At 68.3% G+C, this 54,803-nt stretch carries 56 protein-coding genes (2 of these 56 cut by a window edge); 29 read left to right on the top strand and 27 right to left on the bottom strand.

The window, feature by feature from the left end; genetic code table 11:
• The 5 genes from MLE64_RS01855 to MLE64_RS01835 all read left to right on the top strand — a co-directional run.
• Positions 1–666, top strand: partial view of a sensor histidine kinase gene (locus tag MLE64_RS01855; protein ID WP_243315180.1) — the final stretch only. 2,019 nt of this gene lie to the left of the window's left edge; 666 of the gene's 2,685 nt are visible here — the last part of the coding sequence; its start codon lies beyond the left edge, outside the window; its stop codon occupies positions 664–666.
• Positions 663–1,358, top strand: coding sequence for a response regulator (locus tag MLE64_RS01850; RefSeq protein ID WP_243315178.1), 696 nt, complete (start codon positions 663–665; stop codon positions 1,356–1,358). The genes MLE64_RS01855 and MLE64_RS01850 overlap by 4 nt, the downstream gene beginning before the upstream one ends.
• Positions 1,359–1,422: 64 nt before the next feature.
• Complete coding sequence (locus MLE64_RS01845; RefSeq protein ID WP_243315175.1) at positions 1,423–2,409, top strand: UbiA-like polyprenyltransferase; 987 nt, start codon at positions 1,423–1,425, stop codon at positions 2,407–2,409.
• A 60-nt stretch (positions 2,410–2,469) separates the two neighbouring features.
• Positions 2,470–3,447, top strand: coding sequence for a M23 family metallopeptidase (locus MLE64_RS01840; protein WP_243315173.1), 978 nt, complete (start codon positions 2,470–2,472; stop codon positions 3,445–3,447).
• 19 nt (positions 3,448–3,466) lie between these two features.
• Positions 3,467–3,928, top strand: coding sequence for a bactofilin family protein (locus tag MLE64_RS01835; RefSeq protein WP_243293519.1), 462 nt, complete (start codon positions 3,467–3,469; stop codon positions 3,926–3,928).
• On the opposite strand, the gene ruvB is transcribed toward MLE64_RS01835, so the two are convergent.
• Positions 3,929–4,942 carry a Holliday junction branch migration DNA helicase RuvB gene (gene ruvB / locus MLE64_RS01830; protein ID WP_243293518.1) on the bottom strand — a complete coding sequence of 338 codons (1,014 nt, stop codon included), beginning with the start codon at positions 4,940–4,942 and terminating at the stop codon, positions 3,929–3,931.
• A 110-nt stretch (positions 4,943–5,052) separates the two neighbouring features.
• Between ruvB and MLE64_RS01825 the strand changes: the two genes are divergently transcribed.
• Together MLE64_RS01825 and ispF are read left to right on the top strand one after the other, a co-directional pair.
• Entirely contained in the window at positions 5,053–6,582 is a 1,530-nt protein-coding gene (locus MLE64_RS01825) for an ATP-binding protein (RefSeq protein ID WP_243315171.1), read from the top strand.
• A complete protein-coding gene (gene ispF / locus MLE64_RS01820) occupies positions 6,579–7,070 on the top strand; it encodes a 2-C-methyl-D-erythritol 2,4-cyclodiphosphate synthase (protein ID WP_243315169.1) in 492 nt (163 codons plus the stop codon). The genes MLE64_RS01825 and ispF overlap by 4 nt, the downstream gene beginning before the upstream one ends.
• Here the strand turns inward: ispF and MLE64_RS01815 are convergent.
• Together MLE64_RS01815 and MLE64_RS01810 are read right to left on the bottom strand one after the other, a co-directional pair.
• Positions 7,067–8,416 (bottom strand): CCA tRNA nucleotidyltransferase, encoded by a 1,350-nt coding sequence (locus tag MLE64_RS01815; protein WP_243315166.1) that lies wholly within the window; start codon positions 8,414–8,416, stop codon positions 7,067–7,069. The genes ispF and MLE64_RS01815 overlap by 4 nt on opposite strands.
• Positions 8,416–8,898, bottom strand: a complete 483-nt coding sequence (locus MLE64_RS01810; RefSeq protein WP_243315164.1) for a GNAT family N-acetyltransferase — start codon at positions 8,896–8,898, stop codon at positions 8,416–8,418. Before MLE64_RS01810 ends, MLE64_RS01815 begins: the two co-directional genes overlap by 1 nt.
• Positions 8,899–8,951: 53 nt before the next feature.
• Here MLE64_RS01810 and MLE64_RS01805 point away from each other — a divergent pair, with 53 nt between their 5' ends.
• Positions 8,952–9,854, top strand: a complete 903-nt coding sequence (locus tag MLE64_RS01805; protein ID WP_243315162.1) for a thiamine pyrophosphate-dependent dehydrogenase E1 component subunit alpha — start codon at positions 8,952–8,954, stop codon at positions 9,852–9,854.
• Positions 9,855–9,977: 123 nt separating this feature from the next.
• The gene (locus tag MLE64_RS01800) at positions 9,978–11,147 is read left to right on the top strand and encodes an acetate/propionate family kinase (protein ID WP_243315160.1); all 1,170 of its coding nucleotides are present in this window, start codon (positions 9,978–9,980) and stop codon (positions 11,145–11,147) included.
• A 65-nt stretch (positions 11,148–11,212) separates the two neighbouring features.
• Here the strand turns inward: MLE64_RS01800 and MLE64_RS01795 are convergent, their stop codons facing one another.
• Complete coding sequence (locus tag MLE64_RS01795) at positions 11,213–11,668, bottom strand: hypothetical protein (RefSeq protein ID WP_243315159.1); 456 nt, start codon at positions 11,666–11,668, stop codon at positions 11,213–11,215.
• 315 nt (positions 11,669–11,983) lie between these two features.
• Here MLE64_RS01795 and MLE64_RS01790 point away from each other — a divergent pair, with 315 nt between their 5' ends.
• The 6 genes from MLE64_RS01790 to MLE64_RS01765 all read left to right on the top strand — a co-directional run bounded on the left by MLE64_RS01790 (position 11,984) and on the right by MLE64_RS01765 (position 17,421).
• The gene (locus MLE64_RS01790; RefSeq protein WP_243315157.1) at positions 11,984–13,204 is read left to right on the top strand and encodes an efflux RND transporter periplasmic adaptor subunit; all 1,221 of its coding nucleotides are present in this window, start codon (positions 11,984–11,986) and stop codon (positions 13,202–13,204) included.
• A 74-nt stretch (positions 13,205–13,278) separates the two neighbouring features.
• Positions 13,279–13,965 (top strand): ABC transporter ATP-binding protein, encoded by a 687-nt coding sequence (locus tag MLE64_RS01785; protein WP_243315155.1) that lies wholly within the window; start codon positions 13,279–13,281, stop codon positions 13,963–13,965.
• A complete protein-coding gene (locus tag MLE64_RS01780) occupies positions 13,962–15,212 on the top strand; it encodes an ABC transporter permease (protein ID WP_243315153.1) in 1,251 nt (416 codons plus the stop codon). The genes MLE64_RS01785 and MLE64_RS01780 overlap by 4 nt, the downstream gene beginning before the upstream one ends.
• Positions 15,205–16,518, top strand: coding sequence for an ABC transporter permease (locus MLE64_RS01775; protein WP_243315151.1), 1,314 nt, complete (start codon positions 15,205–15,207; stop codon positions 16,516–16,518). The genes MLE64_RS01780 and MLE64_RS01775 overlap by 8 nt, the downstream gene beginning before the upstream one ends.
• A 21-nt stretch (positions 16,519–16,539) precedes the next feature.
• Positions 16,540–16,965, top strand: a complete 426-nt coding sequence (arfB, locus tag MLE64_RS01770; protein WP_243315149.1) for an alternative ribosome rescue aminoacyl-tRNA hydrolase ArfB — start codon at positions 16,540–16,542, stop codon at positions 16,963–16,965.
• A gap of 24 nt (positions 16,966–16,989) precedes the next feature.
• On the top strand, positions 16,990–17,421 hold the full coding sequence (locus tag MLE64_RS01765; protein WP_243315147.1) for a DUF6526 family protein: 432 nt from the start codon (positions 16,990–16,992) through the stop codon (positions 17,419–17,421).
• Positions 17,422–17,462: 41 nt separating this feature from the next.
• Here MLE64_RS01765 and MLE64_RS01760 read toward each other — a convergent pair whose 3' ends face one another.
• Positions 17,463–17,666, bottom strand: coding sequence for a hypothetical protein (locus tag MLE64_RS01760; protein WP_243293504.1), 204 nt, complete (start codon positions 17,664–17,666; stop codon positions 17,463–17,465).
• A gap of 163 nt (positions 17,667–17,829) precedes the next feature.
• On the bottom strand, positions 17,830–18,714 hold the full coding sequence (locus MLE64_RS01755; protein WP_243315145.1) for a DUF1684 domain-containing protein: 885 nt from the start codon (positions 18,712–18,714) through the stop codon (positions 17,830–17,832).
• A 60-nt stretch (positions 18,715–18,774) separates the two neighbouring features.
• Here MLE64_RS01755 and MLE64_RS01750 point away from each other — a divergent pair, with 60 nt between their 5' ends.
• Positions 18,775–19,746 carry a DUF1028 domain-containing protein gene (locus tag MLE64_RS01750; protein WP_243315144.1) on the top strand — a complete coding sequence of 324 codons (972 nt, stop codon included), beginning with the start codon at positions 18,775–18,777 and terminating at the stop codon, positions 19,744–19,746.
• 106 nt (positions 19,747–19,852) lie between these two features.
• On the opposite strand, the gene lspA is transcribed toward MLE64_RS01750, so the two are convergent.
• From lspA to accC, 6 genes are all read right to left on the bottom strand, one after another.
• Positions 19,853–20,344 carry a signal peptidase II gene (gene lspA, locus MLE64_RS01745; RefSeq protein WP_243315142.1) on the bottom strand — a complete coding sequence of 164 codons (492 nt, stop codon included), beginning with the start codon at positions 20,342–20,344 and terminating at the stop codon, positions 19,853–19,855.
• Positions 20,344–23,136: an isoleucine--tRNA ligase gene (gene ileS, locus MLE64_RS01740; RefSeq protein ID WP_243315139.1), complete on the bottom strand. Its 2,793-nt coding sequence runs from the start codon at positions 23,134–23,136 to the stop codon at positions 20,344–20,346. The genes lspA and ileS overlap by 1 nt, the downstream gene beginning before the upstream one ends.
• Positions 23,137–23,270: 134 nt before the next feature.
• Positions 23,271–23,660 (bottom strand): large conductance mechanosensitive channel protein MscL, encoded by a 390-nt coding sequence (gene mscL, locus MLE64_RS01735; protein WP_243315137.1) that lies wholly within the window; start codon positions 23,658–23,660, stop codon positions 23,271–23,273.
• Between the two features lie 57 nt (positions 23,661–23,717).
• Positions 23,718–24,824 (bottom strand): OmpA family protein, encoded by a 1,107-nt coding sequence (locus MLE64_RS01730; protein WP_243315135.1) that lies wholly within the window; start codon positions 24,822–24,824, stop codon positions 23,718–23,720.
• A 310-nt stretch (positions 24,825–25,134) separates the two neighbouring features.
• Complete coding sequence (locus MLE64_RS01725; protein ID WP_243315133.1) at positions 25,135–25,656, bottom strand: acyl-CoA carboxylase biotin carboxyl carrier protein subunit; 522 nt, start codon at positions 25,654–25,656, stop codon at positions 25,135–25,137.
• Positions 25,657–25,666: 10 nt separating this feature from the next.
• On the bottom strand, positions 25,667–27,160 hold the full coding sequence (gene accC, locus MLE64_RS01720) for an acetyl-CoA carboxylase biotin carboxylase subunit (RefSeq protein ID WP_279342845.1): 1,494 nt from the start codon (positions 27,158–27,160) through the stop codon (positions 25,667–25,669).
• A gap of 34 nt (positions 27,161–27,194) precedes the next feature.
• On the opposite strand from accC, the gene MLE64_RS01715 reads away from it, so the two are divergent.
• Entirely contained in the window at positions 27,195–27,638 is a 444-nt protein-coding gene (locus tag MLE64_RS01715) for a hypothetical protein (RefSeq protein WP_243315129.1), read from the top strand.
• 18 nt (positions 27,639–27,656) lie between these two features.
• Here the strand turns inward: MLE64_RS01715 and coaBC are convergent, their stop codons facing one another.
• A complete protein-coding gene (gene coaBC / locus MLE64_RS01710; protein WP_243315128.1) occupies positions 27,657–28,865 on the bottom strand; it encodes a bifunctional phosphopantothenoylcysteine decarboxylase/phosphopantothenate--cysteine ligase CoaBC in 1,209 nt (402 codons plus the stop codon).
• 85 nt (positions 28,866–28,950) lie between these two features.
• Here coaBC and MLE64_RS01705 point away from each other — a divergent pair, with 85 nt between their 5' ends.
• The 7 genes from MLE64_RS01705 to MLE64_RS01675 all read left to right on the top strand — a co-directional run bounded on the left by MLE64_RS01705 (position 28,951) and on the right by MLE64_RS01675 (position 35,241).
• On the top strand, positions 28,951–29,235 hold the full coding sequence (locus MLE64_RS01705; RefSeq protein WP_243315126.1) for a DNA-directed RNA polymerase subunit omega: 285 nt from the start codon (positions 28,951–28,953) through the stop codon (positions 29,233–29,235).
• Positions 29,236–29,374: 139 nt separating this feature from the next.
• On the top strand, positions 29,375–30,082 hold the full coding sequence (locus MLE64_RS01700; protein ID WP_243315123.1) for a TetR/AcrR family transcriptional regulator: 708 nt from the start codon (positions 29,375–29,377) through the stop codon (positions 30,080–30,082).
• Complete coding sequence (locus tag MLE64_RS01695) at positions 30,079–31,071, top strand: HlyD family secretion protein (RefSeq protein ID WP_243315120.1); 993 nt, start codon at positions 30,079–30,081, stop codon at positions 31,069–31,071. The genes MLE64_RS01700 and MLE64_RS01695 overlap by 4 nt, the downstream gene beginning before the upstream one ends.
• Positions 31,071–31,991 carry an ABC transporter ATP-binding protein gene (locus MLE64_RS01690; RefSeq protein ID WP_243316785.1) on the top strand — a complete coding sequence of 307 codons (921 nt, stop codon included), beginning with the start codon at positions 31,071–31,073 and terminating at the stop codon, positions 31,989–31,991. The genes MLE64_RS01695 and MLE64_RS01690 overlap by 1 nt, the downstream gene beginning before the upstream one ends.
• On the top strand, positions 31,988–32,962 hold the full coding sequence (locus MLE64_RS01685) for an ABC transporter ATP-binding protein (RefSeq protein WP_243315118.1): 975 nt from the start codon (positions 31,988–31,990) through the stop codon (positions 32,960–32,962). The genes MLE64_RS01690 and MLE64_RS01685 overlap by 4 nt, the downstream gene beginning before the upstream one ends.
• On the top strand, positions 32,959–34,101 hold the full coding sequence (locus tag MLE64_RS01680; protein WP_243315115.1) for an ABC transporter permease: 1,143 nt from the start codon (positions 32,959–32,961) through the stop codon (positions 34,099–34,101). The genes MLE64_RS01685 and MLE64_RS01680 overlap by 4 nt, the downstream gene beginning before the upstream one ends.
• Before the next feature lie 9 nt (positions 34,102–34,110).
• Positions 34,111–35,241: an ABC transporter permease gene (locus MLE64_RS01675; protein ID WP_243315113.1), complete on the top strand. Its 1,131-nt coding sequence runs from the start codon at positions 34,111–34,113 to the stop codon at positions 35,239–35,241.
• A 15-nt stretch (positions 35,242–35,256) separates the two neighbouring features.
• On the opposite strand, the gene MLE64_RS01670 is transcribed toward MLE64_RS01675, so the two are convergent.
• Positions 35,257–36,039, bottom strand: coding sequence for a DODA-type extradiol aromatic ring-opening family dioxygenase (locus MLE64_RS01670; RefSeq protein ID WP_243315112.1), 783 nt, complete (start codon positions 36,037–36,039; stop codon positions 35,257–35,259).
• Positions 36,040–36,155: 116 nt separating this feature from the next.
• Here MLE64_RS01670 and MLE64_RS01665 point away from each other — a divergent pair, with 116 nt between their 5' ends.
• Entirely contained in the window at positions 36,156–36,884 is a 729-nt protein-coding gene (locus MLE64_RS01665) for a pyridoxine 5'-phosphate synthase (RefSeq protein ID WP_243286398.1), read from the top strand.
• Positions 36,881–37,699, top strand: coding sequence for a DUF4388 domain-containing protein (locus tag MLE64_RS01660; RefSeq protein ID WP_243315110.1), 819 nt, complete (start codon positions 36,881–36,883; stop codon positions 37,697–37,699). The genes MLE64_RS01665 and MLE64_RS01660 overlap by 4 nt, the downstream gene beginning before the upstream one ends.
• A gap of 7 nt (positions 37,700–37,706) precedes the next feature.
• On the opposite strand, the gene MLE64_RS01655 is transcribed toward MLE64_RS01660, so the two are convergent.
• Positions 37,707–38,393, bottom strand: coding sequence for a fumarylacetoacetate hydrolase family protein (locus MLE64_RS01655; protein ID WP_243315109.1), 687 nt, complete (start codon positions 38,391–38,393; stop codon positions 37,707–37,709).
• Positions 38,394–38,403: 10 nt separating this feature from the next.
• Positions 38,404–39,324 carry a tyrosine-type recombinase/integrase gene (locus MLE64_RS01650; RefSeq protein WP_279342844.1) on the bottom strand — a complete coding sequence of 307 codons (921 nt, stop codon included), beginning with the start codon at positions 39,322–39,324 and terminating at the stop codon, positions 38,404–38,406.
• Here MLE64_RS01650 and MLE64_RS01645 point away from each other — a divergent pair.
• Entirely contained in the window at positions 39,284–41,182 is a 1,899-nt protein-coding gene (locus MLE64_RS01645; RefSeq protein WP_341482249.1) for an AMP-dependent synthetase/ligase, read from the top strand. The two genes, MLE64_RS01650 and MLE64_RS01645, sit on opposite strands and share 41 nt — an antisense overlap.
• A 6-nt stretch (positions 41,183–41,188) precedes the next feature.
• Here MLE64_RS01645 and MLE64_RS01640 read toward each other — a convergent pair whose 3' ends face one another.
• The 10 genes from MLE64_RS01640 to MLE64_RS01595 form a co-directional block, all read right to left on the bottom strand.
• Positions 41,189–41,695 (bottom strand): protein-tyrosine phosphatase family protein, encoded by a 507-nt coding sequence (locus MLE64_RS01640; RefSeq protein WP_243315101.1) that lies wholly within the window; start codon positions 41,693–41,695, stop codon positions 41,189–41,191.
• 145 nt (positions 41,696–41,840) lie between these two features.
• The gene (hemN, locus tag MLE64_RS01635; protein ID WP_243315099.1) at positions 41,841–43,211 is read right to left on the bottom strand and encodes an oxygen-independent coproporphyrinogen III oxidase; all 1,371 of its coding nucleotides are present in this window, start codon (positions 43,209–43,211) and stop codon (positions 41,841–41,843) included.
• Positions 43,208–44,197 carry a uroporphyrinogen decarboxylase gene (gene hemE / locus MLE64_RS01630; protein ID WP_243315097.1) on the bottom strand — a complete coding sequence of 330 codons (990 nt, stop codon included), beginning with the start codon at positions 44,195–44,197 and terminating at the stop codon, positions 43,208–43,210. The genes hemN and hemE overlap by 4 nt, the downstream gene beginning before the upstream one ends.
• A gap of 71 nt (positions 44,198–44,268) precedes the next feature.
• Positions 44,269–45,525 carry a glutamate-1-semialdehyde 2,1-aminomutase gene (gene hemL / locus MLE64_RS01625; RefSeq protein WP_243315096.1) on the bottom strand — a complete coding sequence of 419 codons (1,257 nt, stop codon included), beginning with the start codon at positions 45,523–45,525 and terminating at the stop codon, positions 44,269–44,271.
• Positions 45,526–45,658: 133 nt separating this feature from the next.
• Complete coding sequence (hemB, locus tag MLE64_RS01620) at positions 45,659–46,636, bottom strand: porphobilinogen synthase (protein WP_243315094.1); 978 nt, start codon at positions 46,634–46,636, stop codon at positions 45,659–45,661.
• Complete coding sequence (locus MLE64_RS01615; protein ID WP_243315093.1) at positions 46,630–47,319, bottom strand: uroporphyrinogen-III synthase; 690 nt, start codon at positions 47,317–47,319, stop codon at positions 46,630–46,632. The genes hemB and MLE64_RS01615 overlap by 7 nt, the downstream gene beginning before the upstream one ends.
• Positions 47,316–48,194 (bottom strand): hydroxymethylbilane synthase, encoded by an 879-nt coding sequence (gene hemC / locus MLE64_RS01610; protein WP_243315091.1) that lies wholly within the window; start codon positions 48,192–48,194, stop codon positions 47,316–47,318. Before hemC ends, MLE64_RS01615 begins: the two co-directional genes overlap by 4 nt.
• Positions 48,191–49,354, bottom strand: coding sequence for an NAD(P)-binding domain-containing protein (locus MLE64_RS01605; protein WP_243315089.1), 1,164 nt, complete (start codon positions 49,352–49,354; stop codon positions 48,191–48,193). Before MLE64_RS01605 ends, hemC begins: the two co-directional genes overlap by 4 nt.
• 84 nt (positions 49,355–49,438) lie before the next feature.
• Positions 49,439–50,563 carry a chorismate synthase gene (gene aroC, locus MLE64_RS01600; protein WP_243315087.1) on the bottom strand — a complete coding sequence of 375 codons (1,125 nt, stop codon included), beginning with the start codon at positions 50,561–50,563 and terminating at the stop codon, positions 49,439–49,441.
• 13 nt (positions 50,564–50,576) lie between these two features.
• Positions 50,577–51,803: a glycosyltransferase family 4 protein gene (locus MLE64_RS01595; protein WP_243315085.1), complete on the bottom strand. Its 1,227-nt coding sequence runs from the start codon at positions 51,801–51,803 to the stop codon at positions 50,577–50,579.
• Positions 51,804–51,940: 137 nt separating this feature from the next.
• On the opposite strand from MLE64_RS01595, the gene MLE64_RS01590 reads away from it, so the two are divergent.
• Complete coding sequence (locus tag MLE64_RS01590; protein ID WP_243315083.1) at positions 51,941–52,810, top strand: NAD-dependent epimerase/dehydratase family protein; 870 nt, start codon at positions 51,941–51,943, stop codon at positions 52,808–52,810.
• A 71-nt stretch (positions 52,811–52,881) separates the two neighbouring features.
• On the top strand, positions 52,882–53,925 hold the full coding sequence (gene gmd / locus MLE64_RS01585; RefSeq protein ID WP_243315081.1) for a GDP-mannose 4,6-dehydratase: 1,044 nt from the start codon (positions 52,882–52,884) through the stop codon (positions 53,923–53,925).
• Between the two features lie 6 nt (positions 53,926–53,931).
• On the opposite strand, the gene MLE64_RS01580 is transcribed toward gmd, so the two are convergent.
• On the bottom strand, positions 53,932–54,803 hold the 3' portion of the coding sequence (locus MLE64_RS01580; protein ID WP_243315079.1) for a class I SAM-dependent methyltransferase. It continues 214 nt past the right edge of the window; the window shows 872 of its 1,086 coding nt (coding positions 215–1,086); its start codon lies off the right edge, out of view — the gene reads right to left on this strand; its stop codon occupies positions 53,932–53,934.

Below are 54,803 nucleotides of genomic sequence, written 5' to 3'. Positions count from 1 at the left end.
CATGACTTGCGGACCCCCCTGGGCGTCATCACTGGCGCCGTGAGCACGGTCCTGGAGACACCCGACCTCTCCGACGCCACCCGGCGCGACCTCCTGACCTCGGCCCAGGAGGAGGCCCAACGGCTGCACCGGCTCGTCAGCAATCTGCTGGATATCACGCGCCTTGAGGCCGGCGCCCTGGAGTTGCGCACCGAATGGATCCCCGTGGAGGAGGTGGTGGGCGCGGCCCTGGACCGCCGCGAGCTGGGTGCGGAATCCGCGCGGGTGAAGGCCCACCTGCCCGAAGATCTGCCGCTGGTGGCCATGGATCCCGTCCTCATGGAGCAGGTGCTGGTGAACCTCCTCGACAACGCGCTGAAGTACTCGCCGCCGGGTTCCCAGGTGGACATCAAGGCCTGGGCCGCTGGGAAGTCCCTCACCCTGTCCGTGACGGACCGGGGCCCCGGGATCGCTCCCGGGGAGGAGGTGCGGATCTTCGAGAAGCTGGCCCGAGGCGGCGCCGCCGTGGGCCACCCTGGGGCGGGGCTTGGCTTGGCCATCTGCAAGGGCATCGTGGCCGCCCACGGGGGCCGCATCCAGGCGGTCAACCATCCCCAGGGCGGAGCCCAGTTCCTCGTGAGCCTCCCCCTGGGCACGCCGCCACCTGTGCCCGAGGAGCCGGCATGAGCGTTCCCGCTCCCCAGATCCTCCTGGTGGAGGACGAGCCCCAGATGCGCCGATTCCTCCGGGTGGCCCTGGAGGGTGGCGGCTACCGCTACCTCGAGGCCGCCTCGGGCCAGGAGGGCCTGACCCTGGCCGTGCAGCATCGGCCGGACGTGATCCTGCTCGACCTGGGCCTCCCCGACATGGACGGCCTCGACCTCATGACGCGGCTCCGGGAATGGAGCCGCACCCCGGTCATCGTCATCTCCGCCAGGGGACGGGAGACCGACAAGATCGGTGCCTTGGACGTGGGCGCCGACGACTACCTCACCAAGCCCTTCGGCACCGGGGAGCTCCTGGCCCGTATCCGTGTAGCTCTGCGCCACGCGGACCCCGGGACGGCCGAAGACCCGCTGTTCACCCTGGGACGGTGGCGAGTGGACCTGGCCCGGCGCCAGGTCCTCGTCGGAGGCCAGGAGGTCCACCTCACCCCGCTCGAATACCGCCTCTTCACCACCCTGATCCGGCACGCAGGAAAGGTCGTCACCCAGCGCCAGCTCCTGAAGGAGGTCTGGGGTGGCGTGGCGGGCGCCCAGCCCCTGTACCTCCGGGTCTACATGGCCCAGCTCCGGCACAAACTGGAGGAGGATCCTTCCCGCCCCAGGTACCTGCAGACCGAGCCCGGCGTGGGCTACCGGCTACGGACGGAGGAGTAGGCCGCCAATCCACCCCAAGACAGCGACCCTGATTCACTGGATCATGTATTCAATGGACAGACCGATGAACCACCCTGATCCGGCCCAGGAGCCCCATCCCGTGGAGGAGCCCCCCCGGGATGGGACGGAGGCACCCACCGGCGGGCCTGCCCCGGCCCCGGAGCCTGGCCTCTCCCCCCTGCGCCACACCCGCGAACTGCTCGACATGATCAAGTTCGAGCACACGGTCTTCGCCCTGCCCTTCGCCTTCCTGGGGGCGCTGGGGGCGGCTCAGGGAATCCCACCCCTCCGCACGATCCTCTGGATCCTGGCGGCCATGGTGGGGGCGCGCACGGCGGCCATGACCTTCAACCGCCTGGTGGACGTGGACGTGGACGCGGAGAACCCTCGCACCGCGAGCCGGGCCCTGCCCGCGGGCCGGGTCTCCCGGGCCGGCGCCATGCTCCTGATGGGGGCGGGGATCGTCCTCTTCGGCCTGGCGGCCGGCGCCCTGGGACCCCTCACCTGGGCCCTCTCGCCGCTGGCCCTCGTGATCATCCTGGGCTACTCGCTCTGCAAGCGCTTCACCTCCTGGGCCCACGTGGTGCTGGGCCTCTCCCTCTCCGGAGCGCCCCTGGGGGCCTGGATTGCCGTGTCGGGACGCATCGAGGCCCCGGCCCTTTGGCTCTCCGGGGGCGTCCTGGCCTGGACCGCGGGCTTCGACATCCTCTATTCCCTCCAGGACCAGGGCTATGACCGCGACAAGGGGCTGCATTCCATGCCCGTCAGGCTGGGCACTGGCGGCGCCCTGGCCCTTTCCCGCGCCTTCCACCTCCTGGCCCTGGCGGCCTGGGCCATGTTCAACGTCCACATGGGCAGCCATCTGATCGCCTGGGCCGGATGGGCCACTGTGGCGGTCATGCTCGCCAAGGAGCAGTGGCTGGTCCGGGGTGGTGACCTGTCCCGCATCGACCAGGCTTTCTTCACGTTGAACAGCCTTGTGGGACTCGTGTTTTTCCTCGCCCATGCCTTGGAGTGGTGGCTATCGCGCTCGCTCCTGGCTCCGGTCTAGATCGTTCGTTGTAAGAAGGCGAGTCGATCCATCATGGATTCCCAGGTATGCTGAGAGGCCATGTCCACTCACCAGCCCGAACGCCGACTCGCCGTGCGCTCCAGCCGCCCCGATCCCGTGGGGTGGCTCACCGTGATGGTCGTCTTCAGCCATCGCACCCTCCGCTGGTCCCTCACTCGCCGGATGCTGCTCTGGGGAATCGGACTCGTGGCCGGTTTTTCAGCCCTGGCGATGATTGGTTCCGGCTACGGATTCTGGGCCACCAAGAAGATCATGAGCTTCAGCCGGCTCCAGAAAGAGACGGTGGAGCAGCAGGAGCAGCTCCGGTCCTCCCTGGATCAGGCCCAGGCCCTCGAGGCCGAGGTGACGACCCTCCGGCAGCAGCAGACGGAGCTGCTGAAGCTCCTGGATCCGAAGGCCTCCACCACTTCGCCCCTGCCCCCGCCGCCCGGGCAACCTGTGCAACCCCCCGCCCCGCCGCCTCCCGGAACCCAGGAGAAGCTATCCCGCCTCAAGCAGGACCTCGACTACACCACCAAGCAGGCGGCCGTCGTGCGGGCCAGGATGGAGCCCGTGCTCCGGGCCTGGGCGCACACGCCCTCCATCCCGCCCACGGCCGGCTACCTCAGCTCGGGGTTCGGGGTACGCGTCAATCCGTTCTCCCGGCCCAACGAGGAAGGGGATGGACTGCTGGGCTACCACACGGGCATCGACATCAGCAACGCCCTCGACACGCCGATCCAGGTCACCGCTGACGGCGAGGTGGAAGAAGCCGGCTGGATGGACCGCTACGGCTGGGGCGTCCGCGTGCGGCACAACAACGAGCAGGAAACCTTGTACGCCCACATGAACCACGTGAACGTCAAGGCCGGGCAGAAAGTGTCCCGCGGGGATATCCTGGGCACGATGGGACGCTCGGGGAACGCCACCGGGGTCCATCTCCATTACGAAGTGCGGCTGAACGGCAAGCCCACGAACCCCCAGCCCTACCTGCGTCTCCAGCGCCAGTGGATCCGGGCGCTGCGCAAATCGTCCTGACCCCCCGAAGGAGCAACCCATGGCCGTATTCCGCACCAACAAGCCCAAGCCCGATTCCGCCCCCGCGATCCACTCGATCCTCGGCAAGGACGTGATTCTCACCGGAGAGATCCACACGGGCTCCCAGAGCCTGCGCATCGAAGGCACCGTGGAGGGGATCATCCAATCCACCGGCGAGATCTCCATCGCCCCGGGCGGCATGGTGAAGGGGACCATCTACGCCAAGCACCTCGTGGTGACCGGCCGCGCCGAAGGGACCATGAAGATCACCGAGTGCCTGGAGATCCATGGCACGGGCTACGTGGAGGGAGACGTCGAGGTCGGCTCCCTGGTCGTCGACGAGGGCGGCACCCTCCAGGGCGTCTGTGTCCGCCGGGATCAGACCCGTACCCTGGAGCTTGCGAACGCCGCCAAGGGCGGAACCCTCGCCATGTCCTCCACCGGGTCGCAGGCCCAGGACACGATCGACGCCAAGTTCTGATCAGCGGAACAGCGGCCCCGGATCGGACTTCACCCCCAGATAGGCGTAGGCCGCATCGGTGGCCTTCCGGCCCTGGGGCGTGCGATCCAGGAAGCCCACCTGCATGAGGTAGGGCTCCACCAGATCCTCGAGCGCCCCCTCATCCTCGCCCAGCGCGGCGGCCAGGGTCCGCAGGCCCACGGGGCCGCCCCGATGCTTGTGGCAGATGGCCTGGAGATACTCCCGGTCCAGGCCATCCAGGCCCAGGTCGTCCACCTCGTGAAGCTTCAGGCAGGCCTCGGCGGATTCCACGGTGATGGTCCCGTCGCCCTTCACCTCGGCGTAGTCCCGGCAGCGCCGGAGCAGGCGGTTGCAGATGCGCGGCGTCCCCCGGCTCCGGCGGGCGATGGCCTCGGCGCCCTCCGGGGCCAGGTGGATGCCCAGGAGGTCCGCCGACCGGCGGGCGATGATGGCCAGGTCCGCCCGGGTGTAGAACTCCAGGCGATGGACCATGCCGAAGCGATCGTGCAGGGGTTTCGAGATGAGTCCGGCGCGCGTGGTGGCGCCCACCAGGGTGAAGGGCCGCAGATCCACCTTCAGGGTCTGGGCGCTGGGTCCCTGGCCGATGAGGATGTCCAGCTTGCGGTCCTCCATGGCCGAGTAGAGCATCTCCTCGATGGGCGCCGACAGGCGGTGGACCTCGTCAATGAAGAGGAACTCCCCCGCCTCCAGGTTCGTGAGGATGGCCGCCAGGTCCCCCTTCTTCTCCAGCGCCGGGGCCTGGATGACCTTGCAGGGCGCGCCCATCTCGTTGGCGAGCACGTGCGCGAGGGTGGTCTTGCCCAGCCCCGGTGGGCCGAACAGGAGCACATGATCCATCACCTCCCCGCGCTTCGAGGCGGCCTGGAGGGCGATCTCCAACCGGGCTTTCACCTTGGCCTGGCCGATATATTCCTGGAGGCGCTGGGGCCTCAGCGAGTATTCAACGGGGTCCTCCAGGTTCGTGGAGGGATCGAGGTCAGGATGCCGGTGCATGACTTCTATTCCCTCACGGGTCTTCCACTTGTGTCCAGCCGATGGCCGGATAATCTTGGGTTCGCAGTCCTAAGCCCCCCTTATCCCATGACGCCTGCCCGGGAGATGCCGTGGCCCAGCGCTACCAGCTCCTGATTCGAGACCGGCACGGGTTCGAGCGTTCCGTGCCCCTCGCCCGCTCGGTCACCGTGGGACGGCAGAGCCTCTGCGACGTGGTGCTGTCCGACAACATGATCAGCCGCAGCCACTTGCGCCTGGAGTTGCAGGACGACACCTGGTGGGTCGAGGATCTCAAGACCACCCATGGCAGCTTTTACATGGGTCAGCCACTGACGGAGCGCCAGGCCTGGGAGCCCGGGACTCCCCTGCTCCTGGCGGACAGCGCCTACACGCTGACCCTGGTCCGCACGGACCACAGCAGCTCGGAGATCCACCTCCAGGCCATCCTCGATGCGGCCCAGCTCCTGGCCCAGGAATCCGATCTCGAGGACATGCTCGAGCAGTCCCTGGACCGCCTGCTCAGCATCTCCGGGACGGACCGGGGCTTCCTCATGCTCCTGGAGGATGGCGAGCTGGCCTGCCGGGTCCAGCGCAACCTGGGCCAGGAGCTCGAGGGCCAGATCCAGCTGTCCATGTCCAGCGTCCACAAGGTGTTCGAGACCGGGGATCCCATCTGGATCCTCAACGTTGCCGAGGACGGCCAGCTGCTCAGCCAGCACTCGATCCAGCGGTTGGAGCTGAAGACCATCCTCTGCCTTCCCCTGCTGCTCCAGGGGCGGCGCATCGGCGTGGTCTACCTCGACAGCCGCCGCCCCATCATCGAACCGCCGGACCGGCCGACCTTCGAGGCCATCGTCTCGCTCTGCGCCATCGCCATCGAGCGTTCGAGGCTGTCCGAGGAGAACCTGCGCAGCCACGTGCTCGCCACAGTGGGCCAGGTGGCCAGTTCCATCGTCCATGACTTCAAGAACGGGCTCTTCGTGCTCCGCGGCCACGCGGACCTGCTGGAGCTGTCCACCGAGGACACCAAGGTCCGCCACCACTGCCGCAAGATCCTGGAATGCGTGGATCGCCTCACGCACCTGAGCCAGGACGTGCTCGATTTCGCCAAGGTGCGGGAGCCCCGGAGAGAAACAGTGGATCTCCGGCCCTTCCTGGAGGCCGTCATCGAGCCCCTGGTGCCCCGTGCCGCCGAGATGGGCGTGACCCTCCAGGCCGAAGGTCCGCCCTGCCTGATCAAGCTGGATCCCGCCCGGTTCACCCGGGTCATGGAGAACCTCCTGGCCAACGCCATGGACGCCACCGTCGGCATGAGCGGCGAGATCCTCGTGAACTGGATCCAGACCACGGGCGGGGTTCAGATCCGGGTGAAGGATCAGGGCCGCGGCATCCCCAAGCGCGTCGTCAAGCGGATCTTCGAACCTTTCTTCAGCTACGGGAAGAAGAAGGGGACGGGTCTTGGCATGGCCACCGTGAAGAAGATCGTCGAGGAGCACGGGGGCACCCTGGAATTCCTCAGCGAGGAGGGCCAAGGGACCGAGGTCATCATCCTCCTGCCGGACCATCCCATCACGGAGGACCACCGGCTGCCGGACGAGTCCACGGGAGAGCACCGCAACCTGGGAGCAGAGCGGGTATGAACGCCTTCCACACAGGCATGGGGTTCGACGTCCATCGCTTCGCGGCACCGGAAGAAGGCCGCCCGCTGATGCTCATGGGCTGCCACATTCCGCATGACCGGGGCCTGGCGGGTCACAGCGACGCGGACGTCATGCTGCACGCCCTCATGGACGCGCTCCTGGGCGCCGCGGGCCTGGGCGACATCGGACAGCATTTCCCCGACATGGATCCCGCCTATCGGGGCGCCGACTCGGCGGGCCTGCTGGAGCGGGTGATGGGCGATCTCGCTGAGCGGGGCTGGCGGGTGGTGAACGCCGATGTCTGCCTCATCGGCGAGCGACCCAAGATCGGCCCCCACCGCCAGGGCATGCGCGATCGCATCGCCCCTGTGCTGGGCATCCACAGCGATGCCCTGAACGTGAAGGCCACCACCACGGAGAAGCTGGGCTTCACCGGCCGGGGCGAAGGTCTCGCGGCCCAGGCCGTGGTGCTGATCGAGAGGCGCTAGGGCTTTTCGAGCCTTCGGCGAGCCAGGCCCGCGAGGGCGTCCGGCGTGTTGAGCGACGGGTCCTCCAGCACGGCCTCCAGCAGATCCCGCTGGAGCTCGCCCAGCCAGGGGCCGCCTCCGCGTCCGGCCAGCGCCATGAGCGCCGCTCCGTCCAGGGCCAGGGCCCTCACCGAGAGGGGCGGAGCAGCGGCGGCCATGGCTTCAAGGCGGACCAGGATGGCGGCGTGCTCCTGTTCCCGGGCCTCCACCTCCAGGCCCTTCGCCCGTTGATCCGCCAGGCGGAATGCCCCCCAGCGGGCCAGGGTCAGCCCGTCCTCCCCGAGCCGACGCAGGAAGCGCCGGCAGGCCGTGTCGCTCCAATCCGCGGTCGGATGGGTGCCATGGTGGCGGACCAGGGCCAGGACGTCGCGCCGGAGCGCGTGGGCGGCCTTGAGCCGTTCCAGGAGGATGCCCGTGAGCTCCAGGGACCGGGCCTCGTGCCCATGGAACCGGGTCTCACCCTCGTCCCCGAGGGTGCGGGCGCCAGGCTTGCCGGCATCATGCAGCAGGGCGGCCCAGCGCAGCCCCGTATCGGCCGGAACCAGGCGCGTCACCTCCAGCGTGTGGCGCCACACATCCCATCGGTGGTGCCGGTTCTGGCCGCAGCCGATCATGGGACGCAGCTCCGCCAGCCAGAGGTCCAGCAGCCCCGTCCGCGCCAGGAGGTCCAGCCCCCGGTGGGGCTCCAGGCCGCAGAGCAGCTTGGTGAGTTCCGCGAGGACCCGCTCCGCGGCCACCTTGCGGGCAACCTCCAGCCGTTCGGGAATGGCCGCCAGGGTCCCGGCTTCCACCTCGAAGCCCAGTTGGGCCGCGAACCGGCATGCCCGCAGGGTGCGGAGGCCGTCCTCGGCGAAGCGGCGCAGCGGATCGCCCACGGCCCGGAGGGTCCGCGTCTCCAGGTCGGCCCTGCCACCGAAGGGATCCACCAGGTCGCCGCCGCCCACGGGAAGGGCCATGGCGTTGATGGTGAAGTCGCGGCGAGACAGGTCTTCCTCCAGGCTGACGCCCAGTCGCACCGTCTCGGGATGCCGCCCGTCCAGATAATCCCCATCGCTCCGGAACGTGGTGATCTCGATGGGCCGATCCTCCAGCAGCACGGTGACCGTGCCGTGCTGCAGCCCCGTGGGAATCGCCTTCAGGCCCGCGGCCCGGGCCCGGTCCATCACGGCCTTCGGCATCAGCTTCGTGGCCAGGTCCCAGTCCGTGTGAGGACGCCCCAGCAGTTCATCGCGGACGGCGCCGCCGACCACCACCAGCTCCGCCTCGGGCCCCAGGGCCTCCTCGAGGTGGCGCAGCGGGGCCCACATCAGTCGGCGCCCCGCGCCAGCCGGGCCAGGGCTTCGCCCTCCACGCGGCAGGTGAGCCAGGGCCGCATGACCTTGGCGCCATGGGCCTCGTAGAACTCGATGGCCGGCGTGTTCCAATCGAGCACCTGCCAGACGAAGCGGGTCCAGCCCTCCTTCACGGCGAGCGCGGCCAGGTGCTGGAGCAGGGCCTTGCCAATGCCCTTGCCCCGGAAGGCCGGCCGCACGAACAGGTCCTCGAGGTAGATGCCCGGCTTGCCTTCCCAGGTGCTGAAGTTCAGGAACCAGAGGGCGAAGCCCGCAGGCTGGCCGTCCCACTCCGCCATGGTCACCTTCACCAGGGGATGCTCCGAAAAGGCGTAACGATGGATGTCCGCCTCCGTGGCGACCGCCGCTTCCGGCTCCCGCTCGTAGTCCGCCAATTCGCGGATGTACTGCAGGATCAACGGGGCGTCGGAAGGAACGGCAGGGCGCAGGTTCAGCATGGGTCTATGCTAACCGGATGGACCGCGACACCGCCCTCCGCCTTCATGAGGCCATGCTCCTGACCCGGCTCACGGAAGAGCGCCTGGTGAAGCTTTTCCGCCAGGGCAGGACCCTCGGCAGCATCTATCGGAGCCTGGGCCAGGAGGCCACCTCCTGCGCCAGCGCCATGGCCCTCGGGCCCGACGACGTGATCGGCCCCATGATCCGCAACCTGGGCTCCATGCTGGTCCGGGGCGCCACACCACTCGAGATCTTCCTCCAGTACCTGGGCCGCGCCACCGGCCCCACCGCGGGCCGGGAGCACAACAACCACTTCGGCGCGGTGGAAAGAGGCATCCTGGCCCCCACCTCCATGCTGGGCGCCCTCATCCCCGTGATGGCGGGCGTGGCCCTCAGCTTTCGCCAGAAGGGGGAGCGGCGCGTGGCCATGACCTGGATCGGCGATGGCGGCAGCTCCACCGGAGCCTTCTACGAGGGCCTCAACTTCGCGGTGGTGCAGCAGCTTCCCCTGATCGTCGTCGGGGAGTCCAACGGATACGCCTTCTCCACGCCCCCGGAGCGCCAGATGGCCGGGCGGATGTCGGCCCGGTCCCAGGGGGCCTTCACCCTCACGGTGGACGGCAACGACGCCGCGGAGGTGTATGCCGCCAGCCTGCAGGCCCGCCAGCACTGCCTCGAGGGCAAGGGCCCCGTCTTCCTCGTCTGCGAGACCTTCCGCATGAAAGGCCACGCCGAGCACGACGACCAGCGCTACGTGGATCCCCAGCTTCTGGCCCAGTGGGCCGCCAAGGACCCCCTGCCCCGCTTCGAGGCCTGGCTCGCCCGGAAGCGCTGGACCCCGGACCCGGGCTTGCGCGCCCGGCTGGAAGGCAAGCTCCTCGAGGACGCGGAGACCGCCCTGGCGGCCCCCTGGCCCGACCCCGCCACCTTGAATGCGGGGGTCTTCTCCGCCTGAAGGCCGGCCTTCCCCGGACTCATGCCTTTTGCCAGGCCAGGCTGGCATGACGACCCATCCATCCACAATGCGCCTTTGGTCACGTGACTTGGGCGCTAGACTTTCCCTGTTATGGGGGATGACGTGTACGTTCTCGTTCTGAATGCAGGCTCTTCCAGCCTCAAGTTCAACCTCTTCGACATGGTGAAGGAGGTCTCCATCGCCGAGGGCATGGCGGAGCGCATCGGGTTGGCCGAAGCCAACCTGATCACCACCCTCGACGGAGAGAAGCGGAAGGAGACCCTTCCCCTTCCCACCCACAAGGAGGCCCTCGAGGCCATCCTGGAGCGGCTCCACGCCAACGTACTCCACGACACGCCCGTCCACGCCGTGGGCCACCGGGTCGTCCACGGGGGACCGAAGTACGGGGACTCCGTGCTCGTGACGGACGAGGTCCTGCTGGACATCGAGGCCTTCGCCATCTACGCGCCCCTGCACAACCCGGCCAACGCCCTGGGCATCCGCGTCGCCAAATCAGCCTTCCCCGACATCCCCCACGTGGCGGTCTTCGACACCGCCTTCCACCACAACATCCCGGACCACGCACGCACCTACGGCATCCCCTACGAGCTGAGCCAGAAGTACGGCATCCGCCGCTACGGATTCCACGGCACCAGCCACGCCTACGTGGCCGCCCGCACCGCCATCCTGCTCTGCCGGCCCCTGCGCTCCCTGAAGGTCATCACCTGCCACATCGGCAACGGCACCAGCATTTGCGCCGTGGGCCAGGGCAAGAGCATGGACACCAGCATGGGCATGACCCCGCTCCAGGGCGTGATCATGGGCACCCGCTGCGGCACCATCGACCCCAGCGTGGTGGAGATGCTCATGGAGCATGAGCACCTGGACTACTCGGCCATCACGGACCTGCTGAACAAGAAGTCCGGACTGCTGGGCATCTCCGGTGTGTCCTCCGACTTCCGCGAGATCGAGCTGGCCGCGGACAGCGGCAACGACCGCGCCCGCCTGGCCCGGGACCTCCTGACCTACAACGTGCGCCAGTTCATTGGCTCCTACGCCACCGTCCTGGACGGCGTGGACGCCATCACCTTCACCGCCGGCATCGGCACCCACAGCACCTACGTCCGGGCCAAGGTCTGCAGCAAGCTGGGCTTCCTGGGCGTGAAGCTCGATCCCGAGGCCAACGAGCACGGCACCGGCGAGCGCATCATCAGCACCCCGGATTCCCGCGTGGTCGTGACCGTCGTGCCGACCAACGAGGAACTGATGATCGCGCGGGAGACGGTGCGGTAACGTTCCTTCTGGCTCACGAAAGCGGCCCCCGCCCGGGGGCCGCTTTCGTGAGGGATGGAAAGACCTTACTTGCCCTGGGCTTCCATGTGCTCGCCCTTGCGCTCGATGCGCGTCCCGCGGCGCTCCTTGCGCTCGCCCCGGCGCTCATTCCGGGCCCCGCGGTGCTCCTGGCGCTCACCCTTGGCCGCCTGGGCCGCACCCGCGGTCTCGCGGCGCTCGCCCTTGCGCTCCAGCGCCTGGCCGGCCTTCCCGTCGCCCTTGGCCTCAAGGGCCTCCCCACGCTTCTCCATCCGGGCCCCCTGGGCCATCTTGCGGTCGCCCTGGCGCTCGTTTCGAGCGCCCCGGCGCTCCTGGCGCTCGCCCTTACGCTCCTGGGCCTCGCCCCGACGCTCGACGCGCTCGCCCTTCTTCTCCACCTGCTGGCCAGTGGGAGGCGGGGGCACGGGGGCCTGGGCCATGAGGGAGGCGCCGATGAGACCCGCCGCCACGATGAGGGCCATGCGCTTCTGAAGGTTGGACATGGTGTGCTCCTGGTGCGGCAGGGCCGCGAAGGGGAATCGTCCCGGGATGGCCTGATGCCGCCCTCGTGCCAATTCACAACCTGGTTAAGCCCGAGCCATTTGGAGAAGGTTTAACCGGTTCGGCGTGGATCGTTGCCTCAAGCCCTGTGGCGGGATGCCACAGGGGGGTTCCCCCCGCCGACCGGTCCGTTGACCGGCCCCGGTCCACCGGCCGCCGGTTCCCGAAGGAGCCCCTCCCTAAACGACCCCAGACTCTGCTCCGTAGGCCATCCATCAATCCGGCAGGTCCGGCATCTTTCCCATCAAGGGGGTTCCATGCGAAAGCGATGGGTCATCGTCTCCGTGGCCGGAGTGGCTTTGGCGGCGGGCATGTTCTTCACCCTCAAGGGCGGTGACGGTAAGGGCAAGAAGGCAGAAGCCTCCACCCCCTTCCGCCTGGGCAAGGTCCAGGCCGAGGACCTCCAGGTGAGCGTCCGGGAGGTGGGCGTGGTGGACCCCCTGACCAAGGTGGACGTGAAGTCCACGGTCTCGGGCCGCATCGTGGGCCTCAAGGTGCGCGAGGGCGCGACCGTGAAGGCCGGCGAGGTGCTGGCCGAGGTGGAACCCGACGTGAACCAGGCCCAGACCCTGTCCGACGTGCAGGGCAGCGTGTCCCAGGCCCGGGTGAGCTTCCGCAATGCCGAACGCGACTTCTCCCAGCAGGCCGAGCTCTACAAGTCCGGGCTGATTTCCGACCAGGCCTACCGCAGCGCCAAGACCACCCGCGACCTGGCCGAAGAGGCCTTCAAGAGCGCCCAGACCCGCTACCAGATCGTGGAGGACCGAGGTATCCCCATCAGCGGCAACGCCTCCACCCAGAAGGCCCGGGTCACCGCCCCCATGAACGGCGTGGTCATCAAGAAGGGCGTTGAGCTGGGCGACACCATCACCTCCGGCGTCAGCTCCTTCAATGCGGGCACGGTGGTCTTCACTGTGGCCGACCTCCAGTCCCTCATCGTGAAGGTGAACCTCAACGAGGTGGACATCGCCAAGGTGAAGGTCGGCCAGCCCGTCCGCATCACCCTGGACGCCTACCCCCAGAAGGCCTTCACGGGCAAGGTGCGCTTCGTGGCTCCCGCCGCGGACCTGGTGGAGAAGATCAAGGTCTTCAAGGTGGAGGTGGCCCTGGATGAGCTCACAGAGGCCTTCAAGACCGGCATGAGCGCCAACGTGGAGATCCTCGGCGAGAAGCGGGACAAGGCCGTGAGCGTGCCGCTGGAGGCCCTCCAGCGCCGCGACGGCCAGACCGTGGTCTACCGCCTGAAGGAGAACCTCCCGCCCCAGGACCTCGCCAAGGCCAAGGAGGGACTCAACGGCCGCGGCAAGTTCATCTGGCTCTCGGACCACTGGAAAGAGTACTTCGACGTGGTGCCCGTGAAGGCCGGCATCGCCACCCTGGAGCGTGTGGAGATCCTCTCCGGCCTCAAGGCCAACGACCAGGTGAGTCTGGAGGATCCCAGCAAGAAGAAGGTCGAGAAGGACGATGAAAACAATTAGCTCTCGGCCATCAGCTGTCAGCTCTCAGTCACTGATAGCTGACAGCCGATAGCTGACGGCCTCGCGGAGCGACCATGTCCAGCATCATCCAGACCCAGGGCCTGACGAAGGTCTACGGCAGCAATGGCACGGCGGTCCACGCCCTGCGGGGCATCGACCTGACCGTGGCCAAGGGGGAGTTCGTGGCCCTCATCGGGCCCTCGGGCTCGGGCAAGTCCACCCTCATGGCCATCCTCGGCTGCCTGGACCTGCCCACCGAGGGCACGTACACGCTGGACGGCCACCAAGTGCAGGGCCTCTCCGGCGGCGAGCTGGCGCGGATCCGCAACGAGAAGGTGGGCTTCGTGTTCCAGAGCTACAACCTGCTGCCCAAGGCCAGCATCGCCCGCAACGTGGAGCTGCCCATGCTCTACGCCGGCGTGGGACGCAAGGAGCGCCGCGAGCGGGCCCTGGCCCTTCTGGAGAAGGTGGGCATCGCCGACAAGGCCGACAAGCTGCCCGGTACCCTGTCCGGCGGCCAGCGGCAGCGCGTGGCCGTGGCCCGGGCCCTGGCCAACGAACCGGCCCTCCTGCTGGCGGACGAGCCCACCGGCGCCCTGGACTCCAAGACTGGCGCCGAGGTGCTGGGCCTCTTCCGCGAGCTGCACCAGCAGGGCAATACCCTGCTGCTGGTGACCCATGATCCCTCCATCGCCGCCCAGGCCGAGCGGCAGGTCGAGATCAGGGATGGATTGATCGCCCTCAACGAGGGCGCGGCATGAAGACTTCCGGCGCCTTCCGCGAGCGGCTGCTCGGGGCCTGGGTGGAGATCCGGGAGAACCTGGGCCGCTCGGTGCTCCAGGCCCTGGGCGTGCTCCTGGGCGTGGCCTCCGTGCTGGGCGGCTTCTCGATCTCCGACAGCCAGCGCCGCCGGGCGGACGAGATGTTCGTGAAGATGGGCGGCCTGGACAAGCTCAACGTCCAGCCCAAGGCCGCCGTGCGCGACGGTCGCCCCACGGCCCTGCAGCAGGCCAACCTGGGCCTGCGCGACGAGGATGCCACGGGCGGCGAGGGACTGAAGGCGGACGCCATCCACGGCGTGAGCCGCCAAAAGTTCGCCAGGGCCCGGGTGGTGTCAGCCTACGGAGACCAGGACCGACAGATCAGCGGCATCGGCGGGGACTTCATCCCGGCCAACGGCTATGAGGTGGTGCGCGGACGGGCCTTCTCCACCAGCGATACGGACTCCGGCGCCCCGGTGGTGATCCTCGGCACCGAGGCCGCCCAGACCTTCTTCCCCAAGGGCGATGCCCTGGGGCAGACCCTGCGCATCGGGGATGTCCCCGTCACCGTCATCGGCCTCTTCGAGGAGCGGGTCTTCCGCTTCCGCGAGGGCCAGCACAACCAGTTCTGGTGGCGCAACCGCATCATCGCCGTGCCCGCCAGCCTGGTGCAGCGCCGCATGAACGGCGACGCCTACCGCCGCCTGGACCGGGTCACCTTCCGCATCCCCGACCTGGGCGCCATGGGTGGCTTCGCCAAGCAGCTCTCCGACCTCCTCAAGGCCAACCACCGGCTCCAGGAGGATTTCCGCCTGGACGACGTGGCGGCGCGCATCCGCCGGCGCAACAGCCAGGGGGATGTCTACGACATCATCTTCCTGCTCTCGGGCGTGCTGGCCCTGGTGGGCGGCGGCATCGTGAACGTGAACATCCAGATGGCCGGGCTCAAGGAGCGGGTCCGTGAGGTGGGCGTGAAGATGGCCATCGGCGCCTCGGGCCGGGAGATCTTCAAAGGCTTCATGACCGAGGCCCTGCTGCTCACGGCCCTCGGCAGCCTGGCAGGCCTGGCGCTGGGCGTGGGCTTCTCCTGGATCATCACCAAGAGCCTGGGTATCCCCCTCTACGTGACGCCCGCCAGCTTCCTCTGGGCCTACGGCCTGGCCGCGGCCTTCGGCTTCCTCTTCGCGCTCTACCCGGCCTGGAAGGCAAGCAGGCTGTCTCCGATGGAGGCCTTGCGCTATGAGTGACGGCACCTTCCTCCTCCGCTCTCCCGGTCCCTCTCTCCTGGATGGCGAAGCGCCCGCACCCGCGCCGAAGGTGCGCGGTTTCAGCCTCGGCATGCTCTGGGAGGTGGTCCGCACGGGCCTGGTGGAGCTGTGGGCCCACAAGGTGCGCAGCCTCCTCACCCTCACCCTGCTCATGCTGGGTGTCTTCGCCCTGGTGGTGATGACCTCGGTGCTGGACGGCGTCATGGACAAGATCAGCACGGGCTTCGCGGGCATGAGCTGGGACGGCACCGTGCGCGTGGCCCCCAAGACCGCGGAGACCGCCGAGGAGCGCAGCCGCTTCGTCATGAGCCCCGGTCTCCGCTTTGAGGACCTCTCGCGCCTCACGGCCCCCCATCCCAAGGTCCTGGCCTTCCTGCCCCGGGCCCAGCGCACCTCGTCTGTCCGCGTCACCGGGGACACCGAGCGCATCTTCGTCACGGGCGTCACCCCCGACTACGCGGTCTGGATGAACCGGCCCATCGGCCTGGGCCGCAACCTCACAGAGGACGATCAGCGACGGCGCTCCACGGTGGCCGTGGTGGGCGCCACCCTGGCCTCCAAGCTCTTCAGCGGCGCCGATCCCGTGGGCCGCGATCTCGTGGTGGAGGGCGTGCCCTTCCGCATCGTGGGCGTCCAGGCGCCGGGCCAGATCTTCAACGATGAGAACTACACGGACGCCAACGGCATCCTCATCCCGCTGGAAGCCTACACGGACCGCATGGACCCTGCCCACAAGCTGGCCCAGGTCACCGTGAAGCTGCGCCGGGCCGAGGATGCGGGCGAGGTGTCGGCCATGCTCCTCAGCCGCGTCCGCCAGGCCCACCACGGCATCGAGGACGCCGAGATCGTGGACCTGGACGCCGAGGCGGCCAAGGCCTACCAGAACTTCCTGGAGCAGATGCACGGCTGGACGGTGGTGCTGCTGAGCCTGGCGGGAACCGTGCTGCTGGTGGGCGGCGTGGGCGTGCTGTCCGTCATGCTCATCAGCTTCAGCGACCGCCGCTTCGAGATCGGCCTGCGCAAAGCCCTGGGTGCCTCGGACCACGAGATCTTCATCCAGTTCCTGCTGGAGGCCGTGGTGCTGGCGGCCATCGGCGCCCTGCTGGGCACGGTGTCCGGCGGCCTGCTGTGCCAGGCCCTCTCCGCCAGCTTCCCCTACGGCCTGGTGGTGAATCCCGTCGGCCTCATCACCGCCTGGATCGTGGCCCTGGCGCTGGCGCTGGTGTTCGGCCTCTACCCCGCCTTCCGCGCCATGCGGCTCAGCCCCATGGAAGCCATGCGCTGAAAGGGGCGGTAGGATCGCCTCATGGCCGATCCCATCCCCGTCACCGCCACCGTCCGCATCCCCGGCGACGCCATCCGCTTCAAGGCGGTGCGGGCCGGGGGTGCCGGCGGGCAGAACGTGAACAAGGTCTCTTCCAAGGTAGAGCTGCGCATCGACCTCGGCGCCATCGAGGGCCTGCCCGAGGATGCGTTGCTCCGCCTGCGCCTGGCCCAGCGGAACCGCCTGGACGCCGAGGGCCTCTGGATCGTCGTCAGCGACCGCACCCGCGACCAGCTCAAGAACCTGGAGGACGCCCGGGAGAAGGCCGCCGCGGCCGTCCGTGCCGCCCTGGTGCGGCCCGTGGCCCGCCATGCCACGCGACCCACTCGCGCCTCGAAGGAGCGCCGTCTCGAGACCAAGAAGCGGGCCTCGGCGCTCAAGCGGCGGCGGAGCGGACCTCTGGAGTAACCTGGAAGCCTTCCGGGAGATGACATGTCCGCGCCTCAGACCTACGCGACCCACCGCCGCTTCGATCCGCTGTACCACTTCGTTCTGCTCCCCTTCTTCCTGGTGACGGTGGTCGCCACCATCACCACCTTCGTCCGGCGTCCGGCCCTGGCCACCTTCTGGATCGCCCTCCTGGCCCTGGCCGTAACGCTCCTCGCCCTGAAAGCCCGCGTCTACGCCATCCGGGTGCAGGACCGCCTCATCCGCCTGGAGGAACAGCTGCGCCTCGCCCGCCTCCTGCCCGAGGACCTGAAGGCCCGCATTCCCGAGCTGAGCGTCAGGCAGCTCGTGGGCATCCGCTTCGCGTCTGACGCGGAAGTGGCCGATCGCGTGCGGGAAGCCCTCCAGGAGAACCTCGACGGCGAGGCCATCAAGAAGCGGATCCAGACCTGGCGGGCTGACGAATACAGAGTCTGAGCCAGCCTCGGCGTGGACGGGGCGCCGGGAGCCTACGGGAGCTAGACGACCGCGCCTTCCTGCTGCCCCTTCAGGAGTTCGCGGCGCATGGCCTCGGCGATGAGGGCTGCGGCATCCGATCCGGCCTCATCGCCGGAGACGAGGCGGGCCTGCTGGACCCGCTGGGCGATGGCGATGCAGGCCTCGACGGTCACCTTCTCGACCACCTTGGCGGGTGCTTTGGCGTGCGTGTTTCCGGGCGGCATGGTTCCTCCGGATTTTTTGGGCTGTTTGAACAGAAGATAACACGCACACCAAAACAATCAATGCATCTATTTTCCTATTTCACGCCCAACCTACGATCTATCGTGGAGACAGAACCAGGCTCACCGGTGGCCGGGATTCCGTGCCGGGGCGTTCCCTAATCCTTCAGTGGCTGCCGTAGTCCTTCTCACCGGCCCGGACCGCCAGGCGGAGCTCGTTCCGCTTCGGCGGCAACGGGCAGGTGGCGAAGTGGGAGAAGGCGCAGGGCGGGTTGTAGGCCCGGTTGAAATCCAGCACCACCTTCCCGTCCTTCGGCATGGCGGCGGTCAGGAAGCGCCCTGCCGGGTAGGTCGCCTTCCCGCTGGTGGTATCCCGGAAGATGATGAACAGCTCGGGATGGGCCGGGTCCTCGATGACGGGCTCCAGGGTGTAGGTCCGGCCCTTGACCTTGAAACGTAGCAGGCCTGGCGCCGTCATGGGTTCGGAGGTGCCCAGCACCGTGGGGATGGCCCGCGTCTGCGGCGTCGCGTAGGGCAGGAAGTCCGCCTCGATGCGCCAGGCGGCGTCGACCGAGAAGCGCGCCACGCCGTGGAAGGCCTTGCGTGCGGGCGCCTCCGGGTCCTTCATCCGGATCCCGAACCGGTCCCCCCGGCGGATGACGTAGAAGGTGATGCGCCCAGCCCGCAGCAGGTCCGGCTTGCCGTCCACGTCCGCCTTCAGCGTGGCTTCAGCCACGACCTGCCCGTTGACGAGGATCCCACTGTCCGCCATGAGGCGGATCCGGACCTGGCCGCCTTCCAGCACGAACGTGCCCGCCTGGGCGGGGGCGGTCCCCTCCGGCAGCAGCACCGTCGATCCCGGCGCCGTGCCCAGGGTGTTCTCGCCCGGCTTGAGCCAGTCGAGGCCCACCAGGGTCAGCCAGCCGTCCTCCGCCGCCAGCCGGGCCGTGCGTTCCGCATGCCAGGCATCCACCGTCTTGAGGTAGGCCTCCGGCGGTGGAGCCGCGCCCAGCATGAAGCAAAAGGTGGCGAGGACCAGTGCGCGGCGCATGGAACCATCGTACCAGTGACGGGGTAGGATGGTGGGCGTCCCCATCCCACCGGAGTTCCCATGCGTCTGTTCGCCGTCGCCCTCCTGTCGCTCGCGCTCCCCGCCCACGCGGGCGAGGTTCCCCGCCGCCCGGTGCACACCTACTCCATCGTGGCGCGGGACGCGGCCACGGGAGACCTGGGCGTGGCCGTCCAGAGCCACTGGTTCTCCGTCGGGTCGTCCGTGCCCTGGGCGGAGGCCGGCGTGGGAGCGGTGGCCACGCAGAGCTTCACTGATCCCACCTACGGCGCCCTGGGCCTGGCCCTCATGAAGGCCGGCAAGCCCGCGCCGGAGGCCCTGAAGGCCCTGCTGGCAGCGGATCCGGATCGCGAGGTGCGCCAAGTGGCCATGGTGGATGCCCAGGGCCGCACCGCCGCGCACACAGGTTCCAAGTGCATCCAGGCCGCAGGCCACGAGGTGGGTGAGGGCTTCACCGTGGAGGCCAACCTCATGGACAGGGCCACGGTCTGGCCGGCCATGGCCAAGGCCTTCCGCACCGCCCAGGGCGACCTCGCAGATCGCCTGCTGGCGGCCCTCCGCGCAGCCCAGGCCGAGGGCGGCGACATCCGCGGCCAGCAGAGCGCCGCCATCCTCGTCGTGAAGGGCAAGGCTTCGGGCCAGCCCTGGAACGACCGCCTCTTCGACCTGCGCGTGGAGGACAATCCAGATCCCCTGAAGGAACTGGGACGCCTCATCCAGCTGCGCCGGGCCTACCGCCTCATGGACGAGGGCGACGGCTACGTCACTGCCGCCAAGTGGCCCGAGGCCAAGGCCGCCTACGCCGCTGCGGCGAAGCTGGCCCCCGGCGTGTGGGAGATGCCCTTCTGGCAGGCCGTGGCCCTGGCCTCCAGCGGCAAGCGCGAGGAGGCCCTCCCCATCTTCAAGCAGGTCTTCGCCGCCGAGCCCTTCTGGAAGCGCCTCGTGCCGCGCCTCGCCGAGGTGGACCAGCTGCCCAAGGACCCGGCCCTGCTGAAGGCCATCGAGGCTCAATAGGTCCTTAAAGAAAAAGGCCTCCATGAAGGGCACGAAGAGAAAACCTGCACACGAAGAGCTTCCATTCGTGTTCTTGTCTTTCCTTCGTGCCCTTCGTGGAGATCCTTTATCCGTTCGCCTGGGGATCCACCGCTTTCGGCGCCATCAGCATCCGCACCCCGTAGAGGACAGCCCCCACGAGGATGAAGCTGTCGGCCACGTTGAAGGTCCAGTAGTGCCAAGTACCGAATATGAAGTCGAGGAAGTCCACCACCGCGCCCCTCACGAGCCGGTCGATGCCATTTCCCAGAGCGCCGCCGAGGATGAAGCCCAGGGCCACGCGATCCCAGGTGGACGTCGCCTCCGCCAGGAAGTGCTTGCCGAAATAAGCCAGGGCCGCCACGCCCGCGAGGCCGAACACCGCGAACCGGACGGGCTCCGGCATCCAAGTCAGGCTGCCGAAGATGGCGCCGCGATTGAACCCCAGGGTCAGGTAGAAGAATCCCTTGATGACCGGCAGGGACTCGCCTTCTTTCAGAAGGCCCAGGATCCAGGCCTTGGAACCCAGGTCCGCGGCGAGAACCGAAGCGGGAAGCAGCAGCCAGAGCAGGCGGCGCATCAGGCCCCCACCACAGTGGCGCAGCGCGCGCAGAGGGCCGAATCCTCGCCCTTGCCATGGCCGCCCTTGCGGTTCCAGCAGCGGGGGCACTTCTCGCCGTCATGCGGGGTGACCGTGACGAGCGGGGCGGCGGCGCTCGCATCGGCGATCCGGGTGAGGGAAGACACGACGAGGAGGTCGTCGAGCGGCTCGCCGAGGCCCTCCAGGAGGTCCCAGTCCGCCTGGCCGCCCAGGGTGATCTCCACGGCCGCATCCAGGCTGGTGCCCACGGTCTTGGCGGCGCGGTGGGGTTCCATGGCGGCCTGCACGGCCTCCCGCACGACCCAGAGCTTCTCCCACTTGGGATCAGCGGCGCAGCCGTCGATCTCGGGGAACCGCTGCTCGTGCACGCTGCCTTCGCACCCGGGGATCTGCTCCCAGGCTTCGTCGGCGGTGTAGCTCATGACCGGGGCCAGCAGGCTGCTGAGCCCCTTGGCCAGCACCCAGCAGGCCTGGCGGCAGCTGCGGCGGCGGGGGGAATCCAGCGCGTCGCAGTAGAGGCGGTCCTTGATGATCTCGAAGTAGCGGCCCGACAGCTCCAGCTGGCAGAACCCCAGCAGGGCCTGGGTGGCGCGATGGAACTCGAAGCGGGTGTAGGCGTCGCGGACCTCCCTGGCCATGCGGCCAAAGGCGGCCAGCACCCAGCGGTCCAGAGGCGCCAGCTCCGCGTCCGGCACCGCGTCGCGGGCGGGATCGAAGTCCGCCAGCGCGCCCAGGAGGAAGCGCAGGGTGTTGCGGGTCTTGCGGTAGGCATCTGCGCTGCGGTCGAGGATCTCCTTGGAGATGCGGATGTCCTCGCTGTAGTCGCTGCTGGCGGCCCACCAGCGCAGGATGTCGGCGCCCAGGGTCTTGAGGATCTCCTCGGGCGTGATGACGTTGCCCAGGCTCTTGGACATCTTCTGGCCCTTGCCGTCCAGCACGAAGCCGTGGGTGACCACCTGCTTGTAGGGCTTGGTGCCCGTGGCGGCGAGGTTGAAGAGGAGCGAGCTGTGGAACCAGCCCCGGTGCTGGTCCGAGCCCTCGAGGTAGATGAAGTCCCCGTAGTCGGCGCGGTTCAGCTCCGGATGGGACTCGCACACCACCGAGGCGCTGACGCCGGAATCGATCCAGACATCCAGGATGTCCGTTTCTTTCTGGAAGGCCGTGGATCCGCACTTGCAGGTGCTTCCCGCAGGCACGAGCCCTTCCACGGGCAGGTTGGCCCAGGCCTCGATGCCGCCCTGTTCGATGGCAGCGGCGGCGGCCTCGAAGATGCTGTCGGCCACCAGCGGCTCGCCGCAGGCCTCGCAGCGCAGGACCGTGATGGGCGTGCCCCAGGCGCGCTGCCGGCTGATGCACCAGTCGGGACGGCCGGAGATCATGGCGTAGATGCGGTTCTGGCCCTGGGCGGGCACCCACTGGGTCTGCTCGACGCCTTCGAGGCCCAGTTCCCGCAGGCTGCGGCCCTTCCCGTTGAGCTCGGAGTCCATGGTGATGAACCACTGCTCGGTGGCGCGGAAGAGGATGGGCGTCCGGGTGCGCCAGCAGTGCGGGTAGCTGTGGGTCAGCGTCTCTTCGTGGATCAGCGCCCCGATGCGGCGGAGCTTCTCCACCACCAGGGGGTTGCAGTCGAAGATGTTCTTCCCTTCCAGCTCGGGATCATTCACGGCCGGCAGGAACTTGCCATCGGGACCCACGAGCTGGAGCAGGCCCAGGTGATGGGCCAGGTTGAAGTCGTCCACGCCATGATCCGGCGCCGTGTGCACCAGGCCCGTCCCGGTGTCCGCCGTGACGTGGTCGCCCAACAGGACTGGACTGTCCCGGTCGATCCAGGGATGGCGCGCCACCAGGGTCTGGAATTCCTTCCCCTTGCGGATCTCCACCGTGTGCAGCGGCATCCCGAGCTTCTTGGCGAAGTCCTCGCGCAGGGTCACCGCCACGATGTAGTGGCGGCCATCGGCGCGGACCACGGCGTACTCAAGATCCGGGTGCATGGCCACCGCGAGGTTGCTGGGCAGGGTCCAGGGCGTGGTGGTCCAGATGGGTAGGAAGAGCGGAGTGGGCAGCTCCATGTGCTTCGCCGCGGCGTCCGTCACGGGGAAGGCCACGGTGATGGCGGGGCTGGTCTTGTCCGCGTACTCGACTTCGGCCTCGGCCAGCGCCGTGCGCGCGCCGTAGCTCCAGTGGACGACCTTGAGCTTGCGGGTGACGGAGCCGCTCTCGAAGAGCTTGGCCAGGTGGCGCACCGTCTCCGCCTCGTAGCGGGGATCCATGGTCACGTAGGGCTGTTCCCAGGCGCCCAGCACGCCCAGGCGCTGGAAAGCCGTGCGCTGGGTGTCGATCCACTTCTGGGCGTAGGCGCGGCACTTCTGGAGGAACTCGGCGCGGCTCAGCTCGCGGCGCTTGGGGCCCAGGTCCTTCTCGACCGCGTGCTCGATGGGCAGGCCGTGGCAATCCCAGCCGGGCACGTAGGGCGACTCGTAGCCCTCCATCCAGCGGGACTTCACCACTACGTCCTTGAGGATCTTGTTCAGGGCGTGGCCCATGTGGATGGCGCCGTTGGCGTAGGGCGGGCCATCGTGAAGGATCTCGCGTCCCCTGCCCTTCCCGGCCGCGTTGTCGGCCTTGCGCTTGGCCTCGATGCGGGCGTACAGGCCCTCGGCCTTCCAGCGCTCCAGGCGCTTCGGCTCGCGCTGCGGCAGGTCCGCCTTCATCGGAAAATCGGTCTTGGGAAGGAAGACCGAGTACTTTTTTACCGGAGCCTGCTCGCTCATCGGCGCCCTCGTGCGTCGGAGGGGCGCACCCGAGCGCCCCTGAGGTTGAACTCCCAGTTCACCACGGGAACCCCTGCGGTTACAAGGGAAAGGGCCCGGAAACCGGGCCCTTTGGCTGGCTGGGTGGCGATCGGTCAGAGCTGGCTGGTGCAGTGCTTGCAGCGGGTGGCCTTGAGGGGCACCTGCTCCAGGCAGGCCGGGCATTCCTTGGTGGTGGGGGCGGCCGGCGCCTCCTCTTTCTTCATGAACTTGCCCAGGAACTTGACCAGGACTAGGAAGACCACCAGGGCGATGATCAGGAAGTTGATGGTGGCGCCCAGCACGGCGCCGATGCGGAACTTGCCGAGGACCCACTCTTCCCATTTGATGTTGGCGGGCAGCACATAGCTCACCAGGGGCATGACCAACCCGTCCACGAAGGCGGTGACGATCTTGCCGAAGGCACCGCCCACGACCACAGCGATGGCCAGGTCGACCACGTTCCCCTTCATGATGAAGGCCTTGAATTCGTCTTTCAGGGACATCGCGTTCCTCCAAGACAAAAAGGGGGCGGGGACCCCAAGGCCCCCGCCCTTCCGTGGCTACTTCTTAGGGGCTACGTCCACAGTCTCAGTGCTGATCTTGCGAACCTCGGCCTTGGCGTCCTTCACCTTCACGTCGATCTCGACGCGGCGGTTCTTGGCCTGGCCTTCCTTGGTCTTGTTGTCGGCGATGGGCTTGTCGGGGCCCACGCCCACGGTGGTGACCTTGGCGGCGGGGATGCCGGAATCCACCAGGACCTTGGCCACGGCGTCGGCCCGGCGCTTGGCCAGGGCCTTGTTCACGGCCTTGCTGCCGGTGGAGGAGGTGTGTCCGCTGACTTCCAGGCTGTAGTCGCCCGGATAGGCCTTCAGGCCGTCGGCCACCTTGCGGATGGCGGCGGTGGCGTCAGGGCCCAGATCGGCCTTGCCGTTGGCGAAGTGCAACACGGCCTCGTCGAGGACGATCTTGGCCGGCGGAGGCGGCACGGGCTTGGCCACTTCCTTGGGCGGCTCGGGGGCCGGGGGAGGCGGCGGAGGAGCCACGGGTTCAGGCTTGGGCTCAGGCTTCGGCTCGGGAGCCGGCGGCGGGGGAGGCGGCGGCGGAGCGGGCGCGGCCTTCTTGCCGCCGCCCCAGGTGTAGCCGAGGCCCAGGGTCGCGAGGTACTCCATCCGGGACTTGGGGAGTTCCACGCTCACCGCCTTGGCACTCAGGTCCAGCATGAAGTTGTCCGCCAACCGGCCCATCACGCCCAGGCCGCCGTGGAAGTTGAAGCGGGTGGTCTCCTTCCCGCTGGGGGAATAGTTCTTGTCCACGTTCGTACCACCCAGGCCGGCCGCCAGGTAGGGGTACCAGTTGTCGGCGCCCGGCCGGAAGTTGAACAGCCCCGAGAGCAGCAGGTGGGTCTCATTGCCCGTGGGCGCGCCAGGGATCTTGTCGGCCTTCAGGTCCTGGTGGATGGCCCGCAGGTCGAGGCCCCAGCGGTCGGTGTACCAGTGGCCCACGCCGAGACCGTAGTGGAGCTGATCCTTCAGGTCGAAGGGAGTCCCAAAGTTCTTGTCTTTATCGAACACCGTCTGGCCCAGGTGTCCCATCACCCAAGCCTGGCCCTGCTGGGCGCTGAGGGTGATCGCCGTTCCAGCCAGCAAGAAAAGGAGCGTTTTTTTCATGCTACCTCCGCTAATGGTGATTCGCATCACGCCATAAACCTAGTCTCGAAGTTTCCTTTACATCAACAAAAAAAGAATCTAGATCCTTTTTTACGAGGGTTTCGAGTGTCATTAATTGCATCACAGCGCGATGTGAAATAACCGTTTCAGGCCGCCTGTCCCAAGCGAATTGGTCGGCCAAATATGCCTTGAAGCTCAAGCAAGCAGGCCGAATCGACCGCCCTTGTCACCCTGGGGTAGGCTCCAGGGTGATGACCGGCATGGCGGCCTCCTGCACTCGGTTATGACCCTGTATGGGGCGAGCCCTCTGTCACCCCTCGGGCGCCACGGTGATGAGCGACGCCCCCGTTTCCACGGTGGCGCCCTCCTGGACATGCACGGTCGCGACGGTCCCACTTGTGCTGGCCTTCAGCTCGTTCTGCATTTTCATCGCTTCCATGACGAGGAGGGTCTGGCCTTCCTGGACGAGGTCGCCCGGGTTCACGAGAAGCTTCACGATCTTGCCGGGCATGGGGGCCACCAGCAGGCCGCCCGCGGCTCCGGCCCCGCCGCTGGCGGACAGGAGGGCCCGCCGGGGATCCACGAGCGCGAACTCATAGGCCCCGTCGTAGAGCATGGCCCGGTAGGCGTGGGTGTCCGGGTCCGGCGCTTTGGCATGGTCCAGGCGGACCTCCACGGAGCGGCCTTCCAGGATGATCGAGTAGCAGCCCGGCTCGAGCTCGATGATGTCGATGGGGTGGCTCTGGCCTTCCCAGACCAGCGTGGTGCCGCCGTCCTGGTGGAGGAGTTCCACATCGTGGGAGTCCTTGCCGATGTGAAGGGTGCGTTTCATCTCATCCTCCCTACAACCGGTTGAACCGGCCCCAATGCTTCCAGGCGTCCGGTTTCCCGTCGGCGCAGGCGGCGGGCTGGGCGGCGCGTCGTTGCTCGGTTTCCAGTTCCCGGAGCAGGGCGGCCGCCACGGCGAACTTCAGGTCCGGCCCCTGCCCCTTCCGCTTCCAGAAGGGCTTGTCGAGCATCCCGGTGTGCAGGGCGCCCTCCCGGAACGGCTCGTACTCCATGAGGGTCTCGTGGAAGGCGATGTTGTGGCGGATGCCGCCGATGCGGTACTCGCCCAGGGCCGCCCGCATGCGCTCGATGGCCTCCAGGCGCGTCGGCCCCCAGGTGCTCAGCTTGCTGATCATGGGGTCGTAGAACATGGGCACCTCGGCACCCTCGTACACGCCCCCGTCGTCGCGCACGTTGCGCCCGCTGGGGGTGCGCAGGAAGGTGATCTTCCCGGGGCTGGGCATGAAGTTCTTGTCTGGATCCTCCGCGTAGACGCGGCACTCGATGGCCCATCCGTTGAGGGGGATCTCCTCCTGGGTCATGGGCAGCTTCTCGCCCCGGGCCACGAGGATCTGCCACTTCACCAGGTCGAGGCCCGTGATCCATTCCGTGACCGGATGCTCCACCTGGAGGCGGGTGTTCATCTCCAGGAAGTAGAAGTTGCGGTCGGCGTCCGCCAGGAACTCCACGGTGCCGGCGCCGACGTAGTTCACGGCCCGGGCCACCTTCAGGGCCGCCTCGCCCATGGCCTTGCGCATCTCCGGTGTCACATGGGGGCTGGGCGCCTCCTCGATGACCTTCTGGTGGCGGCGCTGCACGGAACACTCGCGCTCGTGCAGGTAGACATGGTTGCCGTGTTTGTCGGAAAAGACCTGGATCTCGATGTGGCGCGGCTGGACGATGGCCTTCTCCACGTAGACCGAATCGTCGCCGAAGCTGGACAGGGCCTCGCCCCGGGCCCGGGCCAGGGAGCTGGCGAACTCCTCGGGCTTGTGGACCAGTCGCATGCCCTTTCCGCCGCCGCCCATGGCGGCCTTGAGCATCACGGGGAAGCCGATCTTCTGCGCCGCGACGAGCAGTTCCTCGTCCGCCATGGTCTCCTGGATGCCCGGCACCACGGGACAGCCCGCGGCGATGGCCACCTCGCGGGCGGCCGTCTTGGAGCCCATGCTCACGATGCACTCAGGGCGGGGTCCGATGAAGGTGATGCCGGCGGCCTCGAAGGCCCGGGCAGCCTCGGCGTTCTCGGACAGGAAGCCGTAGCCCGGATGCACCGCGTCGGCGCCGCTGCGCTTGCAGACGTCCAGGATCTTCTCCAGCACCAGGTAGCTCTCCCGGGCCGCGGCCGGGCCGATGAAGTAGGCCTCATCCGCCATGCGCACGTGCAGGGCGCCCCGGTCGGCTTCGGAGTACACGGCCACCGTGGGAATCCCCATCTCGCGGCAGGTACGGATCACGCGAACTGCAATTTCCCCGCGGTTCGCAATCAGGATCTTGGTCACGGGCATGGATGGGCCTCGTCTTCGGGCATGATGGTGGGCGATGCGATTCTTCAGACTAGCAAACCCGCTGCTCGCCATCACGCTCGGACTCCTGACAGTCCAGTGCGGGCGCAAGGGCGATCCCATCCCCAGGCCCCGGGCCGCGGCCCAGACCATGGAAGCGCGGCTGGAGGGACTCCGGAAGATCCGCCTGGTGCTGCCTTCCACTGACGTGAACGGCGTTCCGCTGGCGGGTGTGGAGTCCCTGCGGGTGCTCTACCTGCCCCTCGGCCTGACCAAGCCAACCGCCGAAGACGTCTTCAACCGGGGCGAGGTGGTGCTGGAGCGCCGGCGCCCGGACCTGCCGGGGCCCGGCGAAGCGCTGACCATGGACCTGAAATCCCTCCACCGGCCCCCCGGATGGATCGTCGTCGTGGCCGTACGGCTGGGCGAGGTCGCCGGGCGGCCCAGCGAGGTGCTTCCCTGGATGGATCCGGCCCTCTGAGGGAGGACCGGCTCAGGCCTATTGAACGGTTCCCCGGCCCTCGATCTGGAGACTCCACCACTGCACCACGGCCCGGGCCAAGGCATCCTTGGACAGGGGGCCGATGGGAGCCTGGGGGCCCTGGGCGGTGACGGGGGTCAGGGTATTGGCCTGGTCCCCGAAGGCCCGTCCTCCCTGGACATCGTTCACCAGCACGCCATCCAGCTGCTTCTTTTGCAGTTTGGCCGCGGCATGGGCGAGGTGGTTCTCGCTTTCGGCGGCGAACCCGAGAATCCACTGACCGGGCCGCCGGGCGGCCGACAAGGTAGCCAGAATGTCCGGCGTGCGGACCAGGACCAGGTTTTCAGGCCCCTCCCCCTTCTTCACCTTTTCGGGCGCAAAAGTCTCTGGTCGCTGATCGGCCACCGCCGCGGCCCCCACCAGGCCATCCGCCCCGGACCAGCGGGCCTGGCAAGCGGCCAGCATCTCCTGCGCGCTGCGGACCCGGGCCGTCTCCACCCCCCAAGGCGCCGGCAGATCCCCACCCAGCACCAGCTGGACCTGGGCGCCCGCATCGCGGAAGGCCCTGGCCAGCTCGATCCCCATGGCGCCGGTGCTGCGGTTGGTCAGGGTCCGCACCGGATCCAGATCCTCGCGGGTCGGCCCCGCGGTGATGAGGACCCTCTTCCCGTTCAGGCTGCGGAGCTTGGCGGCACCGTGCATCAGGATGGCTTCCGCGATGGTGTCCACCTGGGCGAGCTTGCCCGATCCCTCCTCGCCGCAGGCCAGGAGGCCGTCGTCCGGGTCCACCACCGCGTGGCCGAAGGAGCGCAGCCGGGAGAGGTTGGCCTGGACGGCGGGGTGGGACCACATGCCCGTGTTCATGGCCGGGGCCCAGAGGACGGGTGCCCTCGTGGCCAGCAGCACGGTGCTGAGCAGGTCCGAGGCCAATCCGTTGGCCGCCTTCCCCAGGATGTCGGCCGTGGCGGGCACCACCGCCACCAGATCCGCCCAGCGGGCCAGCTCGATGTGCTCGATGCTCGGGTTGGCGCGCCACTCGCCCTGGTCGGGGTTCGCCCCATAGCAGGGCTCGCCCGTGAGGCTGCTGAGGGTCAGCGGCGTGATGAACCGGGCGCCGGCCTCGGTAAGGATGCAGCGGACCCGATGGCCCTGGTTGGTCAGCAACCGGGCCAGATCAGCGGACTTGTAGGCGGCGATGCCGCCCGGGATGCCGAGGATGATCTGCATCGGGGCTCCTGGAACGCTCCATGCTACTCCACGCTCGTTGATCCATGGCGCCACAGGTGTTATGCTTCCTGGTTCGGAGTGGCCCATGACCCAGCGCACCATCGTCCGTGTCCCGGAAGAAATCGCCAACAAGTACCGCTTTGTCGTCGTGGCCGGCAAGCGCTGCGATCAGCTCCAGCGCGGCGCCTTCCCCAAGGTCGAAGTGGTCGTGCCCGTGAACAAGCACGGTCAGGCCCAGGATGCCCCCAAGCTCGCGTCGTTCTGGGGCCAGGTGGCCATGGCCGAGGTCGAGGAGAACCGCATCGCCTTCGAGGAGCCCGAGATCATCACCATCGAGGACACCACGGTGGTCCCCATCTCCGGCGAATAGTCACCAGAGATCGCGATCAAGCCCCTGGACCCCCGGGGGCTTGATCATGTACCGCTCAAATTTCCACGTGTGATGAAATAACGCTTGCCAGATCCCGGGCCCGGATCACATGATTCAACATTCGTTGAATTGGAGCCCCATGCCCCATGCCCCTCGCCCCCGCGGACCCAAACCCATCCGGATGGACCCGGACCGGATCCTGGATGCGGCCCAGGAGGTCTTCGCCCGGGATGGCCTCCGGGCGGCCAGCCTGCGGGCCATCGCCAAGCAGGCCGGCTGCGACCCGGCCCTGATCTACTACCACTTCGACAGCAAGGAGGCCATGTTCACCGCCCTGCTGGCCCGCCGCTTCCCGCCCATCCTCCAGGAGCTCGAGGCGGTGGCGGCACCCGGGGATCCGCGCTCCACCGCCCTCAAGCTCTGGGAGGTCGTCCGGATCTACCACCGGCACCTCAAGGCCGACCCGGCGATCCGGTCCCTCATCCGGGGCGAGATCGTGCGCGGCGCCGAAGGACTCTCGGGCCTCATCGAGGTGCGGATCCGCCCCATCGTGATAGCCATCCGGAGCATCCTCGACCAGGGCATCTCGCGGGGGGAACTGCGAGCGGACCTCCATACCCTGCTGGGCACTTTCTTTCTCGCGAGGATGCATCTCGAGATCCTCGACCTGCTGCCCACCGTGCTCCCCCGTCTCATGGGGCTGCCCCATGACCAGGCCGTGGAGACCGGGCTGCACGTCTGGTTCGACCTGTATTGGCGGGGCATCGCCCGGGACCCGCTCGCCCCCTTGCCGCCCCTACCCGAGCTTGAGGCAGACCCCATCGCCATCAAGGAGACCCGTCCATGAGACCGACAGACCGGCATCTTCCCATCGCCATGATGGTTCTCCTCGGCGGAGCGGCGTTCCTGGCCACCGGTTGCGGGAATCATCAGGAGAGCCGCCTCAAGCTCTCGGGAAACATCGAAGTCATCCAGGTGGAGGCCAGCTTCCGGGTGGCGGGGAAAGTGATCGAGCGCCCCGTGGATGAGGGCCAGACGGTCCAGGCCGGTCAGCTGCTGGCCCGGCTCGACGCCCGGGACCTGGAACAGCAGGTGGCCATGCGCCGGGCGGATGCCGCCACGGCCAAGGCAGCCTTGGACGCCATGCTGGCCGGATCCCGCAAGGAGGAGATCGCCGCGTCCAAGGCCGCCCTTGAGCAGGCCCAGGCGGACCTCCAGAGGCTGGAGCCCGACGAGGCGCGCATCCGCGACCTCCAGCAGAAGGGCATCCTCTCGGTGCGCGACTACGAGGCCAGCCGGGCCGCCCTCGAGACCGCCCGGGGCAAGGTCCAGCAGGCCGACCAGCAGTACACCCTCGTGCGGAAGGGCCCCCGGAAGGAAGATATCGACCAGGCCCGCGCTCGCTACGACCAGGCCCAGCAGGCCCTGGCGCTGGCCCAGACCCAGCTGGGCTACGCTACCCTCACGGCTCCCAGCGCGGGCGTGATCCTCTCCAAGAACGTCGAGCCCATGGAGTACGTCTCGCCGGGCACGGCGGTCGTGACGATGGCGGATCTCAGCCAGGTCTGGCTGCGCGCCTACGTGGAGGAGGCCGACCTGGGCCGGGTGAAGGTGGGCCAGAAGGCCTTCGTCACGTCCGACTCCTTCCCCGGGAAGCGCTACGAGGGCCGCGTGGCCTTCATCGCCTCCGAGGCCGAGTTCACGCCGAAGAGCGTCCAGACGAGCAGGGAGCGCACGAAGCTGGTCTACCGCATCAAGATCGACATCCCCAACCCGGCGATGGAGCTCAAGCCCGGCATGCCTGTGGATGCCGAGATCTCCCTGGACGGCCGGTGATGGAGACCGTCCGGACCCAGGCGCTCACGCGCCGATTCGGGGACCTCGTGGCCCTCGACCAGCTGAGCCTGGCCGTGGAGGAGGGGGAGATCTTCGGGCTCGTCGGACCGGACGGCGCGGGCAAGACCACCACCATGCGCCTGCTGACCGGGATCCTCGAGCCCAGCTCGGGCGAGGCCTGGGTCGACGGGCTGCACGCGGTCCGGGATGCCGAGGCCATCAAGGATCGCATCGGCTACATGGCCCAGCGCTTCGGCCTGTACCCGGACCTGACGGTGCAGGAGAACATCGATTTCTACGCCGATCTCTACGAAGTCCCGAAGGCCGGCCGGGGCGAGCGCCTCGAGCGGCTGCTGGCCTTCAGCAACCTCACCCCCTTCCGGCGCCGCCTGGCGGGCAACCTCTCCGGGGGCATGAAGCAGAAGCTCGGGCTCGCCTGCGCCCTCATCCACACGCCCCGGGTCCTCTTCCTGGACGAGCCCACGAACGGCGTGGATCCCGTCTCCCGCCGGGACTTCTGGCGCATCCTCTACCAGCTCCAGCAGGAGCGCGTGACGATCTTCGTCTCCACGGCCTACCTGGACGAGGCGGAGCGCTGCAACCGCATCGGCCTGCTCCACCAGGGCCGACTCATGGCCTGCGACACCGTGGACGGTGTGAAGGGCCTGCTCCAGGGCGCCCTTCTGGAGGTCCGCTGCGAATCTCCCCGGCGGGCCGCGGTCCTCCTGCGCGCTGCAAAGATCGGAAATGTGGCCCTCTTCGGGGATCGCATCCACGTCCTGGCCGAAGATGCGGATCGCGGACGCTCCAGCGTAGAGGCGATCCTGCGCGTGGAGGGACTCGCCTGCCATGGTGTGGACGTGATCGAGCCCACCCTCGAGGACATCTTCACCTCGGCCCTGCCCAGCGGTGCCGCATGAGCGCCGTGCCGGGCACGCTCGCCGTCACGCTGCGCGACCTGGAGCGGCGGTTCGGGGACTTCGTGGCCGTGAACCGCATCAGCCTCGACGTGCGCCAGGGCGAGATCTTCGGCTTCCTGGGGCCCAACGGCGCCGGCAAGTCCACCACCATCCGCATGCTCTGCGGGCTCCTGGAACCCTCCGGCGGCCAGGGCACGGTGGCGGGTCTCGACATCCGCACCCAGCGCGAGGAGATCAAGCGCAGCATCGGCTACATGAGCCAGAAGTTCAGCCTCTACGACGACCTCACCGTAGAGGAGAACATCGACTTCTTCAGCGGCATCTACCGGGTGCCCAAGGAGAAGAAGGCCGAGCGGAAGGCCTGGGTCCTGGACATGGCCCACCTCCAGGAGCACCGCCGCACCCGGACGGGCCTCCTGCCGGGCGGCTGGAAGCAGCGCCTGTCCCTGGGCTGCGCCCTGCTCCACGAGCCCCGGGTCCTCTTCCTGGACGAGCCCACGTCGGGGGTGGATCCCCTGAGCCGTCGCTCCTTCTGGGATCTCATCTACCAGATGGCCAGCGAGGGGGTCACGGTCTTCGTCACCACGCACTACATGGAGGAGGCGGAGTACTGCGACCGCCTCGCCCTCATCTACCGGGGCGAGCTCGTCGCCCTGGGGACGCCGGGCGAGATGAAGGGCGGCCTCATGGCCGACCAGGTGCTGCGCGTCGCCTGCGACCGCTCCCATGAGGCCCTGGGCGTGGCCGCGACCGTGGCGGGTGTCCGGGACGCGGCCCTGTTCGGGCGGGACATCCACCTCATGACGGAGGACGCCGAGGCCCTCGCGCCCCGCCTCCGCCGGTCCCTCGAAGAGGGCGGCTTTCAGGTGGGCGCCGTGGAGCGCATCACGCCCTCCCTCGAGGACGTCTTCGTGTCCCTCATCGAGGCCCGCGATCGCGCCGACGGCGCGCAAAAGGAGTTCAAGGCATGAGCGGCCTCAACTTCCGCCGCCTCGGCGCCGTGGCGCGCAAGGAGTTCATCCACGTCCTGCGGGACCCGCGCGCCCTGGGCATCGCCATCGTGCTGCCCATGGTCATGCTGATGATCTTCGGGTACGCCCTGACCATGGACCTGGACCGGGTGCCCCTCGCGGTCTGGGACCAGAGCCGCACGCCCCAGAGCCGGGAGCTGGTGAGCCGCTTCGAGGGATCGCGCTACTTCTCCGTCGTGGCTCGGCCTGGCTCCTACGGGGAGGTGGAGGGCGACCTCGCCCGGGGACGGACGATGATGGCGGTGGTGCTTCCCGTCGAGTTCGGACGCCGGGTCGCCTCCGGCCGGAAGGTCCAGGTTCAGATCCTGACCGATGGCAGCGACGCCAACACCACGACCCTGGCCATCTCCTACGCCGAGGCCATCGTGCGGAACTACTCCCAGGAGCTCCTCGTGGAGAAGACCCGGCGCATCACGGGGCGCCCCCCCGCCCTGCCCCTGGACCTGCGGTTCCGCGCGTGGTTCAACACGGACATGGAGTCCCGGATCTTCATCGTGCCCGGGCTCATCGCCGTGATCATGATGCTCATCACGGCATTGCTCACCTCGCTCACGGTGGCCCGGGAGTGGGAGACAGGCACCATGGAGCAGCTCATCTCCACGCCAATCCGGGGGAGCGAGCTGATCCTGGGCAAGCTCGCGCCCTACTTCGCCGTCGGCATGGTGGACATGCTGCTTTCCGTGCTGGCGGGCCGCTTCCTGTTCGACGTGCCCATCCGGGGCAGCCTGCTGCTCCTGTTCGCCGTGTCCGCGATCTATCTGGTGGGAGCGCTCTCCCTGGGCATCCTCATCAGCGCCAAGGCCAAGAGCCAGCTCCTGGCCAGTCAGTTCGCCTTCGTGGCCACCTTCCTTCCGGCCTTCCTGCTCTCGGGCTTCATGTTCGACATCGCCAACATGCCCAAGGCCCTGCAGGTGGTGACCTACCTGATCCCCGCCCGCTATTTCGTGGCCTTCCTGCGGGGCCTCTACCTCAAAGGGACCGGGCTCGCGGAGCTGTGGCCCGAGTGCCTGCTGATGGTCGCCTTCGGCGCCCTGATGCTCCTCTCCGCCATCCGCAGCTTCAAGAAGCGCCTGGCCTAGGGATCGACCATGCTTGAACGCCTCTACCACATGCTCGTCAAGGAGTTCATCCAGGTCCTCCGGAACCCGAGGATGCGGGCCGTCCTGTTCGTCGTGCCCGTGGCCCAGACCATCATCATCGGCTACGCGGTGAACACGGACGTGCGCCATGTGCCCATGGCCGTCTACGACCTGGACCGCACCCCCGCCACCCGCGACCTCATCGCCCGCTTCGAGGGCTCGGGGTGCTTTGATGTGGTCCGGCGGATCGCCTCGGAACCGGAGATCCAGAAGGTGCTGGATTCGGGGGAGGCGAAGGCCGTGCTGCGGCTCAACCGGGGCTTCGCCGAGGCCCTGTCCGGAGGCGGCAGCGCCCAGGCCCAGTTCCTCCTGGACGGCTCGGACTCGAACACGGCCAGCGTGGCGCTGAGCTATGCGTCCAGGATCTCGGCGGATTTCAACCGGTCGCTCCTGGAGCAGCGCTTCGCCCGCACGGCCGGCGTGCGCCTGGACGCCGAACCCGTCGCCCTGGCTTCCCGCGCCTGGTTCAACGCCAACCTGGACAGCCGCAACTACTTCGTGCCGGGCGTCCTGGCCATGCTCGTGGCCGTGCTCTCGATCATCCTCTCCAGCATGTCCATCGTGCGCGAGCGGGAGGTGGGCACCATGGAGCAGATCATGGTCACGCCCATCGGGCGGCTGGAGTTCATCCTCGGCAAGACCATCCCATTCGCGGCCATCGGCTTCGTGGATGTCGCCCTCATCGCGCTCATCAGCGTCTTCTGGTTCCGGGTCCCCATGCTGGGCTTCCCGCCGGTCCTCTTCCTCGGCACGGGCCTGTACTTGCTGAGCACCCTGGGCGTGGGCCTCTTCATCTCCACCGTGAGCTCCACCCAGCAGCAGGCCATGATGACGGCGTTCTTCTTCATGCTGCCCGCCTTCATGCTCTCGGGCTTCGTCTATCCCATCGCCAACATGCCCAAGATCGTGCAGCTGCTCACCTACCTGAATCCCCTGCGGTACTACCTCGTCATCATCCGGGGCGTATTCCTGAAGGGGCTGGGCCTGGAGGTGCTCTGGCCCCAGATGCTGGCCCTGACCGCCCTCGGAACCATCATGCTGCTGCTGGCCGCCGGGCGCTTCAGGAAGACCATGGGCTGAGGCCTGCCGCAGCCTTCAAGCGAACAGGTAGCTCTCCAGGCTGAGACTGCCCAGCTGCCAGCCTTCGAAGACCGGCTCGGGCACGGATCCAGCCGCGCCGACGGCCACGAACAGGGGGTCCAGATGCTCAGAGGTGGGCACGGATTCCGTCGCACCAGGCGCCTTCCGCCAGTCCGCGAGGGCCTCGAGGTCCCCGGCTTCCAGGCGGCCGCGCACCCAGGCCTGGAAGGCCAGGCCCCAGGGCTGCGGGGCGGAAGCATCCTGCCAATCCAGGCGGCGGAGGTTGTGCACCACGCCCCCACTGCCCAGGATAAGCACGCCGGATCGCCGTAGGGGAGCCAGGGCCCGGCCTGCGGCCAGGAGCCCTTCCGGGGTCCGGGGCCGGGGTAGCGAGAGCTGCACCACGGGAACTTCCGCGCCGGGGGCCAGGTACCGCAGGGGCACCCAGGCGCCATGATCCAGGGGACGGTGATCGTCGAGCTCCGCCTCCAGGCCCGCGGTGTTCAGGAGGCCGGCGGCTTCGGCGGCCAATTCGGGGGATCCCGGAGCCGGATAGTCGAGGGTGTAGAGCTCCTCCGGGAACCCACCGAAATCATGCATGACGCCAGGCCTCTTCGCAGATGAGAGGTGCATCGGCCCCGCCGCCTCCCAGTGGGCGGAGCAGACGAGAATGCCCCTCAATGGCGGCAATCGGAGGCCGAGGGCGGACACGGCCTTGCCCCAGGCGCCTCCTTCCAGGGCCAGCATGGGTGATCCGTGGGCGAGGAACAGGGTGGGGAGAAGCGGGGAGTCAGCCATGGAACAAGCATGGTTCCAAAAATGAATGTTTCAACTCCTTTTTTTGAAATTCACGCTCGGCCTTTCCGCGGCCGATTGGAGGGTAAGCTAAGAGGCATCAGCTACTGGAGCCCGCATTGAACCTCAGGCTTGGCGTGAATATCGACCATGTGGCCACCCTCAGGCAGGCCCGCGGCGGCCACGAACCCGAACCCGTGGCGGCGGCCCTGCTGGCCCAGAGCGCCGGGGCCCACGGCATCACCGTGCATCTCCGGAGCGATCGCCGCCACATCCAGGACCGTGACCTCCGCGTCCTGAAGGAGGTTCTCGCTATCCCCCTGAACGTGGAATGCGCCGCGACGCCGGAGACTCTGGAAGCGGTGGTCCCGTTCCGGCCCTCCTGGATGACCCTGGTGCCCGAAAGCCGGGAGGAACTCACCACCCAGGGAGGCCTGGACGCCATCTTCCTCCAGGGCATGCTGCGCCCGGTCATGCGGGAGCTCCGCAGCGCGGGGATCCATGTGAGCCTGTTCGTGGATCCCGTGCTGGACCAGGTGAAGATGGCCGCCAAGCTGGAGGCCGACGCGGTGGAGCTGAACACGGGGATCTACAGCGACCTGCCCATGGATTCCGACCCGACACTGGAACTGGGCCGGATCCGCGACGCGGCCCGTCTGGGCAGCCGGCTGGGCCTGCGCATCCTCGCCGGGCACGGCCTGACCCTCCAGAACGTGGGACCCATCGCCGCGATTCCCGAGATCGAGGAACTCAACATCGGCCACAGCCTCATCGGACGGGCGGTGCTCGTGGGCCTGGAACGGTCTGTGGAGGAGATGCTGGCCGCCATGGCGGAGGCCAGGCCTTGAGCAATCTCCGCGGTACCCTGGAGAGCATTTCCCTCACCGATGTGGCGCAGCTCCTGCACGCCAACCGGAAGACGGGCATGCTCCAGGTCACCTCGGGAAAGATCAGCGGCGTGCTCTACTTCTCCGGTGGCGAGGTGATCCACGCCGAGACCGTGGCGGCGCGGGGCGAGACGGCCGCCTTCGAGATCCTGGAATGGGTGACCGGCCACTTCGAGTTCCTCGCCACCCAGATCCAGGCCCCGGCCTCGATCCGCCGCACGGTGCCGGATCTGCTCATGGACTCCGCGCGTCTCCAGGACAGCCGCCGCCGCTTGCATGGCATCTTCCCCAGGCTCACGGCGGTGCCCTGGCCCACCCTGCGTCCGCCTCAGCTCCTTGAGGGCATCAAGGTGTTCGCTGAGGATCGCCGGGTCATGCCCTTCTTCGACGGCTACCGCGACTTTCAGGACATCATGGCCGCCACGGGACAGAACGATGTGACCGTGCTGCAGGCGGCCTCCCTGCTCAAGGAGGCCGGCCGCCTCGAAGTGCTGGAGCCGGACGCCCATGTCACCGTCGCCGAGCTGAAGACCGGCCTGTTCAAGAAAGGCGACCACCTCGGCCTTCCGGCCGCCATGGAAGGCTGGTGGACCGTCCTCGGCCCCTACCGCCACGGGGTCAGCAACCTGAGGGTCATCTGGCCCAAGGGGCCCGCCGTGGAGCGGGTGGAGTTCATGCCCGGGCTCGCCGAGAAGCACGTGGCCATCCCCCGGGAGCTGATGCAGGCCTGGGGGCTCTCCGAAGGCGCCCACGTGAAGGTGCGGCCGGCACCCTGATTCGAGATCAGATCAGGGTGATCGCCAGGTCGCCGACGCCCTCGATGCCGCAGGTCACGCGGTTCCCGCGCACCAGCGCCCCCACGCCCGAAGGCGTGCCCGTGAAGATGAGATCGCCGGGCGCCAGGGCCACATAGGTGGAGAGGTGGGCGATCACCTCCGCCACGTTCCAGGTCATCTGGGAGAGATCGCCGCGCTGGCGGTCGGCGCCGTCCACGGCCAGCCAGATGGCGCCGATGGCCGGATGGCCGCAGCGCGAGGCCGGCATCACCGCGGACACGGGCGCCGACTGGTCGAAGCCCTTGGCCATCTCCCAGGGCTGGCCCTTGTCCTTGAACTTGGCCTGGAGGTCCCGGCGGGTGAGGTCGATGCCCACGGCATAGCCGTAGACGCAAGCCAGGGCCTTCTCCGCGGGGATGTCCCGTCCACCGCCGCCCAGGGCCACCACCAGTTCTACCTCGTGATGCAGGTTGGAGGTGAGGGGCGGGTAGGCGATGTCACCGCCGCGCGGCACCACCGTATCCGACGGCTTACCGAAGAAGAACGGAGGCTCCCGGTCCGGATTCCCGCCCATCTCCCGCGCGTGGTCCGCGTAGTTCCGACCCACGCAGTAGACCCTGCGCACGGGAAACTGGCCGTCGGTATCCACGACCGGAAGCGTCGGTGCGGTGGGGGCGGGAATGACGAATGTCATGGGGAAGCTCCTAGCCTTTCGCCCGGGGATGGGCCTTTTCGTAGGTCCGGGCCAGCTCTTCCAGGCCCAGATGAGTGTAGCGCTGGGTGGTGCTCAGGCTTGCGTGGCCCAGCAGTTCCTGGATGGCGCGCAGGTCCATCCCGCGGTTCAGCAGGTGCGTGGCGAAGCTGTGCCGAAGGGCATGGGGGCTCACCCGCGATCGCACCGCCGCCGCCTCGAGGGCCGACCGCAGCAGGGCCCGCACGCTGGTGGGCGTGAGCCTGCCGCCCCGCTGGTTGAGGAAGAGGGCCGGGCTCGGGGGCAGTTCCTTCTGCGCGAGGAAGGCGGACCTTAACCCCAGGTAGGCATCCAGGATGGCCGCCGCCTGCGCGTGGTAGGGCACCAGGCGCTCCTTGCGCCCCTTGCCCAGCACCCGCAGCGTCCGCTGCTCCATGAGCAGATCCTGCAGGTCCAGGCCCACCAGCTCGGAGACGCGCAGGCCCGAGGCGTAGAGCAGCTCCAGCAGGCAGGCCAGCCTCGCCGAGGGGAAGTCCACCGCGGGCGGGAGGTCCAGCAGGGCCTGGCTCTCACCCTCCGTGAGGAAGGCGGGCAGCCTCTTGGGCTGCTTGGGGTTCCGCAGACCCGAGGCGGGGTTCTTCGAGATGCGCCGGGTCTCCCACAGCCAACGGAAGAAGGTGCGGGCCGTCGAGAGGACGCGGGCCTGGCTGGCGGGATCCAGCCCCCGGTCCCCCAGCTCCAGCGCGAAGCCCCGCACCGTGCGCGGGCTCACCTCCCAGCCACCCCACTGGCAGCGGACGGCGTGGTCCAACAGCTTGTCCAGATCACCCATCTGGGCGCGAGCGGTGTGCGGTGACACGCCCCGGGCGCGCTGCTCCAGGTGGAAGGCCTGGATGCCCTCCCCCAGCGGTGCCGCGCCCTTCCCTGCTACCATGTCCACACATCCCCAAGTGTCTGGAGTCATTGTGGCGCAGCCAGTAGAGACCATTGCCCAGCTTTTCTATGCCGCTGCGGAGAGGAATCTTCCGGATGCCCTGGCGTCCAAACAGAACGGGGTCTACGTGCCCATTTCCCATGCGGAGGTGGTGGCCCGGGTCGAGCGGCTGGCGCTGGCCATGGCGGCCCATGGGCTCAAGGCCGGAGACCGGGTGGCCTTCCTGTCGGAGAACCGCCCGGAGTGGGCCATCGCGGACTTCGCCTGCGCCATCCAGGGCATCCCGGACGTCACCATCTACGCCACGCTGAACGCCGAACAGGCCGCCTACATCCTCAAGGACAGCGAGGCCCGCTGGGCCCTCTGCTCCACCCGCGAACAGCTGGACAAGGTGCTGGGCCGCTGGAGCGAGCTTCCTCGCCTCGAGGCCGCGGTCCTGATCGACGGCGAGTTGCCCGCGGACACGGGCCGCGCCCTGTTCCTGTGGTCCGACCTCCTGCGCGAAGGAGAGGCCATGGAGGCCCGCCGTTCCGAGGTCCGCACCTGGGGCGAGCAGCGGAAGCCCTCGGACATCCTTACCCTCATCTACACCTCCGGCACGACCGGAGATCCCAAGGGCGCCATGCTCACCCACGGCAACCTGGTCTCCAACGTCCTCGCCTCCCGGGCCACCGTGAGCAACATTGGAGAGGGCGAGCGGGCCCTGAGCTTCCTGCCCCTCACCCACATCTTCGAGCGCATGGCCGGCCACTTCCTGTGGTTCCACGCCGGCGCCTCCATCTACTACGCCGAGAGCGTCGCCACCGTGGCGGCCGACATGCTGGAGGTCAAGCCCACGCTCATGGCCTCGGTCCCGCGCATCTACGAGAAGATCTTCGCGAAGATCTACGACACGGTGTCGGCGGGCAGTTTCATCAAGCGACTGATCTTCCACTGGGCCATGCTGGCGGGCCGCCAGGCCGTGCCCTACCTGATGAAGGGCCAGGAACCGCCTTCCTGGAAGGGCATGTGGTACCGCACCGCCAAGGCCGTGGTCTTCGAGAAGATCCGCCAGCGCACCGGTGGGCGCCTGAAGATCGCCATCAGCGGCGGCGCGCCCCTGGGCGGCAAGATCATGGAGTTCTTCTGGATCATCGGACTGCCCATCCTCGAAGGGTACGGGCTGACCGAGACCAGTCCCGTCATCACCGTGAACCGCCTGGGCGACGTGATTCCCGGCTGCGTGGGAAGGCCGCTCTACCAGGAATGGGAAGGACGTCCCTTCGTGAAGATCGCGGAAGACGGCGAGATCCTGTGCCAGGGGCCGAACATCATGGTGGGCTACTGGAACAACGAAGCGGCCACGCGGGAGGCCATCGACGCGGACGGCTATTTCCACACCGGCGACATCGGCCACCTCGACGACCAGGGGCGCCTCTACATCACGGACCGGAAGAAGGAGCTCATCGTCACCAGCGGCGGCAAGAAGGTGGCCCCCCAGCCCATCGAGAACATGCTCAAGGTGGACAAATACATCTCCCAGGCCGTGCTCATCGGCGACAAGCGGAACTTCATCAGCGTCCTCATCGTGCCGAACTTCGACAGCCTGGTCCGCTGGGCCGGCTACAAGAAGATCACCTTCAAGAGCCACGCCGACCTCATCCAGAACCCCCTGGTGTACGCCAAGGTCGGCAGCCGCGTCGAGCGGATCAACGAGCGCCTCTCGAACTACGAGCGCATCAAGAAGATGACCCTCCTCTCCGAGGAGATGACCCTCGAAGGCGGCCAGCTCACCCCTTCCCTGAAGGTGAAGCGCCGCGTCATCAATGAGATGTACGCCAAGCAGATCGAGGCGATGTACCAGGAACCCAGGATCTGAACCGGTTCAGGTCCGGCCCTGACGGGCCAGATACCGCCGCACCGCCTCCTGGGTCTCCGGGGCCTTCATGCCGGCTTCGGTGGCGATCCGCATCGCCTCGGCCACGGGCATGCCCTTGTCGAGCACCAACCATGGGCAGACGGCCGCGGCGGCACGGTTGCCATTGCTGCAATGGATGACGACCTTCGAGCCCTTCGGCATGTCCCGCAGGACCGACCTCAGGAAATCGAAGTCCGCGGCGGGGGGCGTCTTGCTGATGGCGTACCGCAGGTAGTGGATGCCCAGATCCTGCAGGCGGGAGGACTCGGACTCGCAGTCCAGATCAGGCTCGTCGTCCCGGCGGAGGTCGATGACGTGGGTGATGTGCTCCTTCTTCATGGCCACGCAGGTCGCCGGATTGGGCGGTCCCTTCAGGACGAAGATGCCGGAGCGCACTTCCACCGAGTTGGGGATGGCCGGCTCTCCGGCCTGGAGCACGAGCGCCGGGAGCAGGAGAAGCATGGTCCGGAACATGGAACCCTCCGCGAGATCGCCTGGATGTCCAGGCCGGTTCGCGGAGACCACCGGAGGGGCCTTCGGCTGCGGAGCCAAGGCCCGGGCGGGCGGGTCTCCACAGTCCTTAATGTAGGCCCTGTGGTCAGCTATTCAATGGCAGACGTCACACCGTCCTGGAAAAAGGCGTCTTGGCACTGAGCTTGGCCAGGTAGGCGTCGAAGGGCTGCACCAGGTTGCGCACGAAGCGCCGGCCGAGCTGGGTGATGAAGATGCCCTCGGGCCGGACCTCCACGGTGCCCTGGGAGACTTCCTCCTCCAGCTGGGCCACGGCATCGGCGAACATGACGGGGCCGTCCACGCCGAACTTGGCCTTGAGGTCGTCCCACTTCAATTCGAAGTGGCCCATAAGGTGGTGGATGACCCATCGACGCAGCTCATCGTCCTCGGACAGGCGGTGGCCCTTGTGGACCGCCAGGTGGCCGTCGGTGATGCTTCGCTCCCACTTGGCGAGGATCTTCTCGTTCTGGGAGTAGACTCCCGCCACGTTGGAGATGGCGCTGGGTCCGAAGCCCACCAGGTCCGTGCCGGCAGCCACGGCGTAGCCCATGAAGTTGCGGATGAGTCGGCCTTCGTTCACAGCCTTGGCCATGGGATCGTTCGGGTGGGCGAAGTGGTCCATGCCGATGGCCACGTAGCCCGCCTTCTCCAGGATGTCCGAGGCCAGAAGGAGCAGGTCCAGGCGCAGATCCGGGGAGGGCAGCGTCTCGGCGGGGATGCTCCGCTGGAAGGGCATGATGCTGGGCAGGTAGGCGAAGCCGTAGATGGCCATGCGGTCCGGCGACAGCTCCAGGGTGGACTCCAGGGTGCGGCGGAAGGTGTCCATGGTCTGACCCGGCAGGCCGTAGACCAGGTCCAGGTTCACGCCCTCAAAGCCCAGGTCCCGGCACTGCTTCATGGCGGTCAGGGTGTGGTCCCAGGTCTGGCCGCGGGTGATGAGGGCCTGCACGTTCTCGTCCAGGTCCTGCACGCCGAAGGACACCCGGTTGAAGCCCAGCTTGCGGAGCGTCGGCAGCTGATCGGGCTCCAGGAAGGTGGGATCCACCTCGATGGCGATCTCGGCCCCGGGCTGGAACTCGAAGCGCTCCTTGAACAGGTTGAAGGTGCGCGTGAGATCCGCCGCCTTCAGGTAGGTGGGCGTGCCGCCACCCCAGTGCAGCTGGAGGGCCTTGCGGCGGTCCTTCAGGCGGGCGCAGACGAGATCCAGCTCCTTCGTCACCGCGGCGAGGTAGGCCTCCACGGGATCGTACTGGGGGCTCACCACCACGTTGCAGCCGCAGTAGGCGCAGCGACGCGGGCAGAAAGGGATGTGCAGGTAGAGCGACAGGGCCTCGTCCTTGCGGGCGTCGGCGCGCTCCAGGGCCGAGAGGACCTCGGGCTCCGGGAAGTCGTCGGACCAGGCCGGCGGCATGGGATAGCCCGTATAGCGCGGGCCGGGGCGGTCGTAGCGGCGAATGAGGTCAGCTAGCTGGTTCATGCCTTCACCTCGTCAAGGACGGCGGCCACCACGGCGGGATCGGTCTCGGGCACGAGCCCGTGGCCGAGGTTGAAGATGTGCGGGTGGCCCTTCATGGCGTCCACGATGGCCCGGGCCTTCCGCTTGGCGGTGTCCGCCCCGGCCAGCAGCGCGATGGGGTCGAGGTTGCCCTGGAGCACCATCTTGGGGAAGCGACGGCGGGCCTCGGTGATGGGCACCTGCCAGGGCACGGCCAGCCCCTTGCAGGGCAGCTGGTTGAGGCTGTCCGGCAGGTAGCCCGTGCGGGCGAAGAACAGCGTCGGGGCCGCGCTCACCTGGGAGAGCGTGCGCTCCACAGAGGGCAGAGCGAAGGTCGCGTAGTCGTCCGCGTCCAGCTCCCCGGCCCAGGTGTCGAAGAGCTGCACGCCCTGGGCGCCGGCCTCGATGTGCAGGTTCAGCAGGCGGGCGGCGGCGTCCGCCAGCTTGTCCAGCCACTTGCGGGCCAGCACCGGCTCCTGGTGGAGGAAGGCCTTGGCCTTCGCCCAGGACTTGCTCCCCTTCCCCTCGATGCCGTAGGCCAGCAGGGTCCAGGGGGCGCCGGCGAAGCCGAGCATGGTCACCTTGGCGGGCAGCTCCTTCTTCACCTTGCGGATGGCCTCGCAGACCGGCTCGAACACCTTCTCGTCCAGGGGCCGGTCGATGTCGATCTGGTCCAGCGTCTTGCCGATGCGGGGCCCGCCTTCGGGGATCGTGACCTCGCAGCCCAGGGCGTCGAGGATCACCAGGATGTCGCTGAAGATGATGGCGCCATCGATCTGGGGGAAGCGGCGGATGGGCTGCAGCGTCACCTCCGCGGCCAGGTCCGAGTCGTTGAGCAGCTGCTCGAAGGTGGCCTTGGCCCGCACGGCGCGGTACTCGGGCAGGAACCGCCCGGCCTGGCGCATGAACCACACCGGGGGCTTGTCGAGGGCTTCGCCGTTCAGGACGCGGAGGAGGGGCTGGGTCATCACATCACCAAAAACATGTCATCACAGAAACCGGGGAAGGCGCGCGGGGAAGTGGCCTGCGCCTTTGGAAATCAGGCGAATTCTTTGGCCACGGCGGCCACGGCCTGCTTGAAGTGGGCCAGCTCGGGCTCGCCGTGGGCGGCGCCGAGGAAGGCCACTTCGTAGCCGCTGGGCGGCAGGTAGACGCCCTGGCCCAGCAGGGCCTTGTGCAGGCGGTTGAAGGTGCTGATGGCCTCGCCCTTCACCGCGTCGCTGCGGCGCACACCGTCCTGGAACAGGGGCCAGAGCAGGCTGCCGTAGCGGGGGCAGTGGAGGCCAGGGATGGCCTCGAAGGCCGCGGCCCACTTCGCGGCATTGGCTTCCAGGCTCGCGTAGAAGGCCGGCGTCAGCTTCTCCATGGTGGCGAGACCCGCGGCCATGGCCACGGGGTTGCCCGACAGCGTGCCTGCCTGGTAGACGGGCCCGTCCGGCGCCACGACGCCCATGATGTCCTTGCGGCCGCCGTAGAGGCCCACGGGCATGCCGCCGCCGATGATCTTGCCATAGGTGGCCAGGTCCGGCGTGATGCCCAGGCGCTCCGCCGCGCCGCCGGGGGCCACACGGAAGCCGCTGATGACCTCGTCGAAGATGAGGACCACGCCATGCTTGGTGCAGAGCTCCCGCAGCCGCTTGAGGAACTCGGGGCGCTGGAGCAGCAGGCCGTTGTTGGCGGGGATGGGCTCGATGATGGCCGCGGCCAGCTCGTTCCCGATCTCGGCGAAGGTGCGCTCCAGGGTCTCCAGGTCGTCCAGCGTGACCACGGAGGTCAGTTCGGCGATGCCCTTGGGCACGCCGGCGCTGGTGGGGGCGCCGAAGGTGATGAGGCCCGATCCCGCCTTCACCAGCAGGCCATCGCTGTGCCCGTGGTAGCAGCCTTCGAACTTCAGGATGCGATCCCGGCCCGTGAAGCCGCGGGCGGCGCGCAGGGCGGACATGACGGCTTCCGTGCCCGAGGACACGAAGCGCATCTTCTCCACGAAGGGCACCATCTCCTTGATTTTGCGGGCCAGAGCCAACTCGCGGCGGCTGGGGGCGCCGAAGGTGAGGCCCTCCTGCATGGACTCGGTCACGGCCGCCAGGATGTCGGGGTGGGCGTGACCCAGGATCAGCGGGCCCCAGGACATGCAGAGGTCGAGGAACTTCTGGCCGTCCTCGTCCTCGAACCAGGCGCCGCTGGCCTTCTTGAAGAACTTGGGCGTGCCGCCCACGGCCCGGAAGGCGCGCACGGGGCTGGAGACGCCGCCGGGGAAGTGCGTCAGGGCTTCTTGGAACAAGGTGTCGTTGCTCATGAAAACCTCAAATGATTTCTGTCCACAGATTCCACAGATTTCACAGATTAAGAAAGCAACTAAGGGCGGGAGGCATCGGAGATCTCAGCAGTCCAATCTGTGTGAATCTGTGAAATCTGTGGATGGCTCCTTTCTAGGAAATCCAACCCTTTTCGACTGCCTCGCGGCCGGCGTAGGTGACGATCATGTCGGCGCCGGCGCGCCGGATGGCGATGAGGTGCTCATACATCAGCTGGTCGCCGTTCACCCAGCCCAGGCGGTCGGCGGCCTTGACGCTGCTGAACTCGCTGGACACGTGGTAGGCGCAGATGGGCGCCAGGGTGGCCTGGCGCAGGCGCCAGATGAGGTCCAGGTTCGGCATGGCGGGCTTGACCATGAGCATGTCGGCGCCCTCGTCGATGTCGAGCAGGGCATCCCGCAGGCCTTCACGGGCGTTGCGGGGATCCATCTGGTAGGTCTTCCGGTCGCCGAACTTGGGGCTGCTGTGGGCGGCCTCGCGGAAGGGGCCGTAGTAGGCGCCGGAGTGCTTGATGGCGTAGCTGAGGATGCTGGTCCGGGTGAAGCCGTGCTGGTCCAGCAACGCGCGGATGGCCGTGACTCGGCCGTCCATCATGTCGCTGGGGGCCACCACATCCGCGCCGGCCTCGGCATGGCGCAGGGCCATCTCCGCCAGGATCGGCAGCGTGGGATCGTTCACCACCACGCCATCGTCGTCCACCAGGCCGCAATGGCCGTGGCTGGTGGCGCCGCAGAGGCAGACGTCCGTCATGACGATGAGATCCGCGCCGAAGGCCTGCTTCAGGGCCCTGACGGTCTTCGGCACCACACCCTGGGCGTCCTTCACATAGGCCGCATCGGCGCTCTTGAGGGCATCCTCGGGCACGCCGAAGAGCAGCACGTTCGTGAGGCCCATCTTCAAGTCCTTCTCCACCTGACGGACCGTCTCCTCCACACCGGCATTGAAGATGCCCGGCATGCTGGAGATCTCGGACAGGCCCGGCTGGGGCTGCACGAAGTGGCCCTGGATGAGGTGGCGCGGACGCAGGTCGGTCTCGGCCACCAGGTTGCGCATGGCGGCGCTGGCGCGGAGGCGGCGGGAGCGGTTCAGCATGGGGATTCCTCCTTCTTCAGGTGCTTCGCGAGCATGGCCCAGAGCAGGCTGGGCTTGGGCTCGCAGTGGGCGTGCGCGGGCGCACCCGCCCGTGCGAAGGCTTCAGCGGTGGCCTCGCCCCAGGCGAAGCGCTGCACGCCGATGGCGATGGGCGCGAGGATCTCCGCCTGGAAGGGGCTCAGGGCCAGCACGCCCGCCACGTCCGGCAGCGGCGGGAAAGGATCGCGGGCCACCTCGCGGTGCGTGATCCAGGGATGGATCCGCCAGGCACTTCCCCGGGTCGCCGCTTCCAGGTACTCGCGGCTCCGTTCGCCCCGGGCCAGGATGAAGTCGCCCCCCTCGGGGAACCGGGTGCGAAGAAGGTCCCACAGGGCCTCGGCCCGGGCCTCGGCGGGGAGGTGGATCTCCAGGTCTTCCCGTCCCAGGGCCTCGGCCGTGCCGGCCCCCTGGAGCAGGCAGACCGTCCCTGCTGGGAGGGCCGCGGAGGCGACCTTGGCGCCGGCGGGACTCAGGGCCACGAAGGCCTGGGCCGCTTCGAATGGCATCGGGAGGGCCTGGGCCATGACCTTCAGGCTGGTGAAGGCATAGGGCACGGGCTCCCAGCCGGCCTTGCGCACCGTATCCGCCAGCGGGTGCTGGGCGGGCCTGGCCAGAGCCAGGCGGGGCGCGGCGGTGGAGGTCATGACAGGCCGATGCCCTGGAGGACGGTCTTCAGCAGGACGGCGTCATCCGTGCCACGCGCCTCGGCACGGCGGAGCTCCCCGGCCGGCGCGTAGGCCGCGCGAAGCAGTAGGCTGCCGTCCGCCTGTGGCGTGGCCAGCGCGCCCAGGGGCTGCTGGCAGCCGCCGCCGATGCCAGCCAGGACCTGGCGCTCGAGGGTGACGCAGCGGGCGGTCAGGATATCGTGGACTTCGGCCAGGACCTCCACGAGATCAGGACGGTCGGCCCGGGCCTCGGCCAGCAGGGCCCCCTGCCCCGGCGCCGAGGGCAGCTCGTCGGGCGTCAGGGGCCGCACCGTGAGGCCGGAAAGGTCGAGCCCCAGGCGCTTCAGGCCCGCGGCCGCCAGCAGGGTGGCGTGGATGGGCGCGTCGCGCAGCACGCCATCTCGCACGCGCTGGAGGCGGGTCTGGACGTTGCCGCGGATCCAGGTGAACTTCGCCTTGGGGAAGAGCTGGCTGAGCACGCGCTCGCGCCGCACGGCGCTGGTGCCGATGGTGAGATCCTCGGGCGCGTCCGGCCGCATCACCAGCCAGTCAGAGGGGTCCTCCCGCTTGGGGATGCAGGCGGAGACGATGCCCGCGGGGCGCTCGAGCGAGACATCCTTCAGGCTGTGGATGAGGAGATCCGCCGCGCCGGCGGCCATGGCGTCTTCCAGCTCCTTGGTGAAGAAGCCCCCGCCCACTTGCTTGTCCAGGGGGCCCTGGAGCCACTGGTCACCGGAGGTGGAGAACTTCCGCCAGGACACTTCGTAGCCCTTCGATTCGAGGAACCTCACCAGAGGCTCGGCCTGGCCCACAGCCAGGGCGGATCCGCGGGTGGCGACGGTGACGTGCTTCATGGTTTGGTTGCCTCTCCGTTCGGGTCCGGTTTGGGCTGGGTCTGGATGAGGGCGCGGAAGGCCAGCGTGCGCCCCCGGGTCAGGATCTCCTTGAGGGCCTCGCGCTGGGCCTCGTCCAGCCCCTGCATGGAATCTTCCAGGGCCTTCACCTCGGCCTCCAAGGCGCCCCAGGCGGAATCCAGGCGCTCCTGGGCGGAGGCGAGGTGGCGCTTGTGGCCCCGAGCGTGGGCGCGGTGGCGCAAGCGACCGGCGGCCCCCACCAGGAAGGCCTCGGCCTTGGTGGCCGCCTCGGCCCGCTGGGCCCGCGCCGTGGCGGTCTGGGCCAGGAAGGCGGAGAGGTCCACGCGATGGACCCAGGGGAGCTGCTCCAGGCCGGGCTCGGAGTCCGGCGGCAGGGCCAGGTCGAGGATGCGGAGGAGGGGGCGCTTGAGGGTCTGCCATGCATCCAGGGTGAAGATCGGCTCGGGCGCGGCCGTGGCGCTCACGATGGCCTGGAATCCAGCGGGGTCGCGCTGAAGCAAGGGGAGATCCACCACCGCCAGACCAAGAGGATCCGCCAGGTCATGGGCCTTGCTCTTGGTGCGATTGGCGACGGACACCTTGAAGCCGCGCTCCGGCAGGCGCTCGGCCAGATACTGGGTCATGGGGCCCACGCCCACCAGGGCGATGGCCGAGCCCTCCGGCAGCCCCTCGCAGAGGTGCTTGAGGGCCACGGTGGCCACGCTGACGTTGCCGTCGGCCAGACCGAGGCGGGACCGCAGCCGCTGGCCTTCGCGGATCACGTCCTCGAAAACCGCCTGGGCCTCGTCGCCGGCCACGCCCACCTGGCGGGCCTGCTCGAGGGCGTCCTTCATCTGGCCGGGGATCTCACGATCGCCCAGGTTGGCGGACTCCAGCCCCGCGGACATGGCGAGCAGATGCACCCAGGCCTCTTCGCCTTCATAGCGGCGGACCCCTGGTCCCGGATCCAGCGCGGCGGGATCGCCGCCCCACACCATCCAGAGCACCCGCTGGCAGGTGGCCAGGTACACCAGTTCCCGGGCACCGGAGGCGCGCTGCCAGTCCCGCAGGCGGGCCGGCACGCCATCCCGCACCACATGCTGGGCCACCTGCTCCAGATCGTGGATGGGAGCGTGGAAACTGAGGAGGACGGGTTCCATATCGGATCCGATTGTCAATTGGCCCTGAGCGGGCAAGGTCACCAGTTCGTCATGGCGCCACGAACGTGGCGGTCATCACAACGATCATCCCCGGAAGATCTCCTCGATGGCCTGCCAGTCCCATTCCGCCAGCGGCGCCACCGAGCCCTCCCGAAGCGCCTGCTGGGTGAGCCAGGCGTCGTAGACCACCAGGGCGCACATGGCTTCCGCCACCGGCACGATGCGCGGCGCGATGCAGGGATCGTGGCGCCCCTTCGTGGAGATGTCCGCCGCATGGCCGTCGCGGTCGATGGTCTTCTGGGTCTTCGAGATCGAGCTGGTGGGCTTCACGGCCAGGCGCACCACCACCGGAGCGCCGGTGCTGATGCCGCCCAGGGTGCCGCCGGCATCATTCTTCAGGGGCCCGTCCGGCCCCAACGGATCGTTGTTCTCACTGCCGCGGCGGCGGGCGCTCTCGAAGCCCGCGCCCAGCTCCACACCCTTCACGGCGCCGATGGACATGCAGGCCAGGGCCAGCAGCCCATCCAACTTGCCGAAGGCGGGGTCGCCCAGCCCCACGGGCAGCCCTTCGATCCACACTTCGCAGACGCCCCCCACGCTGTCGCCGTCGGCCAGAGCCGATTCCACGGCGGCGCGCTGGGCGGGGAAGGCCCCGGGGTCGGCCACGCGAAGGGGGTTCGATTCCACGAAGGCCCAATCCACCGAGGCCCCGGCGATGCCCGCGATTTCGCGGTTGAAGCCGCGCACAGACACGCCCATGCCTGCAAGCTGCTGCCTGGCCCAGGCGCCGGCGGCCACGCGGGCCAGCGTCTCCCGGCCGCTGCTGCGCCCGCCTCCGCGCGGGTCGCGGATCCCGTACTTGCGGTCATAGGTGAGATCCGCGTGGCCGGGCCGGAACAGGTCCGAGATGGCCTTGTAGTCGCCGCTCCGCTGGTTCTCGTTGAACACCACCAGCGCGATGGGGTGCCCGGTGGTGCACCCTTCGAATACGCCGCTGAGCACCTGCACGCGATCCGCTTCGTTCCGGGGCGTCACCAGGTCCGACTGGCCGGGGCGCCGGCGGTCCAGCTCCTTCTGGATGGCCTCCAGGTCGAACGGCAGCCCCGGCTTCACGCCGTCCATCACCACCCCGACCGCCGCCCCGTGGCTTTCGCCGAAGGTGACGATGCGGAAGGTGCGGCCGAAGGAGGAGGGGGAATCGAAGAGCATCCCCCAGTCTAATTCAGGCCTCCGACAAAAGTGCCATGAGCTGGGGGCCCACGGCCTCGATGCCATACCGGGCCCGGCAGGCCTGATCGGCGGCTTCCCGGCGCCGGTCCGCTTCGGCGTCGTCGAGACGCCACACCTGCGCCAGAGCTTCCGCCAGGGCCTCCGGGGAGAAGGCGTCAACCACCCACCCGAGCCTGCCCCCGTCCAGGATCTCCAGGGGACCGCCATGGTCTGGGCCCACCATGAGGAGCCCCTTGGCCGCGGCCTCCGGATAGACCATGCCGAACGGCTCATCCAGCGTCAGCAGGGCCAGGACGTCGCAGGCTTCGTAGACGCGGCGGAGCTCCGCGTCCGGGAGGTAGCCGTGGAACCGGACTGACCCTGCCCTGCAGCTCGCGGCCGCCAACTGTTCCAGCCGTTCCTGGAGGGGACCCGTCCCCACCACGTGGAGCTCACAGGGAACCGGGCTGGCGGCCTGGAAGAGGGCGAATCCTCGGATGACGGTATCGATGTTCTTCAGCACCTCCAGGCGGGAGTGGACCAGCACCCGGCGCACGGAGCGTTCCAGACCCGCGCGGTTCCGGCCACCCTCGGGGAACCGCACGATGGGATAGATCACTTCCTCCCGGCACCGGCCGTAGATGCGCCGGGCATTGTCCCGGCTGAACTCGCTGATGGCGTAGATGAGATCGAGGCCCTTCACCACCTCCAGGTCGTAGTCGTGGCGGGCCCGCAGGCCGGTGTTCCCCGCCATGGCCCGATCATGCGCCGCCAGATCCTTCGCGAAGAAGATGGTGGCTTCCTCCGGGCCCCTTCCTCCCGAGGCCAGGACCCTGGCCACCAGGGCCGGGTTCGCCTCGCGGCGGTGGATTCCGCGCGGGGGTTCATTGCATTGCCAGATCTTGCGGGCGCGGATGGGGGCCGCCCCCAGCATGGCGCTGGACGGGAAGTTGTGCGCGATCACCAGGTCGTATGACTTCAGGGCCGCTGCGGCGCGAAGCCCGCGGCGCCGCAGCTTGGCCATCCGGGACCATCCGTAGAGGGCGTCGGTCCAATGCCGCTTCTCCACCGTATGCACCGGGATTCCCGCCAGGCGCTCCCCCCAGCGATCGGCGTCGAACCCGAGGGTGATGATCTCCGGCGCGGCGCCCTGAGCCCGGAAATGCTGCGCCTGGGCCGCCACCAGAAGCTCGGCGCCACCGACCGTCTCGAAAGCTGGGTGGAACACGCCAAGGCGCATCGAATTCCCCTCCGTGATCCGCCCACGCCTTGGGCTGAAAGAGCTTGATGTTAGCATTTCCCCACCTTTCGAACGGCGCGGCGCAGGACAGGTCCCCGCCGCCTTGAATTCATCTCTGTATGGATGGAGCCACACGCATGAAAGTTCTGGTGGTCGGAGGGTCCGGATTCGTGGGGCGGGCCCTTATTTCGCGCCTCCTGGAAGCCGGCCATGAGGTCGAATCCTGGGACCGGGCCCGAAGCGAGGAAGCGCCCGGACTTTGCTGCAGGGCCGTGGACCTCCTGGGTCAGGATCCGTTGCCGCTACCCGGCGATCACCCCTGGGAGGCGGCCTTCCACCTGGCGGCCTACTCCGTTCCCGGCATGAACTGGACCCAGGACCTGGTCTTCGCCAACCTGCGCATGACCGCCCGAGTCTTCGACCACTTGGCGGCGGTGGCGCCAGGGTGCCGCGCGATCTTCGCCTCCAGCGCCTTCGTCTATGCGCCGAGCGACCATCCCCTCAAGGAGACGGATCCGCTGGGATCCACCCACCCCTACGCCCTCTCCAAGCACCTGGGGGAAACGTGGGCGCTGAGCCACCGGAAGGTCCTGAAGGTGTTCATTGTGCGTCCCTTCAATCAGCTCGGCCCAGGCATGGCCCCTGGCCTCCTGGTGCCTGAGCTCCTGGACCGCATCCGTCGCGGTGAGAATCCCATTCGCATGTTGGGCCGCGACGACATCCGCGATTTCCTCGATTGGCGGGACGCCATGGACGCCTACCTGCGACTTCTGGAGGTCGACGCCCCCAGCGGCTCCATCTGGAACCTTTGCTCTGGCCGACCCACCAAAGTGTCTGAGCTGGTTCACGGCCTGCTGAGGGCCTGCGGCGAGGATCGCCCGGCCCTGTTTGCGAACTCCGAGGTGGAGACACTGGTTGGCGACCCCTCGCGGCTCACGGCGGATACGGGCTGGGTTTCCCGTCGCAGCCTCGAAGACACGCTTCAGGCCATCGCCCACGCCCGGTGAACCTCCGGCGATCGCCATTTCTCCATTCCCATCCGGCAAGGTAGAGTGAACGATTCCGCTTCGAGGACCCCATGCAGAAGACCGCACTCATCACCGGCGTGACTGGCCAGGACGGCAGCTACCTGGCCGAGCTGCTGCTGTCGAAGGGCTACCAGGTCCACGGCGTGGTGCGCCGGGCCAGCCTCTTCAACACGGACCGCATCGACCACCTGCACGTGGGCGAGGCGCCGGATCCCGCCTTCTTCCTGCACTACGGCGACCTGTCCGACGCCGGGGCCCTGCGGAACCTGCTGGACGAGATCCAGCCTGACGAGGTCTACAACCTGGGGGCCCAGAGCCACGTGCGCGTGAGCTTCGACCAACCCGAGTACACAGTGGATGTGGTGGGCGTGGGCGTCATCCGACTGCTGGAGGCCATCCGCAGCTACATGAAGCACACGAAGAAGCAGATCCGCTTCTACCAGGCCGGCAGCTCCGAGATGTTCGGCAGCGCCAAGCCCCGGCAGCACGAGGGCACCCGCTTCGAGCCCCGCAGCCCCTACGCCTGCGCCAAGGTCTACGCCCACTACCAGGTGATCAATCACCGGGAGAGCTACGGCCTCTTCGCCTGCAACGGCATCCTGTTCAACCACGAGAGCCCGCGTCGGGGCGAGACCTTCGTGACCCGCAAGATTACCCGGGCTGCCACGCGCATCAAGCTGGGGCTCCAGGACAAGCTCTTCCTCGGCAACCTGGACGCCAAGCGGGACTGGGGCTTCGCGGGGGACTACGTGGAGGCCATGTGGCGCATGCTCCAGCAGGATGCGCCGGACGACTATGTGGTGGCCACGGGCGAGAGCATCAGCATCCGCGACTTCCTGGGCCTCACCTTCGGGCGGCTGGACCTGGACTGGCAGAAGCACGTGGAGATCGATCCCCGCTACTTCCGTCCCGCCGAGGTGGACCACCTGGAAGGCGATCCGTCCAAGGGCCGGCGCATCCTGGGCTGGGAGCCCAAGACCGACATCCGGGCCCTGGCCGCGATGATGGTGGATTCGGACCTCAAGCTGGCCCAGAAGGAGCAGGTGCTCCGCGAAGCCGGCCACGCCGAGGCGCCCCGCGCCGGGTACCGCTGACGGAATTCAGGCCAGGGGACGAACCGCCACCAGGGCATAGTCCCTGGGCCCGAACAGGCCCTCCGCGACCTTCATGAGGGCCTTGTTCCCCAGCCATGCGCGCTTCGCCCGCGCCAGGTCGCGCTCGTCCGCCTGCAGCCGGAGGATGTCCCCCTGCTTCCACCCGACCTGGGCGGCCAGGAAGGCCAGGAAGGCCGGCGGCACCGGGCTGCGATGGGTCGGGTCAAGGTAGAAGGTGTGGGCTCCCACCTGCAGGTTCTCGGGATTGGGCGTCTCCAGGATGAGGAGGCCACCGGGCTTCACCACCCGCAATCCCTCCTGGAGCAGTTCCACGAGCAGATCCAAGGGCAGGTGCTCGACCACGTGGAAGGCGCTGAGCCCGTCCACGCTCCCCGCCTCGCAGCCGCGGAGATGGTCCATCAGGTCTCCGACCTGGACCTCCAGGCCAGAGGCCCGGGCAGCCTCAGCCATGCCCGCATTGCCGTCCACGCCCACGCCTCGGACACCGGCCCCGGCCAGGACCCGGAGCCATTCCCCGCGGCCGCAGCCGAGGTCTAGCCATAGAGGATCCTGGAGGCCCGCGAAGGCCTTCCGGACACGGGGAAGGTAGACCTCCAGCCGGGATTCGATCACCGCCTCGCTTCCGCGGAAGGCATCTTCGAAGGCTCGGTAGTACGGGGCGAACCGCTGATCCTCAGGCTGGTCCTCGCGCACGACGGGCACGACGGGGATGGCCGAAGGCATCCGCTGCTGGAGCGCGCGGAGATCCTCCCGGAGGGTGCGGAGGGCCTCCTGCACTCCCTGGGGATGGTCCGGCTGCCGAAGGGCCGCCTGGTGCAAGGAGACCAACTCGTCCACGGTGGCCGACAGATGCCGGA

The organism is Geothrix paludis (assembly GCF_022808815.1).
Lineage (GTDB): Bacteria > Acidobacteriota > Holophagae > Holophagales > Holophagaceae > Geothrix > Geothrix paludis.
Note: the sequence above shows the minus strand (reverse complement) of the source record. Positions and strands in the feature narration are given on the sequence as shown.

Coding starts and splice junctions, on each gene's coding strand:
- MLE64_RS01850 (WP_243315178.1), top strand. CDS start 663: ATGAGCGTTCCCGCTCCCCAGATCCTCCTGGTGGAGGACGAGCCCCAG.
- MLE64_RS01845 (WP_243315175.1), top strand. CDS start 1,423: ATGAACCACCCTGATCCGGCCCAGGAGCCCCATCCCGTGGAGGAGCCC.
- MLE64_RS01840 (WP_243315173.1), top strand. CDS start 2,470: ATGTCCACTCACCAGCCCGAACGCCGACTCGCCGTGCGCTCCAGCCGC.
- MLE64_RS01835 (WP_243293519.1), top strand. CDS start 3,467: ATGGCCGTATTCCGCACCAACAAGCCCAAGCCCGATTCCGCCCCCGCG.
- ruvB (WP_243293518.1), bottom strand. CDS start 4,942: ATGCACCGGCATCCTGACCTCGATCCCTCCACGAACCTGGAGGACCCC.
- ispF (WP_243315169.1), top strand. CDS start 6,579: ATGAACGCCTTCCACACAGGCATGGGGTTCGACGTCCATCGCTTCGCG.
- MLE64_RS01815 (WP_243315166.1), bottom strand. CDS start 8,416: ATGTGGGCCCCGCTGCGCCACCTCGAGGAGGCCCTGGGGCCCGAGGCG.
- MLE64_RS01810 (WP_243315164.1), bottom strand. CDS start 8,898: ATGCTGAACCTGCGCCCTGCCGTTCCTTCCGACGCCCCGTTGATCCTG.
- MLE64_RS01805 (WP_243315162.1), top strand. CDS start 8,952: ATGCTCCTGACCCGGCTCACGGAAGAGCGCCTGGTGAAGCTTTTCCGC.
- MLE64_RS01795 (WP_243315159.1), bottom strand. CDS start 11,668: ATGTCCAACCTTCAGAAGCGCATGGCCCTCATCGTGGCGGCGGGTCTC.
- MLE64_RS01790 (WP_243315157.1), top strand. CDS start 11,984: ATGCGAAAGCGATGGGTCATCGTCTCCGTGGCCGGAGTGGCTTTGGCG.
- MLE64_RS01785 (WP_243315155.1), top strand. CDS start 13,279: ATGTCCAGCATCATCCAGACCCAGGGCCTGACGAAGGTCTACGGCAGC.
- MLE64_RS01780 (WP_243315153.1), top strand. CDS start 13,962: ATGAAGACTTCCGGCGCCTTCCGCGAGCGGCTGCTCGGGGCCTGGGTG.
- MLE64_RS01775 (WP_243315151.1), top strand. CDS start 15,205: ATGAGTGACGGCACCTTCCTCCTCCGCTCTCCCGGTCCCTCTCTCCTG.
- arfB (WP_243315149.1), top strand. CDS start 16,540: ATGGCCGATCCCATCCCCGTCACCGCCACCGTCCGCATCCCCGGCGAC.
- MLE64_RS01765 (WP_243315147.1), top strand. CDS start 16,990: ATGTCCGCGCCTCAGACCTACGCGACCCACCGCCGCTTCGATCCGCTG.
- MLE64_RS01760 (WP_243293504.1), bottom strand. CDS start 17,666: ATGCCGCCCGGAAACACGCACGCCAAAGCACCCGCCAAGGTGGTCGAG.
- MLE64_RS01755 (WP_243315145.1), bottom strand. CDS start 18,714: ATGCGCCGCGCACTGGTCCTCGCCACCTTTTGCTTCATGCTGGGCGCG.
- MLE64_RS01750 (WP_243315144.1), top strand. CDS start 18,775: ATGCGTCTGTTCGCCGTCGCCCTCCTGTCGCTCGCGCTCCCCGCCCAC.
- lspA (WP_243315142.1), bottom strand. CDS start 20,344: ATGCGCCGCCTGCTCTGGCTGCTGCTTCCCGCTTCGGTTCTCGCCGCG.
- ileS (WP_243315139.1), bottom strand. CDS start 23,136: ATGAGCGAGCAGGCTCCGGTAAAAAAGTACTCGGTCTTCCTTCCCAAG.
- mscL (WP_243315137.1), bottom strand. CDS start 23,660: ATGTCCCTGAAAGACGAATTCAAGGCCTTCATCATGAAGGGGAACGTG.
- MLE64_RS01730 (WP_243315135.1), bottom strand. CDS start 24,824: ATGAAAAAAACGCTCCTTTTCTTGCTGGCTGGAACGGCGATCACCCTC.
- MLE64_RS01725 (WP_243315133.1), bottom strand. CDS start 25,656: ATGAAACGCACCCTTCACATCGGCAAGGACTCCCACGATGTGGAACTC.
- accC (WP_279342845.1), bottom strand. CDS start 27,160: ATGCCCGTGACCAAGATCCTGATTGCGAACCGCGGGGAAATTGCAGTT.
- MLE64_RS01715 (WP_243315129.1), top strand. CDS start 27,195: ATGCGATTCTTCAGACTAGCAAACCCGCTGCTCGCCATCACGCTCGGA.
- coaBC (WP_243315128.1), bottom strand. CDS start 28,865: ATGCAGATCATCCTCGGCATCCCGGGCGGCATCGCCGCCTACAAGTCC.
- MLE64_RS01705 (WP_243315126.1), top strand. CDS start 28,951: ATGACCCAGCGCACCATCGTCCGTGTCCCGGAAGAAATCGCCAACAAG.
- MLE64_RS01700 (WP_243315123.1), top strand. CDS start 29,375: ATGCCCCATGCCCCTCGCCCCCGCGGACCCAAACCCATCCGGATGGAC.
- MLE64_RS01695 (WP_243315120.1), top strand. CDS start 30,079: ATGAGACCGACAGACCGGCATCTTCCCATCGCCATGATGGTTCTCCTC.
- MLE64_RS01690 (WP_243316785.1), top strand. CDS start 31,071: ATGGAGACCGTCCGGACCCAGGCGCTCACGCGCCGATTCGGGGACCTC.
- MLE64_RS01685 (WP_243315118.1), top strand. CDS start 31,988: ATGAGCGCCGTGCCGGGCACGCTCGCCGTCACGCTGCGCGACCTGGAG.
- MLE64_RS01680 (WP_243315115.1), top strand. CDS start 32,959: ATGAGCGGCCTCAACTTCCGCCGCCTCGGCGCCGTGGCGCGCAAGGAG.
- MLE64_RS01675 (WP_243315113.1), top strand. CDS start 34,111: ATGCTTGAACGCCTCTACCACATGCTCGTCAAGGAGTTCATCCAGGTC.
- MLE64_RS01670 (WP_243315112.1), bottom strand. CDS start 36,039: ATGGCTGACTCCCCGCTTCTCCCCACCCTGTTCCTCGCCCACGGATCA.
- MLE64_RS01655 (WP_243315109.1), bottom strand. CDS start 38,393: ATGACATTCGTCATTCCCGCCCCCACCGCACCGACGCTTCCGGTCGTG.
- MLE64_RS01645 (WP_341482249.1), top strand. CDS start 39,284: ATGCCCTCCCCCAGCGGTGCCGCGCCCTTCCCTGCTACCATGTCCACA.
- MLE64_RS01650 (WP_279342844.1), bottom strand. CDS start 39,324: ATGGTAGCAGGGAAGGGCGCGGCACCGCTGGGGGAGGGCATCCAGGCC.
- MLE64_RS01640 (WP_243315101.1), bottom strand. CDS start 41,695: ATGTTCCGGACCATGCTTCTCCTGCTCCCGGCGCTCGTGCTCCAGGCC.
- hemN (WP_243315099.1), bottom strand. CDS start 43,211: ATGAACCAGCTAGCTGACCTCATTCGCCGCTACGACCGCCCCGGCCCG.
- hemE (WP_243315097.1), bottom strand. CDS start 44,197: ATGACCCAGCCCCTCCTCCGCGTCCTGAACGGCGAAGCCCTCGACAAG.
- hemL (WP_243315096.1), bottom strand. CDS start 45,525: ATGAGCAACGACACCTTGTTCCAAGAAGCCCTGACGCACTTCCCCGGC.
- hemB (WP_243315094.1), bottom strand. CDS start 46,636: ATGCTGAACCGCTCCCGCCGCCTCCGCGCCAGCGCCGCCATGCGCAAC.
- MLE64_RS01615 (WP_243315093.1), bottom strand. CDS start 47,319: ATGACCTCCACCGCCGCGCCCCGCCTGGCTCTGGCCAGGCCCGCCCAG.
- hemC (WP_243315091.1), bottom strand. CDS start 48,194: ATGAAGCACGTCACCGTCGCCACCCGCGGATCCGCCCTGGCTGTGGGC.
- MLE64_RS01605 (WP_243315089.1), bottom strand. CDS start 49,354: ATGGAACCCGTCCTCCTCAGTTTCCACGCTCCCATCCACGATCTGGAG.
- aroC (WP_243315087.1), bottom strand. CDS start 50,563: ATGCTCTTCGATTCCCCCTCCTCCTTCGGCCGCACCTTCCGCATCGTC.
- MLE64_RS01595 (WP_243315085.1), bottom strand. CDS start 51,803: ATGCGCCTTGGCGTGTTCCACCCAGCTTTCGAGACGGTCGGTGGCGCC.
- MLE64_RS01590 (WP_243315083.1), top strand. CDS start 51,941: ATGAAAGTTCTGGTGGTCGGAGGGTCCGGATTCGTGGGGCGGGCCCTT.
- gmd (WP_243315081.1), top strand. CDS start 52,882: ATGCAGAAGACCGCACTCATCACCGGCGTGACTGGCCAGGACGGCAGC.